This is a genomic window from Streptomyces sp. NPDC025784, assembly GCF_055558435.1.
Genome location: NZ_JBVHMN010000018.1, coordinates 1 through 57,671, shown reverse-complemented (window position 1 = coordinate 57,671; position 57,671 = coordinate 1). Strand labels below are relative to the sequence as shown.

41 protein-coding genes, 2 pseudogenes and 1 riboswitch (1 of these 44 running past the window's edge) are annotated in these 57,671 nt (G+C 72.5%); of the genes and pseudogenes, 26 read left to right on the top strand and 17 right to left on the bottom strand.

Annotated elements, in window-relative coordinates:
- Positions 1 to 1,691, top strand: partial view of a GMC oxidoreductase gene (locus ACZ4IF_RS32905; protein ID WP_467569494.1) — the 3' portion only. Its footprint begins 118 nt before the window's first position; the window shows 1,691 of its 1,809 coding nt (coding positions 119–1,809); the start codon falls outside the window, past its left edge; it ends in the stop codon at positions 1,689 to 1,691.
- Positions 1,692 to 1,907: 216 nt separating this feature from the next.
- On the opposite strand, the gene ACZ4IF_RS32900 is transcribed toward ACZ4IF_RS32905, so the two are convergent.
- The gene (locus ACZ4IF_RS32900) at positions 1,908 to 2,894 is read right to left on the bottom strand and encodes an LAETG motif-containing sortase-dependent surface protein (protein ID WP_467569492.1); all 987 of its coding nucleotides are present in this window, start codon (positions 2,892 to 2,894) and stop codon (positions 1,908 to 1,910) included.
- A gap of 215 nt (positions 2,895 to 3,109) precedes the next feature.
- On the opposite strand from ACZ4IF_RS32900, the gene ACZ4IF_RS32895 reads away from it, so the two are divergent.
- Entirely contained in the window at positions 3,110 to 4,270 is a 1,161-nt protein-coding gene (locus ACZ4IF_RS32895) for a hypothetical protein (protein ID WP_467569490.1), read from the top strand.
- Between the two features lie 853 nt (positions 4,271 to 5,123).
- Here the strand turns inward: ACZ4IF_RS32895 and ACZ4IF_RS32890 are convergent.
- Entirely contained in the window at positions 5,124 to 5,408 is a 285-nt protein-coding gene (locus tag ACZ4IF_RS32890) for a chorismate mutase (RefSeq protein WP_095936106.1), read from the bottom strand.
- Positions 5,409 to 5,861: 453 nt separating this feature from the next.
- Here ACZ4IF_RS32890 and guaA point away from each other — a divergent pair, with 453 nt between their 5' ends.
- Positions 5,862 to 7,448, top strand: a complete 1,587-nt coding sequence (gene guaA, locus ACZ4IF_RS32885; RefSeq protein WP_467569487.1) for a glutamine-hydrolyzing GMP synthase — start codon at positions 5,862 to 5,864, stop codon at positions 7,446 to 7,448.
- Between the two features lie 9 nt (positions 7,449 to 7,457).
- On the opposite strand, the gene ACZ4IF_RS32880 is transcribed toward guaA, so the two are convergent.
- Positions 7,458 to 8,009, bottom strand: coding sequence for a pyridoxamine 5'-phosphate oxidase family protein (locus tag ACZ4IF_RS32880; protein WP_467569484.1), 552 nt, complete (start codon positions 8,007 to 8,009; stop codon positions 7,458 to 7,460).
- A gap of 284 nt (positions 8,010 to 8,293) precedes the next feature.
- Positions 8,294 to 8,830 (bottom strand): hypothetical protein, encoded by a 537-nt coding sequence (locus tag ACZ4IF_RS32875; protein WP_359494164.1) that lies wholly within the window; start codon positions 8,828 to 8,830, stop codon positions 8,294 to 8,296.
- Between the two features lie 159 nt (positions 8,831 to 8,989).
- Between ACZ4IF_RS32875 and ACZ4IF_RS32870 the strand changes: the two genes are divergently transcribed.
- Positions 8,990 to 9,784, top strand: a complete 795-nt coding sequence (locus ACZ4IF_RS32870) for a class II aldolase/adducin family protein (RefSeq protein ID WP_467569480.1) — start codon at positions 8,990 to 8,992, stop codon at positions 9,782 to 9,784.
- Between the two features lie 92 nt (positions 9,785 to 9,876).
- Here the strand turns inward: ACZ4IF_RS32870 and ACZ4IF_RS32865 are convergent, their stop codons facing one another.
- A complete protein-coding gene (locus ACZ4IF_RS32865) occupies positions 9,877 to 10,764 on the bottom strand; it encodes a DUF4429 domain-containing protein (protein ID WP_467569477.1) in 888 nt (295 codons plus the stop codon).
- Between the two features lie 197 nt (positions 10,765 to 10,961).
- On the opposite strand from ACZ4IF_RS32865, the gene ACZ4IF_RS32860 reads away from it, so the two are divergent.
- Positions 10,962 to 12,323, top strand: coding sequence for a hypothetical protein (locus ACZ4IF_RS32860; protein WP_467569475.1), 1,362 nt, complete (start codon positions 10,962 to 10,964; stop codon positions 12,321 to 12,323).
- Positions 12,324 to 13,335: 1,012 nt separating this feature from the next.
- A complete protein-coding gene (locus ACZ4IF_RS32855; RefSeq protein ID WP_467569470.1) occupies positions 13,336 to 13,854 on the top strand; it encodes a DoxX family protein in 519 nt (172 codons plus the stop codon).
- A 20-nt stretch (positions 13,855 to 13,874) separates the two neighbouring features.
- On the opposite strand, the gene ACZ4IF_RS32850 is transcribed toward ACZ4IF_RS32855, so the two are convergent.
- Together ACZ4IF_RS32850 and ACZ4IF_RS32845 are read right to left on the bottom strand one after the other, a co-directional pair.
- Positions 13,875 to 14,081 carry a hypothetical protein gene (locus ACZ4IF_RS32850; RefSeq protein ID WP_095936113.1) on the bottom strand — a complete coding sequence of 69 codons (207 nt, stop codon included), beginning with the start codon at positions 14,079 to 14,081 and terminating at the stop codon, positions 13,875 to 13,877.
- Positions 14,068 to 15,447: a PspC domain-containing protein gene (locus ACZ4IF_RS32845; protein ID WP_467569465.1), complete on the bottom strand. Its 1,380-nt coding sequence runs from the start codon at positions 15,445 to 15,447 to the stop codon at positions 14,068 to 14,070. Before ACZ4IF_RS32845 ends, ACZ4IF_RS32850 begins: the two co-directional genes overlap by 14 nt.
- Positions 15,448 to 15,588: 141 nt before the next feature.
- Between ACZ4IF_RS32845 and ACZ4IF_RS32840 the strand changes: the two genes are divergently transcribed.
- Positions 15,589 to 16,914 carry an ATP-binding protein gene (locus tag ACZ4IF_RS32840; RefSeq protein ID WP_467569463.1) on the top strand — a complete coding sequence of 442 codons (1,326 nt, stop codon included), beginning with the start codon at positions 15,589 to 15,591 and terminating at the stop codon, positions 16,912 to 16,914.
- Positions 16,911 to 17,663 carry a response regulator transcription factor gene (locus ACZ4IF_RS32835; RefSeq protein ID WP_359494146.1) on the top strand — a complete coding sequence of 251 codons (753 nt, stop codon included), beginning with the start codon at positions 16,911 to 16,913 and terminating at the stop codon, positions 17,661 to 17,663. Before ACZ4IF_RS32840 ends, ACZ4IF_RS32835 begins: the two co-directional genes overlap by 4 nt.
- A gap of 181 nt (positions 17,664 to 17,844) precedes the next feature.
- Here ACZ4IF_RS32835 and ACZ4IF_RS32830 read toward each other — a convergent pair whose 3' ends face one another.
- Positions 17,845 to 18,906 carry a C40 family peptidase gene (locus tag ACZ4IF_RS32830; protein ID WP_467569459.1) on the bottom strand — a complete coding sequence of 354 codons (1,062 nt, stop codon included), beginning with the start codon at positions 18,904 to 18,906 and terminating at the stop codon, positions 17,845 to 17,847.
- Between the two features lie 425 nt (positions 18,907 to 19,331).
- Here ACZ4IF_RS32830 and ACZ4IF_RS32825 point away from each other — a divergent pair, with 425 nt between their 5' ends.
- Positions 19,332 to 19,685: a hypothetical protein gene (locus ACZ4IF_RS32825; protein WP_095936118.1), complete on the top strand. Its 354-nt coding sequence runs from the start codon at positions 19,332 to 19,334 to the stop codon at positions 19,683 to 19,685.
- A 79-nt stretch (positions 19,686 to 19,764) separates the two neighbouring features.
- Here ACZ4IF_RS32825 and ACZ4IF_RS32820 read toward each other — a convergent pair whose 3' ends face one another.
- Both ACZ4IF_RS32820 and ACZ4IF_RS32815 read right to left on the bottom strand, forming a co-directional pair.
- Entirely contained in the window at positions 19,765 to 20,727 is a 963-nt protein-coding gene (locus tag ACZ4IF_RS32820; RefSeq protein ID WP_467569456.1) for a tellurite resistance/C4-dicarboxylate transporter family protein, read from the bottom strand.
- 110 nt (positions 20,728 to 20,837) lie between these two features.
- The gene (locus ACZ4IF_RS32815; protein WP_467569454.1) at positions 20,838 to 22,016 is read right to left on the bottom strand and encodes a C40 family peptidase; all 1,179 of its coding nucleotides are present in this window, start codon (positions 22,014 to 22,016) and stop codon (positions 20,838 to 20,840) included.
- 8 nt (positions 22,017 to 22,024) lie between these two features.
- Positions 22,025 to 22,196, bottom strand: a riboswitch (cyclic di-AMP (ydaO/yuaA leader).
- A 549-nt stretch (positions 22,197 to 22,745) separates the two neighbouring features.
- Here ACZ4IF_RS32815 and pcrA point away from each other — a divergent pair.
- Positions 22,746 to 25,196, top strand: coding sequence for a DNA helicase PcrA (gene pcrA, locus ACZ4IF_RS32810; RefSeq protein WP_467569452.1), 2,451 nt, complete (start codon positions 22,746 to 22,748; stop codon positions 25,194 to 25,196).
- A gap of 189 nt (positions 25,197 to 25,385) precedes the next feature.
- Here the strand turns inward: pcrA and ACZ4IF_RS32805 are convergent, their stop codons facing one another.
- Positions 25,386 to 26,981 carry a M23 family metallopeptidase gene (locus ACZ4IF_RS32805; protein WP_467569450.1) on the bottom strand — a complete coding sequence of 532 codons (1,596 nt, stop codon included), beginning with the start codon at positions 26,979 to 26,981 and terminating at the stop codon, positions 25,386 to 25,388.
- A gap of 333 nt (positions 26,982 to 27,314) precedes the next feature.
- A complete protein-coding gene (locus ACZ4IF_RS32800; RefSeq protein WP_467569447.1) occupies positions 27,315 to 28,175 on the bottom strand; it encodes an esterase/lipase family protein in 861 nt (286 codons plus the stop codon).
- Positions 28,176 to 28,816: 641 nt separating this feature from the next.
- On the opposite strand from ACZ4IF_RS32800, the gene ACZ4IF_RS32795 reads away from it, so the two are divergent.
- On the top strand, positions 28,817 to 29,233 hold the full coding sequence (locus ACZ4IF_RS32795; RefSeq protein ID WP_359494128.1) for a cobalamin B12-binding domain-containing protein: 417 nt from the start codon (positions 28,817 to 28,819) through the stop codon (positions 29,231 to 29,233).
- Between the two features lie 850 nt (positions 29,234 to 30,083).
- On the opposite strand, the gene ACZ4IF_RS32790 is transcribed toward ACZ4IF_RS32795, so the two are convergent.
- Positions 30,084 to 31,706: a DUF5691 domain-containing protein gene (locus ACZ4IF_RS32790; RefSeq protein ID WP_467569444.1), complete on the bottom strand. Its 1,623-nt coding sequence runs from the start codon at positions 31,704 to 31,706 to the stop codon at positions 30,084 to 30,086.
- Positions 31,707 to 31,767: 61 nt separating this feature from the next.
- A complete protein-coding gene (locus tag ACZ4IF_RS32785; protein ID WP_467569441.1) occupies positions 31,768 to 33,132 on the bottom strand; it encodes an SWIM zinc finger family protein in 1,365 nt (454 codons plus the stop codon).
- Between the two features lie 133 nt (positions 33,133 to 33,265).
- On the opposite strand from ACZ4IF_RS32785, the gene ACZ4IF_RS32780 reads away from it, so the two are divergent.
- The 7 genes from ACZ4IF_RS32780 (at position 33,266) to sucD (ending at position 43,976) form a co-directional block, all read left to right on the top strand.
- Positions 33,266 to 34,420 carry an ATP-binding protein gene (locus tag ACZ4IF_RS32780; protein ID WP_467569438.1) on the top strand — a complete coding sequence of 385 codons (1,155 nt, stop codon included), beginning with the start codon at positions 33,266 to 33,268 and terminating at the stop codon, positions 34,418 to 34,420.
- Positions 34,417 to 37,032: a DUF5682 family protein gene (locus ACZ4IF_RS32775; RefSeq protein ID WP_467569435.1), complete on the top strand. Its 2,616-nt coding sequence runs from the start codon at positions 34,417 to 34,419 to the stop codon at positions 37,030 to 37,032. The genes ACZ4IF_RS32780 and ACZ4IF_RS32775 overlap by 4 nt, the downstream gene beginning before the upstream one ends.
- Before the next feature lie 149 nt (positions 37,033 to 37,181).
- Positions 37,182 to 38,309 carry a VWA domain-containing protein gene (locus ACZ4IF_RS32770; RefSeq protein ID WP_467569745.1) on the top strand — a complete coding sequence of 376 codons (1,128 nt, stop codon included), beginning with the start codon at positions 37,182 to 37,184 and terminating at the stop codon, positions 38,307 to 38,309.
- A 131-nt stretch (positions 38,310 to 38,440) separates the two neighbouring features.
- Positions 38,441 to 39,583: a hypothetical protein gene (locus tag ACZ4IF_RS32765; RefSeq protein ID WP_467569432.1), complete on the top strand. Its 1,143-nt coding sequence runs from the start codon at positions 38,441 to 38,443 to the stop codon at positions 39,581 to 39,583.
- Between the two features lie 193 nt (positions 39,584 to 39,776).
- Positions 39,777 to 41,438 carry a hypothetical protein gene (locus tag ACZ4IF_RS32760; protein ID WP_467569429.1) on the top strand — a complete coding sequence of 554 codons (1,662 nt, stop codon included), beginning with the start codon at positions 39,777 to 39,779 and terminating at the stop codon, positions 41,436 to 41,438.
- A 452-nt stretch (positions 41,439 to 41,890) separates the two neighbouring features.
- Complete coding sequence (sucC, locus tag ACZ4IF_RS32755) at positions 41,891 to 43,069, top strand: ADP-forming succinate--CoA ligase subunit beta (RefSeq protein WP_359494112.1); 1,179 nt, start codon at positions 41,891 to 41,893, stop codon at positions 43,067 to 43,069.
- 22 nt (positions 43,070 to 43,091) lie between these two features.
- Entirely contained in the window at positions 43,092 to 43,976 is an 885-nt protein-coding gene (sucD, locus tag ACZ4IF_RS32750) for a succinate--CoA ligase subunit alpha (RefSeq protein ID WP_028805502.1), read from the top strand.
- A gap of 104 nt (positions 43,977 to 44,080) precedes the next feature.
- On the opposite strand, the gene ACZ4IF_RS32745 is transcribed toward sucD, so the two are convergent.
- The gene (locus ACZ4IF_RS32745) at positions 44,081 to 45,220 is read right to left on the bottom strand and encodes a helix-turn-helix domain-containing protein (RefSeq protein ID WP_467569425.1); all 1,140 of its coding nucleotides are present in this window, start codon (positions 45,218 to 45,220) and stop codon (positions 44,081 to 44,083) included.
- A 96-nt stretch (positions 45,221 to 45,316) separates the two neighbouring features.
- On the opposite strand from ACZ4IF_RS32745, the gene ACZ4IF_RS32740 reads away from it, so the two are divergent.
- A complete protein-coding gene (locus tag ACZ4IF_RS32740; RefSeq protein WP_467569422.1) occupies positions 45,317 to 47,368 on the top strand; it encodes a cell division protein PerM in 2,052 nt (683 codons plus the stop codon).
- 244 nt (positions 47,369 to 47,612) lie between these two features.
- On the opposite strand, the gene ACZ4IF_RS32735 is transcribed toward ACZ4IF_RS32740, so the two are convergent.
- Positions 47,613 to 48,452 carry a hypothetical protein gene (locus ACZ4IF_RS32735; protein ID WP_467569419.1) on the bottom strand — a complete coding sequence of 280 codons (840 nt, stop codon included), beginning with the start codon at positions 48,450 to 48,452 and terminating at the stop codon, positions 47,613 to 47,615.
- A 389-nt stretch (positions 48,453 to 48,841) separates the two neighbouring features.
- Here ACZ4IF_RS32735 and purN point away from each other — a divergent pair, with 389 nt between their 5' ends.
- Complete coding sequence (gene purN, locus ACZ4IF_RS32730; RefSeq protein WP_095936308.1) at positions 48,842 to 49,510, top strand: phosphoribosylglycinamide formyltransferase; 669 nt, start codon at positions 48,842 to 48,844, stop codon at positions 49,508 to 49,510.
- Positions 49,507 to 51,096, top strand: a complete 1,590-nt coding sequence (purH, locus tag ACZ4IF_RS32725) for a bifunctional phosphoribosylaminoimidazolecarboxamide formyltransferase/IMP cyclohydrolase (protein ID WP_467569416.1) — start codon at positions 49,507 to 49,509, stop codon at positions 51,094 to 51,096. Before purN ends, purH begins: the two co-directional genes overlap by 4 nt.
- Positions 51,097 to 51,581: 485 nt before the next feature.
- Here purH and ACZ4IF_RS32720 read toward each other — a convergent pair whose 3' ends face one another.
- Positions 51,582 to 52,220 (bottom strand): hypothetical protein, encoded by a 639-nt coding sequence (locus ACZ4IF_RS32720; RefSeq protein WP_467569413.1) that lies wholly within the window; start codon positions 52,218 to 52,220, stop codon positions 51,582 to 51,584.
- A 268-nt stretch (positions 52,221 to 52,488) separates the two neighbouring features.
- Between ACZ4IF_RS32720 and ACZ4IF_RS32715 the strand changes: the two genes are divergently transcribed.
- From ACZ4IF_RS32715 to ACZ4IF_RS32695, 5 genes and pseudogenes are all read left to right on the top strand, one after another.
- Positions 52,489 to 53,343 carry a bifunctional methylenetetrahydrofolate dehydrogenase/methenyltetrahydrofolate cyclohydrolase gene (locus ACZ4IF_RS32715; protein WP_028805509.1) on the top strand — a complete coding sequence of 285 codons (855 nt, stop codon included), beginning with the start codon at positions 52,489 to 52,491 and terminating at the stop codon, positions 53,341 to 53,343.
- Positions 53,333 to 53,854, top strand: a complete 522-nt coding sequence (locus ACZ4IF_RS32710; protein ID WP_425589327.1) for a DUF3017 domain-containing protein — start codon at positions 53,333 to 53,335, stop codon at positions 53,852 to 53,854. The genes ACZ4IF_RS32715 and ACZ4IF_RS32710 overlap by 11 nt, the downstream gene beginning before the upstream one ends.
- Positions 53,855 to 54,518: 664 nt before the next feature.
- Positions 54,519 to 54,953: pseudogene (locus ACZ4IF_RS32705) on the top strand (hypothetical protein); the annotation flags it as partial.
- A gap of 277 nt (positions 54,954 to 55,230) precedes the next feature.
- Positions 55,231 to 55,640: pseudogene (locus ACZ4IF_RS32700) on the top strand (LuxR C-terminal-related transcriptional regulator); the annotation flags it as partial.
- 706 nt (positions 55,641 to 56,346) lie between these two features.
- Positions 56,347 to 57,573, top strand: coding sequence for a helix-turn-helix domain-containing protein (locus ACZ4IF_RS32695; protein WP_467569409.1), 1,227 nt, complete (start codon positions 56,347 to 56,349; stop codon positions 57,571 to 57,573).
- Positions 57,574 to 57,671 lie beyond the last annotated feature (98 nt).

Genomic DNA, 57,671 nt, shown 5'->3' with positions numbered 1-57,671 from the left:
GTTACCGCGTCGGCGTGCTCGAAGCGGGCCGCCGCTTCACCCGGGACTCCCTGCCCAAGAACTCCTGGGACATCAAGAACTACCTGTGGGCCCCGAGGCTCGGCATGTACGGCATCCAGCGCATCCATCTGCTGGGCAACGTCATGGTGCTGGCGGGCGCGGGCGTCGGCGGCGGTTCCCTCAACTACGCCAACACCCTCTACGTCCCCCCGAAGCCCTTCTTCGAGGACCCGCAGTGGAAGGACATCACCGACTGGGAAGGGGAGTTGAAGCCGTACTACGACCAGGCCCGGCGCATGCTGGGCGTACGGCTCAACCCGACCATGACCCCGTCGGACGTCCACCTCAAGGCCGCGGCCGAGGCGATGGGTGTCGGCGACACCTTCCACATGGCGCCGGTGGGCGTCTTCTTCGGGGACGGCCAGGACGCCGACGGCGGTGCGAAGGCGGGACCCGGCCAGGAGATCGCCGACCCGTACTTCGGCGGTGCCGGACCCAGCCGCAAGGCGTGCACCGAGTGCGGCGAGTGCATGACCGGCTGCCGTCACGGCGCGAAGAACACCCTCAACGAGAACTACCTCCACCTCGCCGAGAAGGCGGGCGCGGTGGTCCACCCCATGACGACCGTGGTGTCCGTCACCGACGACTCGCAGGGCGGGTACGCCGTCCAGACCCTCCCCACGGACCGCAGACGCAAGGGCGAGGGGCGGACCTTCAAGGCACAGCGGGTCGTCCTCGCGGCCGGCACCTACGGCACGCAGACCCTGCTGCACCGCATGAAGGCCGGCGGCCAGCTGCCGCACCTGTCGCAGAAGCTGGGCGAGCTGACCCGCACCAACTCCGAGGCGCTGGTGGGCGCGCAGACCGACAACCGCCGCTACCGCAAGGCCACCGGCGAGGAACGCGTCGACTTCACACGCGGTGTCGCCATCACGTCGTCCATCCACCCCGACGAGAACACCCACATCGAGCCGGTCCGCTACGGCAAGGGGTCCAACTCGATGGGCGGCCTGTCCATCCTCCAGGTCCCTTACGCGGAGGGATCGTCGAGGGTGCTGGGCTGGCTGGCCAACGCCGCCCGGCACCCCGTCCTGGTGGCCCGTTCGCTGTCCAACCGCCGCTGGTCGGAGCGCACCATCATCGGCCTGGTGATGCAGTCGCTGGACAACTCCCTGACGACGTACCTGAAGCCGAAGGGCGCGGGCAAGGGACTGCTGACCGCCCGGCAGGGCCACGGGGCGCCCAACCCCAAGCAGATCAAGGCGGCTTCGGAGAGCGCCTCCGCGATCGCCGCCGAGATCAACGGCTTCGCGGGCAGCAACGTGGGCGAGTTGATGGGGACGCCGCTGACCGCGCACTTCCTGGGCGGCTGCCCGATCGGCGCCGACGCCGAGGAAGGCGTCATAGACCCGTACCACCGGCTGTACGGCCACCCGGGCATCTCCGTGGTCGACGGTGCCGCGGTCTCCGCGAACCTCGGGGTCAACCCGTCGCTCACCATCACCGCCCAGGCCGAGCGGGCGATGTCGTACTGGCCCAACAAGGGCGAGGCCGACCCGCGTCCGGCGCCGGGCGCGGCGTACGAGCGGCTGAAGCCGGTGGAGCCGCTGCACCCCGCCGTCCCGGCGGACGCGTTCGGCGCGCTGAAGCTGCCGTTCCTGGGGATACCCGCGGTGCCGCCGAAGAAGTGACCCGTGGGGGTTCTGCGCGCGCCGGTGCCACCCGCCCGGCGCGCGGCCCCCGCGCGCCCGGTCCGCCCCTCACGGAAGGAAGTCCGGAAGGAAGTCCGGAGGAAAGTCCGCCCCCCGCACGCAAGAAAGAAAGAAGGACCTGCGCCCCCCTCCGAGCGCAGGTCCTTCTTCTCGTACCAGGCGTGATGCCCAGGTGTTTACGGGGTCCCGGCCGCCTTACGCGGTCGTGCCACCCGAGTTGCGGCGACGGACGACGAACACCGCGCCGGCACCGGCGACGACGGCGACACCGCCGACGAGACCGATCATCGGCAGGGCGGAGCTGGAGCCCGTCTCGGCCAGGCTGCCGTCGACCTCGGGCGTGTTGCCCTTGTCGGCGGGCTTGTCCGAGACCGGGACCTTGCCGCCTTCCTGCGGCTTGGTGCCGTCGGTGTCCGTGCCCGCGGCGACGATCTGGAACTTGTAGGCGACCTCGCCGAAGCCCGTGCACTCGCCGTCGGCGTCGCCGTAGATGCTGGCGCCCAGGGAGAAGCCGGCGCCGACCGGGGCGCTGGACTTCACGTTGATGCGCATCGGGATGTTGACCTCGTAGTCGGGCTTGAGCTCGTCGGTGTAACCGACGAAACCGACCGCGTAGCCCTCGGAGTCGACGTCCTCCCAGACCTTGTCGTCCGGGTTGTAGGCCTGGAGCTGGACCTTCTTGCTCTGGAAGAGGTCCTCACCCGCCTTGTCGGAGGAGGCGCCGGCGAAGAAGCCGAGGTCGCTGAGGGTGGACTCGGAGTTGTTCGCCACGTTCAGCGAGAACTTGTGCCAGCCGCTGCCCACCGAGATCTTGCCGGGCAGGCCGGTGATGGACACGTCGACCTTGGAGTCCTCGCACTCGGACGGCTCCGGGTCGGGCGACTCGGACTCCTCCGGAGCGGAGGTGCTCGGCGCCGGGGACGTGGCGGAAGCGGACGCGGAGTCGCTCGGAGCCGGGGCGGACTCGGTCGCGGACGCCGAGGCGGTCGCGGAGGCGGTCGCCTCGGGGGTGGTCTCGGTGGCGCTCGGCGACGCCGATTCGCTCGGAGACTCGGATGCGGTTGCGCTCGCGGTCGGGGTGGCGGTGTCGTCCGTCGCGAACGCGGCCGGCGCCGACAGCAGCGCCAGCGGGGCTATGGCAGCCGTCGCGGCCGCAGCGGCCATGGCACGGCGAAGCTTCATGAAGACCTCGAAAGTCCGGTGCGCCGCGAGTTCGCGGGCGCTCGAGTGGGCTCGTCTGGGTGAGGCCTCCGCGTGTGGGGCGCGGGTGTGGCCGTTGGTTCTGCAGGTGTGACCGGTGGGGCCGGGGAAAGGTTGTCCTGCACCTCACATGATTTTTATGTGTGGTGAGTCACATCCGAGTGCGACTTGTGCAAGCCCTTTCGAACCGCTTAGAAATGTCCCTCGTGTCTGACAACAAACCGGGTGGGAACGGGGATTCGTCCTTCAGCGACGACGTGTGGGACCAGTTCGCCCGCGACACCGAGCGCGACATCCGGAACTCGGCTCCCAAGGAGCCGTCCGCGCGGGCGCGCATGGTGACCGAGCGGCTGCGGCAGCAGGACGAGCGCGGCGACCGGCCGGAGAGCTGGCGGGTGGGCCCCTCGGTGCACGAGACGAAGCGCCGCTCCGCGCGGCGCCGACGTCTATGGGCAGTCATCGGAGTGCCGCTCGCCGTCGTGGTGGCGGTCGTGGCGATGAAGCCGTCCCTGCTGCCGGGCGATCCCTTCGGCACGTCGTCCGGTACGTCGTCCGACGAGGCGTCCGCGGCCTCCCGGCTCCCCGACGAGACCGCACCCCCGACGGCGGCGCCCTCCGCGTCGTCCGGCACCCCCACGCTGGACAGGCCGTTCGCCGGATCGCCCGCCGAGCGCTGGGCCGACGGCACGGACGGCATCGTCGTCCCTCGGGCCACCGCGATCGGCCCGCTCACCGAGGCGCAGGTCGCCACCGCGCTGAAGCGCACCAAGACCCTGCTCGTCGAGGCGAACCTCGACCGGGCGACGCTGCGCGGCGAACGCCCCGAGACGGCGATCGCCACGCTCGACCCGAAGCAGCCCAAGATGCTCGACGACGTGAACCGCTGGCTGCGGTCGCCGGGCAAGGACGACGATCCGCTCGCGCTGTTCACCCGGTTCGACCCCAAGGAGATCCGGCTCGTCGGGGACGTGGTCAAGACACGCGGCCGGATCACGTTCAAGGCGGGGGAGCGCGCCTCCGTCGTCATCCACGCCGACTACAGCTTCGTGTATCCCGTGACCCGGGCCGACAACAACTCCACCGGGGTGACCCGCACCATCGTGCGCCGTGTCCTCGACCTGGAGGTCTCCGACCCGACGAAGTACCGGGTCACCCCCGGCAAACTCGCGATCCTGCGCTACGACCGAGACCTGGCCAACTCGGCCTGCGACGTCCACGACGGCTTCCTGCACCCGCGGTTCGACTCGGCCGACCCCGGCGGACCGGACCCGTCGGGGCCCACCGTCGACCCGTACGACCGCAGCCGCGGCATCCAGAACTCCGAGCCGGGCGCCTGCGGCACGCTGTCCCGCACCTAGTCGGGGACACGGCGCGACATGACGAAGGGCCCCGCGGTGGTCCCTGCTCGGGCGGAGCCGAGAGATCAGGGAGGTGCCGCGGGGCCCTTCTTTCGTCAGCACCGACGTCAGGGCAGCGCCGGTGCCTGGGAGCGACGCCGGGGGGTGCGTCGCCGGTCCGGGGGTGGTCCGGTGTGACCGCCGGTCGTGCGCCCCGGCGCGTTCGAGGCGCGCGCGTGGTGTCGACCTTTGGCAGCGGGTGGTACGGGCGTACTGCGGTGTGGAGTGGATCCGGTTGGCTGATCGGTCGGCTACGGGGGTGTCCGCCATGAGAGCCGGGGTCGTTCTCGTACGGCGGGTGTTCTCGTACGGTGGGCCGTCCGTACGGGGCTGATGCCTGAGGGACTGATGCCTACGGGACTGAGGCGTGCAGGGCTGTTCGTACGGGACGGGTCGTGCGGGCTGTTCGTACGGGACTGACGGGTGCCGGAGGGTTCGTACGGGAGCCGTTCTCGCGTCGTGCTGGACGGGCGACGGCCTCCGCAACCGTCGCGACCGCCTCCGCAACCGCCTCCGAACGGATTCCGCCGGCCGGCCCCGGGCGTCCCCGGAGCCGACCGTTCTCTTGAGTGACCGGGCTGCTGTCCCCTGCCGTCCGGTCACACCCCTGGAGCGAGGTCCCACGACGCACAGCACGATCCGTACGTCTCATCGCTCCAGTGGAGCCACGCGTGGTTCTTTCGGGCCCGCCCCTGGATGACACGGACACCGGGACCAACGAAGCCCGCTGCGGCCCGGTCACGCGCCGTACGGGTGAGACGGAATGCGTACGTGCGTACGCCGTGTACGGGATTCAGAAGCGGCCCCGACGTGGTCAGATGCGGCCCCGGCACAGCTCGAGCAGCGTCATGGCCAGGGAGGTGCCGGGCTTGCCCAGCGCCTCCCTGTAGTGGCCGAGCACCTCCATCTCGCGCGAGAGGTTCACCCGGCGGCCGCCGGACGAGATCCGGGCCTCCTGGATCACCGCCGAGACGGCCATCCGTTCCTGCATGAGACCGATGATCCGGTCGTCCAGCGCGTCGATGCGCTCGCGGGCGCCGGTGATCACATCGGCGGCCTCGTCGGTGCGGGCGCCGGTCTTGTCGAGTACGTCGGCCATGGTGGGGCTCCTCTGTCCGTGGAAGGGGAGCCCCGGGGCGGCAGGGCCCGGAAACGGCAGACGCCCCGGGCCTTGTCGGCCCGGGGCGCCTGGGAAGTCGCTTGTCAGTTGCTCAAGCAGCACGACCATGGCAGCCGGCGGGCCGGTTGCCATAGGTAAACGCGAAGATCGCGGCGGTCTGGTGCGTGAGCATGCGGCCAGTATGCACCGGCGGCGGACGCGGACCAAGCCCGTTCGGATGCTGAGACCCCGGGCAGCGCGCTCAGGGTGTGAGTCCGGGCCGGGGGGCTCGCGGTGTGAGTCCCGGGGGGGCTCGGGGGGTGGTCCGGGCGGCTGCCCGGTGAGCTCCCCCGGGCTCCGGGCGGGGGTGACAAACCCGGCGTAGGCGCCACGGTCCCGGCCCCCGGTAGACTCGGCACCACACCCACCATGCTCACCGCCGGAAGGCAACCCGTGTCATCAGCGACCCCCGCTGCCGCCGCCCCCGACACCGTCCTGGTCGTCGACTTCGGTGCGCAGTACGCCCAGCTCATCGCCCGTCGCGTCCGCGAGGCCCGGGTCTACAGCGAGATCGTGCCGAGCACCATGCCCGTCGCGGAGATGCTCGCCAAGAACCCGGCGGCGATCATCCTCTCCGGCGGCCCCTCGTCGGTCTACGCGGAGGGCGCCCCGCGCCTCGACCGCGAGATCTTCGAGGCCGGCGTCCCCGTGTTCGGCATGTGCTACGGCTTCCAGCTGATGGCGACGGCCCTCGGCGGCACGGTCGACAACACCGGCGCCCGCGAGTACGGCGGCACGCCCCTGCACGTCTCGAAGTCCGGCTCCACCCTCTTCGAGGGCACCCCGGACGAGCAGTCGGTGTGGATGTCGCACGGCGACGCGTGCAGCGCAGCCCCCGAGGGCTTCACCGTCACGGCGTCCACGGACGTCGTCCCGGTCGCGGCCTTCGAGAACGACGAGCAGAAGCTCTACGGCGTGCAGTACCACCCCGAGGTGATGCACTCCACGCACGGCCAGCAGGTGCTGGAGCACTTCCTGTACCGCGGTGCCGGCCTCAAGCCGAACTGGACCACCGGCAACGTCATCGACGAGCAGGTCGCCCTCATCCGCGAGCAGGTCGGCAGCAAGCGCGCCATCTGCGGCCTGTCCGGCGGCGTGGACTCCGCCGTCGCCGCGGCCCTCGTCCAGAAGGCCATCGGCTCCCAGCTGACCTGTGTGTACGTCGACCACGGTCTGATGCGCAAGGACGAGACCGAGCAGGTCGAGAAGGACTTCGTCGCGGCCACCGGCGTCCAGCTGAAGGTCGTGGACGCGGAGGAGCGCTTCCTCGCCGCGCTGGCCGGGGTCTCCGACCCCGAGGAGAAGCGGAAGATCATCGGGCGCGAGTTCATCCGCGTCTTCGAGCAGGCCCAGGCGGAGATCATCGCCGAGGCCGCGGAGGGCGAGGACGTCGCCTTCCTGGTCCAGGGCACCCTCTACCCGGACGTCGTCGAGTCCGGCGGCGGCACCGGCACGGCCAACATCAAGTCCCACCACAACGTGGGCGGTCTCCCCGAGGACCTCGAGTTCGAGCTCGTCGAGCCGCTGCGCAAGCTCTTCAAGGACGAGGTCCGCATGGTCGGCCAGGAGCTCGGCCTGCCGGACGAGATCGTCCAGCGCCAGCCGTTCCCCGGCCCCGGCCTCGGCATCCGCATCGTCGGCGAGGTCACCAAGGAGCGCCTCGACCTGCTGCGCGAGGCCGACGCCATCGCCCGCGAGGAGCTCACGGCCGCGGGCCTCGACCGCGACATCTGGCAGTGCCCGGTCGTCCTGCTCGCCGACGTCCGCTCCGTGGGCGTCCAGGGCGACGGCCGCACGTACGGTCACCCGATCGTCCTGCGCCCCGTCTCCAGCGAGGACGCCATGACGGCCGACTGGTCGCGCCTGCCGTACGAGGTCCTCGCCAGGATCTCCACCCGCATCACGAACGAGGTGGCGGACGTCAACCGCGTCGTCCTGGACGTGACGTCCAAGCCCCCGGGCACCATCGAGTGGGAGTAGATCCCCAGGTCACGTCCGCTTGAGAGTCCGCACCGGCTCTCCGGGCCGCCAGACCTCGGCGACCAGATACGTGTCGTCCTCGACGTAGGTCCGTACGACCTCCGTCAACTCGGTGCGGAAGAGGTGGAACGGCTGCGGCGGTTCCACCTCTTTCACGTACGCGGCCTTCGTCGCCGCGTCCTCGTCGCCGACCTCCACCGCCCGGCCGCTGATCCGCACGTCCCCGCCGCCCATGCCCGTGCCCGGCCCCGGGTTGGCCTGGAGCGCGAAGCGCGGATCGCGGCGCAGGTCGAGGGCCTTGAGCGAGCCGGGCATCATGCCGAGCCACAGCTCGCCGTTCAGGAAGCGCACCTCCAGGCCGGTCGTGCGGGGCGAGCCGTCCTTGCGGAGGGTCGCCAGGACGTGGTGTGTGAAGCCGCCGTAGCGGTCCTCGACCGTCCTGGCCAGGTCCGGTTCGGCTGTGGCGAAGGCCGCCCAGTTCGTCGGTGCCGACGGTGCCGGTGCAGCGGGGGCGGTCGGTTCCTGGGCCTGTGGGCCGGGTGTCGGGTGGTGTTCGGTCATGGGAGGAGTGTGGCGGGGATACCAGACATCTTCTGTCTGGATTTAGTGTGCCCGGCTGTTTCCCTGGCCGTTTCCCTGTCGGTGTCGGTGTCGGTGTCGGTGTCGGTGTCGGTGTCGGTGTCGGGCCCCTGTGCGTGCAAAAGCGACCCGCACGGAAGAGCGTCGGCTGGAGCCGCCCCGCCAGGGGCGCGGGGAACTGCGCGACCAGCCCCCACCGCCCCGCGGTCACCCCGCATCCGCCTGTCACGGTGACGAACGCTCCCACCGGGGCGCCCTGTCTCGGGTCAGCCGGACGCCAGGCCCGCCGTGCCGACGCGGCGCGCCACCCTGCGGCGGTGGGCGACCTCCAGGGCCAGGAAGCCCATGGACAACGCCTCCGCGACGGCGAACCCGATCAGCGCCGCACGCCAGCCGTACACCGCGCAGACCAGGGAGACGAAGAGCGCGCAGCCCGTCATGATCGCCGCGCGGGACCACGCGCTCGGGTCCTCGGCCATCGCGTCGAACTCGATCCGGTCCCGGAGCCCGCGTACCGTCCGCGCCGCCTCCCCGAGCGGTCGGAGCGTGCCGGGACGCAGCCCCGGTACGGCACGCGAGTCCTCGGCCTTCGGTGCCGTTCCAGGGCGCTGGGTGCGCACCAGTTGGATCTGCAGCGCACGTCCCACCCGGTGCGCCTCCGCGTAGCGGAAACCGTGCTGCTCGGCCACGTACGCGAGCGTGGCGAGCCGGCGCGGTGAGCCGCCGAGATCGTCGACGACGACGAAGTCCCGCTCCGCGAGCTGCCCGAGCAGGACGAGGATCCGCCGCTCTGCGCGGTTCATGCGTGCCTCCCGTGTCCCAGGCGTGGGTCGGTGTCACCCAGACAGACCAGTGACCTCCGGCCACGGTTGTGGCCATCTCTTCACCGAACGACTCTGTTCTCCTGCGCTGACCCCGGGTAACTTCCGCTCCGTACCGCACACGCCAGTGCTGGAGGACATATGCACGGGCCCACCCCGCCCCTGCCCCTACCCACCGACCGGCTCCGGTTCGCCATGCCGCCGATGCACGACTCGGTCGACGACGAGCGGCGGCACCGCAAGGAGCGGCTGGCCGGGGCGCTGCGCGTCTTCGGCCGGTTCGGGTTCGAGGACGGGGTCTCCGGACACATCACGGCGCGCGACCCCGAGTACAGCGACTGCTTCTGGGTCAATCCGTTCGGGATGCCCTTCAAGCACGTGACCGTCGGCGACCTGGTCCTGGCCAACCAGGACGGGCAGGTGATCGAGGGCCGCTACCACGTGAACCAGGCGGCGTTCACCGTGCACGCCCAGGTCCACGCCGCCCGGCCCGACGTCGTCGCCGTCGCGCACTGCCACTCCGTGCACGGCCGCGCCCTCGCCGCGCTGGGCGACCTGCTCGACCCGATCACGCAGGAGAGCTGCGCCTTCTATGAAGATCACGCACTCTACGACGCGTACAGCGGCGTCGCCGTCGACGCCGAGGAGGGCCGTCGGATCGCCGCCGCGCTCGACACCCGCAAGGCGCTCGTCCTGCGCAACCACGGGCTGCTGACCGTGGGCGACTCGGTGGACGCCGCCGCCTGGTGGTTCCTGTCCATGGAGCGGTCCTGCCAGGTCCAGCTCACCGCCAAGGCCGCGGGGCGTCCTCTCCTCATCGACCACAAGCAGGCGGTCGCCACGCGGGAACAGCTCGGCGGTGATCTGGTGGCGTGGATCAACTACCAGCCGTTGTGGCAGGACATCAGTCGGAGCGAGCCGGATCTGTTGTCGTAGGTGTGGTGGCGTTGGGGGCGCCACGTCGGAGGGCCGTGCCTTGGAGGCGGTGCCTTGGGGTCGGGGGTTGTGGGGTGGCGGCGGATCGTGGGTCAGAAGTCGCGCAGGACCGCTGCCTTCGTCAGGGCGAACTCCTCGTCCGTGAGGACCCCGGCACGGTGCAGCTCGCCCAACTCCCTGAGCCGGCGCAGCAGTACGTCGTGCCGGTCCGACGTGGGCGATGCCGCCGCGGTGAGCGCGGGACGCTCCCGGGCCACGTGCTCGTCCGCCCGAGTGGACGGATGAGGCAGGCGCGCCGTCACCGCCGCGGCGACCAGCGCCGTCAGCAGGTCACGGCGGGTGCTGCCCCACAGGTCCAGGGCGTACGGGTCCTTCTCGGGAGGCAGCTTGGAGAACACCGTCTCGCGGGTGACGAAACGCAGGAACCCGTCCTCGTAACCGGAGTTGGGCAGCCACTCGACCTGCACGAGGTCGCCCACCGAGATGATCCGTGGGCCCGTCGCCCGCTTCACCCGGTCCGACGTGTCCGACCAGTCGATCCGCACCTGCACCCCGTCGAACGAGACCGTCCCGTCGCTGGAACGCACCGAGACGGGGACCGGCGGGCCTGCCAGGAGGTAGGTCCGCGCCGGTTCTTTGGGAATCTGGTCCAGCAGCAGCGCACGGCGGACCTCCTCGGCGACGTACTCCGCGACGCCGGACCGGTCGACGTCGACCGTGAGCCGGTACGGGTCCGCCGCGTCGGGCAGTCTGCCCCCGGTCGCCTGAAGCAGGGGGTCCGAGCCCTCGCGCAGCCTGAGCCGCAGCCGGCCCCGTTTGCGCTCGGGTTCGTAGACGATGCCCGCCACCGCCTCCAGCGGGACGGCGATCTCCCCGTACGTCTGGCGGAACAGCGGCACGGAACGGTGGAGCCCCGGCGTGATCCTGACCGTGCTGCCGTCGAAGGCCCAGGTCCCGTCGCGCTGGATGATCTCGGCCATGGGGAAATTCTCGCAGCCCGGTCAACACGGGCGCCGGTGCTTCACCCACGCTGACCAGACCTGCCGGATTCGGGCCGTGTTCCGTACGGCACAATTCGCTGTCATCGCGGGGCAGTTGTAAGGCAGTTGTGCGGCAGTCAGGCGTACGGAAGGTCTGGCTGCGCGGAGATGTGCGGCGCGGGAAGGCGGCAGCGGGCGTGGCGGTGCAGGAGGCGAGACACGGTGCGGGGCGCGGTGCCGGGGCGGGAGCCGGGCAGGGGGCGGATCCTGGGGCGTTCTCGGGTGCGTCCGGGGGAGGCCGGGGAGGTGCCCGCGGTGGTGCCCATGAAGGGGGCTGCACCTGTGGGGACTGCCCGCACGGGGCGCGGGCGGGGCATCGGCGTGCCGTCGCCGAATTCCTCGCGAAGCGCGACGAGTTGGCGTCCGGGCGCGGGCTGCCGGCCGGCGTCGCGCACTCGGCGTCCGCGTCCCGGCAGTGGGTCTCCGACGAACTGACCCAGTCCGCGGACCTCGTCGCCGAACGCGGGCGGCTGGAGGGCGCGGCCTGGCTGGCGCGGCTGTGGCGGTACACCGCGTACGCCGTGTGGGGCGGTGTGGGCGTGCTCCTGCTGACGCAGGCGCTCACCGCGATCGGCGCGGGGTGGACGGCGGCGCGGACCGCCGGGCTGGTCGCGGCGGTCGTGGTGGCCGGGCTGTTGACGGGCGCGGCCTGGCTGCACCGGAGCCGCGGGGGTGCGCTCGCCCCCGTCATCGGTGAGGACAACCGGCTCTCCACGTCCAGGGCGGTGGCCGGGGGCTGGGTGCTGTTCGTGGTGTACGCGGTGCTGGTGCTCGTCGGGCAGCTCGCGGCGGCGTCCGCGCACGGCCGACGGGACGAGCTGATCGCCGGGCTGGATCTTGCGCGGGGCGCGGGTGTGGTCACCGTCGTCGCCGTGGTGTGCGGGGTGGCGGTGCTGGTGCGGCGGGTGGTGGGGCTGCGGGTTCTGGGGCAGCGGTTGCAGAAGGTGCGGGCCGATCGGCCGCGGGCCGCCGATCTGCTCACGGACGATGCGGGGAAGGGGGGCTTCGCGGACATCCAGTACGTGGTGATCAGCGCGGTGGCCCTCGTCTTCGCGGCGGTGCGGCTCGCTCGGCGGCCGGCGCAGTTGCCGGACCTTCCGTGGGGGCTGGCGCTGCTGGTACTGGTGTCGGCGGCTACGTATCTCGCGAGCAAGTACGCCGAGGGTGGGCGGCCGGTGATCCTCTCCGTGGTGCGGTCCCGGGAGGCGGGGGATCTCGACGCGCCCATCCGTACCGGTGACGACATCGAGATCCGGGGGGCCGGGTTCGTGCCGCCCGGGGCGCAGGCGGCGGACCGGCTGTCGCGGATGGTGGTCCGGATCGGGGCCGTGCATGTGCATGTGCCGCTGGTGCCGGTGGCCGGGGGCTTCAGCAACCCCACGGATGCCTTGCTGACGGTACCCGTGCCGGTGGATGTGGAGCCGGGGCGGGTCGAGGTGCAGGTGGTGACGGCTGCCGGGGTCGAGACGAACCGGTACGCGATCGATGTGACGGACTGACGGTCGCTGGGGCGTGGTGTGCCGGGGCGTGTCCGCCGTCGGGGCGTCACGCCTGAGTGGGCCGCCGCCGGTGCGGTGGCTGGTTCGCCGTCTGTGCGGTGGGTGGGTGCCGTCGGTGCGGTGGGTGGGTGCCGTGGGTTCGGTGGCCGTTTCGCCGTCTGTGCGGTGGGTGGGTCGGGGCCGTGCCGGTGATCCGCCCGTTGCAGCCCTTGTGTGGTCCGGTGTGTCGGTGCGGTGGGGTCGTGTTGCCGTCCGCAACGGGCATTCGATTCACCGGCACGGCCCCTTCGGTGAGTGGGCGACTGCGGGTGCGTCCGGGGTGCGGTCTCTTGCGTGAGTGGGCGACTGCGGGTGCGTCCGGGGTGCGGCCCCTTCGGTGAGTGGGCGGCTGCGGGTGCGTCCGGGGTGCGGTCTCTTGCGTGAGAGGGCGGCTGCGGGTGCGTCCATCGCGGGTTCCCGCCATGGTCCGGAGCCGGGGTCACCCTTCAGTCCGGTCACCTCTCCAGTCCGTCCGGCCCGCTCTTCAGTCCGTCCGGCCACCTCTCCAGCTCGTCCGGTCACTTCTCCAGCTCGTCCGGCCACTCTTCAGCCCGTCCGGCGGCAGCCTCCAGGCCGTTGTCGTCCGAGGCTGGCTCCCGTCCCGTCCGGCGGCGGTTTCCGTCCTGGCCCGCATTTGAGGGCAGGGAGCCACCTCCCAGCCCGTCCGGCGATTGAGGACGAGGCCGTCCATGCCGATTTCCCCCAGTTCCGGGGGCCGTGCCGTCGGGGTGAGGGGGGATCGCCTCAGCCCGTCCGGCGTTCGCGGACGAGGCCGTTCGGGCCGATCCACGGCGGCTCCGGGGGACGTCATGGCCAGGTGCGGCGGAGACGCGGGTGGGGCTGCCCCCTGGAGGGCGGCGAGGGACGCGCGGACGCGCGAAAAAAGGCGGCGTGGGGATTGAGCGGGAGCCGATCGTCATACGTATGGTCTGTTGAGGGGCAATGGCACCTGGGTGAGAGGCGGCGAACGGCGATGACTCACGGTATGCGAATGGATACTCACACCTCCTACTCGGGTCAGGGAGGCGACTGGCGGGACACGGCCAGCCGCTACGCCCTCCTCCCGCTGCGCGTCTTCCTCGGCGTCACCTTCATCTACGCCGGCCTGGACAAACTCACCGACAGCGCCTTCATGCAGAGCGCCGGCTCCGGCTCGGTCGGCGACATCATGCGCTCCGCGCGGGACTCCTCCGCCATCCCGGCCCTCGTGGACCTCGCTCTGAAGAACCCCGTCGGCTTCGGTTACGCCATCGCCCTTGGCGAACTCGCCGTCGGCATCGGCACCTTGATCGGCCTCCTGGCCCGCCTCGCCGCGCTGGGCGGAGCGCTGATCTCGCTGAGCCTGTGGCTGACGGTCAGCTGGGCCTCCGACCCGTACTACTACGGCAACGACCTCGCCTACCTGATGGCCTGGCTGCCCCTCGTCCTCGCGGGCGCGTCGTACTTCTCCGTGGACGCGGCCCTACGGGCCCGGCGTTCGCAACGCGCCTGAGGATTCAGCCAGGGGCCTGTCTAGCCGCGTTCGGTGCGGCGTCTGCGGACGGCGTGGGTGACGGACGCCACCGCTCCCGCCAGGCAGAGGCCGCCCGTGACCACGGGGATCACCACGAACCACGGCGTCTGCCAGGCGCCGCCCGCGTCGCCGGCGTAGATCACGCCCGCGAGGGTGAGGAAGACTCCGGCGACCAGCTTTCCCGGCTGGAACTCATGACGCAGCACGGGCCACCTCCGCCTGTCCGATGCCGACATGCAGGTCGATGTCGAGCGTGCCGCCGGCCTTGCCGGTGGGCGACAGCGTCAGTTCCTTGGACTTGCCCGGTTCCACGTCCACGTCCTTCTTGCCTTCGCCGGGCAGCTGGATGTCCCCGACGCCCACGTCGATGCTCAGCTTCACGGTCGCGTCCTTGGGGACGACGACCTTGAGCCGGCCGATGCCGACCTCGGCGGTCGTCGTCACCGTCTGGCCCTTGCCGAGGTCCAGGTGGGTGAGGTCCAGGGTGCCCACTCCGGTGCCCAGGTCGTAGTTCTCCCGGACGTCGGCCGCCGCCGTGGGGGTCCAGTACGTCCGGACCCACTGTGTGGTGATGTCCTTGGGGAGCGCCGCGGACGCCGCCAGCAGGCCCGCCGTGACCACGGCCAGGAAGATCGATCCAGCGCCGGTGCGCCCGAGGAAGGCGCTGACGGCTATGCCCAGGCCGAACACGATCAGCGCGCAGGCCAGGCCGGTCTGCAGGCTGGTGCCGAGCGCCCGGTCGTCCCAGGTGAGGCCCGTGCCCAGGCCGCCGGCGACGAGCGCGAGCAGGAACACCCAGCCGCCGACCCAGCGCGGACCGCGGGGCTTCGGCTCGGTCCTCGTGCGCACACCCGGGCGGGAGGTGCCGCGGGCGATGGAGACCGCGGCCGCCACGTCCCGGTCCCCGGTGTCGCTCGGACCCCACAGATAGCCGGTGCCGCCCACGTGCGACCCGTCCTTGACGATCGGGTCGCGCCACCACGACGGGTAGGACGCGGGCACGGGCGGGGCCTGCGCCTCCGGCGGGGCGTCGGCGACGGCCTGGGCGGCGAGCGGGTCGGGGTCGGGGGCGCCGCGGTGCTGCGACCAGTAGCCCGCGCCGGCCAGCAGGAGGGAGAGGACGACGGAGAAGGCGAGCACGCTGCCGTTCTTCAGCATGGAGAGCAGTACGCCGCAGCCGACCAGGGCGAAGAGCACGGCGGCCAGTGCCTGGCCGTCCACGCGGCCGGTGAGGAGCTTGCGCACCTCGTTCTCGTCATCGTCGTCGTACGGGACGAACAGCCAGACGAAGCCGTAGAAGATCAGACCGATGCCGCCCGTCGCGGAGAGCACCGCGAGCACGACGCGGAAGATCACCGGATCCATGTCGCACTGGCGGCCCAGACCGGCGCACACCCCGCCCAGCATCTTGTGCCGGCGGTCGCGCCGGAACTTGCGCGGGACCTCGGGCGCGTGCGGCGGCTCGCCCTCGGCGGGCGGCACGGTGTCCCGCGGCCCGGTGCCCGGGGGCGGGGCGCCGAGGCCGTCGGGGCCGGGGTCCGGCTCCGCCGCCGCGTGCTGCTGATCTGTCATGGGTCCATGGTGACGGGCGGGGAGGGGCGAGGGGAGTCGGGATGACCCTGGCGCAACCCTGATATCGGCCCTGACGGGGGCGGAGGAGGGTGCGTGGCGCCGGTTTTCCGAAGATCAGGGGTGTATCCGGGGCGGACCCTGATGCCCGTGTCCGCCGGTCGTGTGAACATCGATGGCATGCCGGATGCCGCAGCGATGCCCGTCGACGACCCGCGGCCCCCGCGCAAGCTCTACCGCAGCAGCGACGGACGCTGGCTCGGGGGCGTGGCGCGAGGGCTTGCCGGGCATCTCGGGCTGCCCGTGATCTGGGTGCGGCTCGTGTTCGTCGGACTGTTCATGGCGGACGGTCTGGGGGCGCTGCTGTATGCCGCGTTCTGGTTCTTCGTGCCGCTCGGTGTCGGCGGGGTCGACTCCGGACGCCCGCCGTCCTTCAGTTCGGAGACCTCGCCGGACGGCCGCCGCAGACTCGTGGCCCGCAAGCCGGACCGGGGTCAGATCGTGGCGCTGCTGCTCATGGTCGTCGTGGCCATGATCTTCGTCGGCAATGTGAATCTCGGCGGGGGAGCCAAGGCGTATCTGTGGCCGACGGTCCTCGTCGGCGCGGGCGTCGCCCTGGTCTGGCGGCAGGCGGACAACGCCAGGCGGGCGCGCTGGGTGGAGGTCGGCCGCCGTCGTCGCACGCTCACGTTGCTGCGCTCCGCGGCCGGTGTCCTGCTCGTCACCGCGGGTGTGTCCGGGATATTCGTCCTCCAGGGCTCGGCCGCGCACCTGGGCTCCGTGCTCCAGGCGGCGCTGGCCGTCCTGGTCGGCATAGCGCTCCTCGCCGGCCCGTATCTCGTCCGCATGACGCAGGACCTCTCCGAGGAGCGTCTGATGCGCATCCGCGCCCAGGAGCGCGCCGAGGTGGCCGCCCATGTCCACGACTCCGTGCTGCACACCCTGACCCTGATCCAGCGCAACGCGGACAACGGCAACGAGGTGCGGCGACTGGCCCGCGCCCAGGAGCGCGACCTGCGCGCCTGGCTGTACAAGCCGGAGGGCACCGGTAAGGACGAGGCCGAGGAGCCCGACACCCTCGCCGAGGCGGTGCGCCGCAATGCCGCCGAGGTCGAGGACAAGCACGGTGTCCCCATCGAGGTCGTCATCGTCGGCGACTGCCCGCTCGACGAACGGATCGGCGCACAGATGCAGGCCGCGCGGGAAGCGATGGTGAACGCCGCCAAGTACGGTGGCAAGGGCGGCGCCGTACAGGTCTACGCCGAAGTCGAGGGCAGGACGGTCTTCGTGTCCGTCCGCGACCGCGGTCCCGGCTTCGACCTCGACGCGATACCCGCCGACCGCATGGGCGTCAGAGAATCGATCATCGGCCGCATGGAGCGCCACGGCGGCACGGCGCGACTGCGCGCGGTGCCCGACGGCGGCACGGAGGTCGAGTTGGAGATGGAGAGGGCGGAGAAGACGTCATGAGTGACGCGAACGGGCCTGTGGAATCCGGCAGTTCTGCTGAGGAGACCCCTTCGGCCTCCGCGCCCCAAGGGGCCGCGGACGGGGCCGGGCGCCATGTGCGTGTCGTGCTGGTCGACGATCACCGCATGTTCCGTACGGGCGTGCAGGCCGAGATCGGGCAGACCGAGCGCACCGGCGTCGAGGTCGTCGGCGAGGCCGCCGACGTCGACCAGGCGGTCACCGTGATCACCGCCACGCGGCCCGAGGTCGTGCTGCTCGACGTGCATCTGCCGGGCGGCGGTGGTGTCGAAGTGCTGCGCCGTTGCGCCCCGTTGATGGCGGACGCGGAGCAGCCGGTGCGTTTCCTCGCGCTGTCCGTGTCGGACGCCGCGGAGGACGTCATCGGGGTGATCCGCGGCGGCGCCCGGGGGTACGTCACCAAGACGATCACGGGCACCGACCTCGTCGACTCGATCTTCCGGGTGCAGGACGGCGACGCGGTCTTCTCGCCGCGGCTGGCCGGCTTCGTGCTGGACGCGTTCGCGTCGACGGACGCACCGCCCGTCGACGAGGACCTCGACCGCCTCACCCAGCGCGAGCGCGAGGTGCTGCGCCTCATCGCCCGCGGCTACGCGTACAAGGAGATCGCCAAGCAGCTCTTCATCTCGGTGAAGACGGTCGAGTCCCATGTCTCGGCGGTGCTGAGGAAGCTCCAGCTGTCGAACCGGCACGAGCTGACCCGCTGGGCCACGGCACGCCGGCTGGTCTGACCGGGCCGGGGTCCCGGACACCGCGGCGCCCAGCCGAGCGGGCCGGGCTCCGCCGGCGTCCCGGCCCCCCCGGTCTGGTCCCCGGCCATGCCGTCTCCCCGGCCACGGACATCACCGACGGTGTGGCGGCGATCGGCGCCGCGGTGCGGGGACATCCGCTGACACCGGCGGCACATGGGACTCAGGCCACCCGCGTGGCCCCCGCGAACGGCATCGACTCGACCGGTGCGAGCCGTACCGGCGCCGTGGGATTCGGTGCGTGGATCATCTGGCCGTTGCCCACGTAGATGCCCACGTGGCTGATGCTCGAGTAGAAGAACACGAGGTCGCCGGGGCTGAGTTCGGAGCGGGAGACCCGTCGGCCGGCGTCGATCTGGGCGTACGTCGTGCGGGGCAGCGAGATGCCCGCGGAGCGGTACGCGGCCTGGATGAGGCCGGAGCAGTCGAAGGCGTCGGGGCCGGTGGCGCCCCAGACGTAGGGGCTGCCGAGCTTCCCGTAGGCGTACGACACCGCAGCCGCGGCACGGGAGTTGGGAGCCTGCACCGAGCCCGACGGCGCCACGGGTGTCAGGTCGCGGGCAGAGGAACGCGAGGCGTGTCCGGCGCCGCCCGCCTCCCCGAGCGCCGCACGCTGTTCCTCGCTGAGCTGTCCCAGCAGCCGTCGCGCCGAGGCGAGCTTGCCGTTGATGGTCTTCTTGTGCCGCTTCAGCTCGGCCTGCCGCGACTTGAGCGAGGCGACCTCGACATGCGCGGCGCCGCGCAGCCGCTCGATCTCCCGCAGTTGCTTGCCGACCCGGGACACCGCCGCGGCCTGCCGGCTGCCCGCCCGTTCGGCGAACGCGGCACCCTCCAGGTACTGGTCGGGATCGTCCGAGAGCGCGAGTTGCAGCGCCGGGTCCAGGCCGCCGCTGCGGTACTGTGCCGCGGCCATCGAACCCAGCGCCTCCCGCGCAGAGTTGAGACGGTCCTGCTTGCGTGCCACCTCGTCGCGCAGCTCGTCGAGGCGGCTCTGCGCCTTGTCGGCCTTCTCCTTGGCGCCGTTGTACTTCTCGGTGGCCACCTCGGCCTCCTCGTACAACTTGTCGACCTTGGCCTTCACCTGTGCGGGGGACAGCTGGGGATCGGCATGTCCGGTCCCCTCGAAGCCGGTCGCCGTGGCCGCCCCGGCGAGAGCGATGGTGGCGGCCGTGCGGGCCGTGTTTCCGCCGAGCGAGCGCTGTCTGGGCTTGCGGTGCGCTGCCACGAGGGCCCACATCCTTCCGTACGACCGCTCCGGGGATCGCGGTCAAGCGGTGTCGCGTCCGGCGGCGGCCCGCACAGGGGGAACGAGCCGCCGCCGGACCTTCTCGGCGGAGGTGGCCGACGGCCGTCCCTGGCCCGGACGGCGATGGGGAGCCGGTCACCTGGTGGAGGACGCTAAACCTGAGAGTGACGGGTCGGTAACAGCATGTACGGAACTGACGGGACTGGAGCGCCCGATGACCGGATGCGGCCGTGATCCCCGCCTGCCGTCACCGACTTCACGCGGTGCAATGACCGAAGCGCCGAATCCGGGGCATCCGGCGGTGCTCCGGTGCTACGGGGTTCACGGGGTGGGCCGGTGCTGCGGGGTTCACGGGGTGGGCCGGTGACAAGCAGGGCAGAGGCGTCCGATTAGGCTCCGGCCTCATGGACGTACTCATCCATCTCTTCGTCGGCCTGCACATCATCGGCATCGCCTCGCTCCTCGGTGGCTTCCTCACCCAGATGAAGGCGATGGGCCGGGGCACCGCCCGCTTCGTCCCCGCGATGCTGCACGGCGCGCTGACCATGCTGGTCACCGGTGTCGTGCTGGTCGGCCTCAACCAGGCCGACGACAACCCGGTCGACAACATCAAGATCGGCGTGAAGCTGGCCCTGCTGATCGTGATCCTGGGGCTGGTCTACGTGAAGCGGGACGACGAGCAGGTGGACAAGCGCCTCTTCGGCCTCGTCGGCCTGCTGACGACCGCCAACATCTTCATCGCCGTCCTCTGGACCTGAGCGCGCGGCGGCCCCGGCAGGGCAGGGTGCCCGGGCGTGGCGAAGGCCTGGGCGCGGCAGAGGGGCGTCGGCCGTCCGCTCACACCCGCTCGAACGCCGCCGCGGACCGGGCGGCGCCCACCGCGGCGGCCAGCCACGCCGCCACCGCGATCCACAGCAGCGCGTCCCCCCATCCCCTGAGCCAGGGGTGGCCGAGCGCGGACGACACGGTCAGGGTGGCCACCGCGGTCATCCCCATCGGGAAGACCGTCGCCCAGCGTCGTACGTCGTAGCGCGGGCGCTGCCAGATCAGCTCCGAGACGACGAGGACGCAGTACCAGACGACCGCGAGGATCAGCACGGCGACGGTCACGGTGCGCAGGACGCTCTGGTCGTCGTCGTTCCACAGGTACGGGTTCACGTGGTGGGCCGCGACGAGCTTGGCCCCGGCCAGTGCCGAGATGGCGAGCGCGCCGCCCGCCACCCACTGGTCCCCGGCCCCCCACGCCACCTCGCGGATGTCGAAGTGCGCGTACGCCACCCCGTACAGCGCGAGACCGAGCCAGAACAGCACCAGCGCGGCATGCGCGAGCCACTCCGGGCCGACGGCCGCGGCGAGCGTGGCGGCCAGCACGGCGAGCCCCTGCGTGGCCACGCAGACGAGGAACACGCCTCCCGGCATCCGGTGCTTCCAGTGCCGTACGACGCACCACAGCAGCACGGGCCAGAGCACGGCCGACAGGGCGAGCAGGGCCTCGGCGGCGACCTGCCGTCCCAGGGCGGTCAGGCGTGTCCCGAGCACGGTGGTGGCCGCGACGGCGGTGAGCCCGGCCGGCGTGTATGCCTCTCCCACCCAGCGCGGCCGTTCCCGCAGCAGCCGCAGGACGAAGTCCGCGGCGAGCCCGACCCAGGCTACGCAGGCCAGGACCAGCGCGACACGGGACAGCGTCTCGTGGTCGGCCATGTACAGCCCGACCGAGACGATGCCCGTGGCCATCACGGCGGCACCGGCGGCGGGCGGGTGCTCCGCCCACCAGGCCCGGAGCTGGGAGAAGGCTGGCATGCGGACGATGCTATGGACCGACGGGCGCGTTGCCCGTGGGGCACGCGCGCGGGGCGCCCGATAGGCCCCACGCGCGTGTGCCCGCCACGGAGCGCCGTCCGCGGGACGGCCTACGCCGGGCGCACCACGCTGTGGATCGCCGACGTGCCGTCGTAGTAGATCGACTCCTCGCGCACGTACGCGCCCGGCTTCGGCGCGTGGATCATCATGCCGTTGCCGATGTAGAGGCCGACGTGGCTGATGTCGTCGTAGAAGAACACCAGGTCACCCGGCTGCGCGTCGGAGAGGGAGACGGTCGTGCCCGCGTTCACCTGGTCGTAGGTGACGCGCGGGAGCGAGACCCCGGCGGCCTTCCAGGCGGCCTGCGTGAGGCCCGAGCAGTCGTACGAGTCCGGTCCGGTGGCGCCCCACACGTACGGCTTGCCGATCTGGGTGCGGGCGAAGGCGACCGCCTTGTCCGCCTTCGCCGTGGACGACGAGCCCGTGGTCGTCGAGCCGGTGGAGCCGGTGGAGCCGGTGGAGCCCGTGCTGGTGTCGCCGGACGACGACTCCTGCGCGGCCGCCTTCTGCGCAGCCTCGGCCGCGGCCTGCTGTTTCGCCAGTTCCGCCGCCTTGCGCGCGGCCTCCTCCTGCTTCTTCTTCTCGATCGCGGCGAGCCGGGCCTTCTCCTCCGCGGTCAGCTTCGAGAGCAGGTCACGCGCCTCGGTGAGCTTGCTCTGGACGTCAGCCTTGGACTTCTTGAGCGCGTCCTGCGAGGAGGACAGCGTCTCCAGGCTCTTGGCGGCCTCCGTGCGCTTCTTCGTGGTGGCGGCCTGCTCGGTGATGTAGTCGTCTACGGCCGCCTTCTGGCGGGTGGTGAGACGGTTCATCAGCTGGGTCTGGTCGAAGTAGTCCTGCGGGTCGTCGGCGAGCAGGAGGGTCGCGGTGTCGGGAGCGGCGGCCCCGGTGCGGTACTGCGCGGCCGCGAACGAACCCAGTTCCTCACGCGCCGAGTTGAGCTTCTCGGTGCGCTTGGCGACGTCGTCGCGCAGGGCGTCGACGCGCTCCTGCTGCTTGGCCGTCTTCTCCCTCGTCGCGTTGTACTTCTCGGTGGCCGTCTCGGCCTGGTGGTAGAGGTCGTTGACCTTCTTCTCGACTTCTTCGAGGCTCGGCTTGGGCTCGGCGGAGGGGGACGCGTTCGCCGTCTGGGAGAGCAGGGCCACGGAGGTGAGGGCGGCCGTCGCGAGAGCGGGGGTACGTATGCCTGCCATACGCGAACCCGCGGGACGCCATTTGCGGTGCGACGCCAAGAGAGGCGACTCCTTCCGTCATCCGCCTACCGAGTTAGCTGTCGGGTTCGGGCGGGTGCATCCGGAAGGTTTGCCCTACGGTCCTTGCCCCACAAGGCAGTTGGACCGATTCACCCCAAGGTCGGTGGGTCCCCGGTTCCGGCCGCCGCGAGGGCAGGCCGAATTCGGCGGAGGCCGCACGGCCCGGCGACGTTCGCCGGTGGGGGTCGAGCGGCCTGTGCGGCACGCTAGCCAATTCGTGTGGCTGCTGTGAAGGTTGATGTGCGATATGCCCGATACATTTTCGTGACCTTGGCCATGAAAAGCGTCGCTCTCACCGATCGTGGCCCGGAGGCTCTGGAGGGTGACGGAGGCGAAGGGGCTCTCGGTAGGGGGGCAGCACGCACCGCGAGGGTTCTGAAGGTGATGTCAGTCACGGTGGAGGCGGCGGGGAGGGGCCTTCGCGGGCCGGGGCCGGGCAGCGCACGGGACTCGCGGAGTCCAGGTGGGCGGTGCACGGGGCTGACGGAGCCACGCGGGCGGCGCGAGGGACTCACGAGCCGGGCGCGGGCGGGGAATGGGGCCGGCGGGCCCGGGAGCGGGCCGGGGAGGGGCCGGGCTCGCGGAGGCCGGCCCGGGAAGATCATCGGCTTCCCTGGGGCACCGCGGAGACGGACGGGCACCCCGATCGGGGCGGACTTTCCGGGGCGGCGGCCGGTTGTCGGTGGGGCGGCCTAGACTCGGAGAGCGATGAGCAGCCTCTTTGACGACAGCTTCCTGGCGGACCTCAAGCCCTCCGGGGCCCACGAGGAAGAGCCCCCGCCGCCGCCCGAGGACGAGGCGCCGGAGCCCATTCCGGACGACCTGTTCGGCGGCCGCTTCGACCTGCCCCCGGCCCGGGACGCGTACTACCGCGACGGCGCGCACCGCCCTGCCGTCGACCCGGCGACGCTGCTCGACGGGCTGAACGAGAATCAGCGCGCCGCCGTCGTCCACTCCGGCTCCCCACTGCTCATCGTGGCCGGCGCGGGCTCGGGCAAGACCCGCGTGCTCACCCACCGGATCGCCCATCTGCTGGCCGAGCGGCACGTCCACCCCGGCCAGATCCTCGCGATCACCTTCACGAACAAGGCCGCGGGCGAGATGAAGGAGCGCGTCGAGCAGCTCGTCGGCCCGCGCGCCAACGCGATGTGGGTGATGACCTTCCACAGCGCCTGCGTCCGCATCCTGCGCCGCGAGAGCAAGAAGCTCGGCTTCACGTCGTCCTTCTCGATCTACGACGCCGCCGACAGCAAGCGTCTGATGGCCCTGGTCTGCCGCGACCTGGACCTCGACCCCAAGCGCTTCCCGCCGAAGTCCTTCAGCGCCAAGATCTCGAACCTGAAGAACGAGCTGATCGACGAGGAGGACTTCGCGAACCAGGCCGCCGACGGCTTCGAGAAGACCCTCGCCCAGGCCTACGCGCTCTACCAGTCGCGCCTCCGCGAGGCCAACGCGCTCGACTTCGACGACCTGATCATGACGACGGTCAATCTGCTGCGCGCCTTCCCGGACGTCGCCGAGCACTACCGCCGCCGCTTCCGCCACGTCATGGTCGACGAGTACCAGGACACCAACCACGCGCAGTACGCCCTGGTCAGGGAGCTGGTGGGGCCGGCCGACAGCGACCCCGGCGAGCTGTGCGTCGTGGGTGACGCCGACCAGTCGATCTACGCCTTCCGCGGCGCGACCATCCGCAACATCCTCCAGTTCGAGGAGGACTACACGGACGCGACGACGATCCTGCTCGAACAGAACTACCGCTCCACCCAGACGATCCTCTCCGCGGCCAACGCCGTCATCGAGCGCAACGAATCACGGCGCCCGAAGAACCTGTGGACCAACGCGGGCGCCGGTTCCAACATCACCGGCTACGTGGCCGACACGGAGCACGACGAGGCCCAGTTCGTCGCCGACGAGATAGACCGTCTCACCGATGCGGGCGAGGCCAAGGCGGGCGACGTCGCCGTCTTCTACCGCACCAACGCGCAGTCCCGTGTCTTCGAAGAGGTCTTCATCCGCGTCGGCCTGCCCTACAAGGTCGTCGGCGGCGTCCGCTTCTACGAGCGCAAGGAGGTCCGGGACGTCCTCGCGTACCTCAGGGTGCTGTCCAACCCCGAGGACTCGGTCCCGCTGCGCCGCATCCTGAACGTTCCCAAGCGCGGCATCGGCGAGCGCGCCGAAGCGATGATCGACGCGCTGTCGCAGCGCGAGAAGATCAGCTTCCCGCAGGCGCTGCGCCGCGTGGACGAGGCGTACGGGATGGCGGCCCGCTCGACGAACGCGGTCAAGCGGTTCAACACGCTGATGGAGGATCTCAGGACGATCGTCGAGTCGGGCGCAGGCCCGGCCACCGTCCTGGAGGCGGTCCTCGAACGCACCGGCTACCTCGCCGAGTTGCAGGCCTCGACCGACCCGCAGGACGAGACCCGGATCGAGAACCTCCAGGAACTCGCCGCCGTGGCCCTGGAGTTCGAGCAGGAGTCCGGCGAGGGCGAGGCCGCGGGAGGCCTCTCCGAGTTCCTGGAGCGGGTCGCGCTCGTCGCCGACTCCGACCAGATCCCGGACGAGGAGGACGGCAACGGCGTCATCACCCTGATGACCCTGCACACCGCCAAGGGCCTCGAATTCCCCGTGGTCTTCCTGACCGGCATGGAGGACGGCGTCTTCCCGCACATGCGCGCACTGGGACAGGTCAAGGAGCTGGAGGAGGAGCGGCGCCTGGCCTACGTCGGCATCACGCGCGCGCGGGAGCGGCTCTACCTCACGCGGTCGTCGATGCGCAGCGCATGGGGCCAGCCCTCGTACAACCCGCCGTCCCGGTTCCTGGAGGAGATCCCGGCCACCCATCTGGACTGGAAGCGCACCGGAGCGACGGCTCCCGTGTCCTCCGGTCCGGCGTCGGGGATCGCCGCCTCGCTGTCGTCCTCGCGTTCGCGGTCCGCGGCCTCGGGCGCGTCCGGGTTCGCGACGCGGCGTGGGATCTCGGAGAAGCCGGTGGTCTCGCTGGCCGTCGGGGACCGGGTCACGCACGACCAGTTCGGCCTCGGCACCGTCGTCGGTGTGAAGGGGACGGGCGCGAACGCCGAGGCGACGATCGACTTCGGCGAGGCGAAGCCGAAGCGGCTGCTGCTGCGGTACGCGCCGGTGGAGAAGCTGTAGCCCGGAGCCCGAGGGGCCTGTCGCTCGACAGGCCCGCGGTCCCGGTCGGGACACCCGAGAGAGAGCGGCTACGCCGGCGTACGGCGTCGTGGCCGCGCCTCGGGGAAGCGGGCCGGGGCTCGTGAGAGCGAAGGTGGGCCCGGGACAAGGGTGTTGTGGGGCCGGGACAGTGGCGTGGGCCCGGGGACGTTACGTCGGGTCCAGTCCGTGGCTGCGCAGCCACGGCAGCGGGTCGATCGCCGAACCGCCGGCCGGACGGACCTCGAAGTGCAGGTGCGGACCGGTCGAGTTGCCGGAGTTCCCGGAGAAGGCGATCTGGTCGCCGGCCTTCACGGCGGTGCCGGAGGCGACCTTGTACGTGGAGAGGTGGCAGTACCACGTCTCCGTGCCGTCCTTCGCGGTGACGATCATCATGTTCCCGTACGCGCTGTTCCACTGCGTGCGGACGGTTCCGTCGGTCGCGGCCATCACCGGCGTGCCGTACGAGACCGGGAAGTCGATGCCCGTGTGTACGGACATCCAGTTGATGCCCGCCTGGCCGAAGTAGGCGCTGAGGCCCTTCTGGGCCACCGGGATGGCGAACTTGGGGCGCAGCCGCTCCTTGCGGGCCGCTTCCTCCGCCGCCCTCTTCTTGTCGGCCGCCTGCTGGGCCTTGAGGTCGATACGTTCCTGCGTGCGGCTGGCCCGGTCGGCGAAGTCGTCCGCGCCCGCGGACAGACTCTGGAGCTGGCTGTCCAGCTTGTTGTTGGCGGTGGACGGCTTCACGGCCGTGGGGTCCGGGGCGCTCGCCGTGGTGTCCTTGCCTTCGTCCCCGCCGAGGTTGCCCACGGAGGCGGCGGCGATGCCGGCGACGCCCATCACGCAGGCCGAGGGAACGGCGACGGTCAGCAGAGCGGAACGTTTCGCGGGGCTGCGGCGACGGGAGCGGGAGCCCGAGCGCGAGGCGGCACGGGGGGTCGGGACGACCTCCTCCATGTCGTCGAGCAGCGGGGCCCCGTAGTCACCGTCGTCGTCGGCCGATGCGTCCACGTCGTCGGTGAAGGACTCGAACTCGTCGTCCCCGTCGATGTGTTGGTCGTACGAGACGTGCTCGAAGGTGGCGGTCGCCTGCTGGTCGAAGGGCACGGACGCGTGCGTCTCGGGCTGCTCGTACGCCTCGGCATGGCCGTGCGGCTGCTCGTACGTCTCCTGCTGGGCGAGCGGCTGCTCGTACGCGTCCTGCTGCGGATACTCGTACGCCTCGTACGGGTCGTGACCGCCGGCGGTGTTCCACTGGGTGGCGTCGTACGCCCCCGTCTCCTGGGCCGGCGCACTCCACTGCTGGGAGTGGTCGACCGACGGGTCCGGCTGGAGCCAGGCATTGGCGTCCCACTGTCCCGACGCCTCCGGGCTCGGGTGCTGCGCGGGGATGTCGGCCAGTTGCTGGTAGCCGGACGCCCATGCCGTCGTCTCGTAGCTGCCGGTGTCGTAGGCCGCCTGATGCTGCGCCGCGTACGGGTCGTAGTTCAGTGTCTGGTGGCTGCCGGTGCTCCACTGCGTGGCGTCGTAGGACCCCGTGCCCTGGCCCGACATGTCCCCGAAGAGGGGGTCGGCCTCGAAGGTCGCGGTGGCATAGGAACCAGTCGCGCCGGCACCCGCGTCGTAACCATGGGCGGCGTAGGCGTCGTACGTGGTGAAGTCGCCGTACTGGGCTTCCTGTGCGCCGTACGACGCATGGAGCGCCGAGGCGGCATCGGAGGCCGGAGCCGGGGGAGTCACGGTCCCCGACGGGTGACGGTCGTTCACCAACTTCTCTTTCGCCTCGACAACAGGGGCTGGCAGAGCAGTGCGGCGACTGTACCCGGCGGTACGCGGGCGCGACAATCTTCGTCAGGTTTCCCGTTCTCGGGAAACGGGCATTCGGCCGTGTTTCGGGGGAGTGCGGGCACGACTTTGGCCTGGTGTTCGATGAATGTTCGAAGCGCCAGGGGTGTCGGCGGGCTCTCCGACGGGTGTCGTGGAGCCGTTCTCCGGGTGCCGGCGACCGTGAAGCGAGGGCGACGAGCGCCTCGGACGGCCGTCGCGCGAACGCCGGCGGCGGTCACGCGAGCGCCCACCGCCGCGCGACCACCGCCGTCGTCAGGCGACCGTCAGACCTCCCGCCCGGGTGGCCGTCCGGATGTCGGCCTCCTCCATGTCGAGCGCCTGCCGTATGCCGGTCGCCACGGCCGGGTGCACCGGCAGGGCGAGATGGCCGACGCCGCTCACGCGGACGTTGTGCGCGAGCAGGTCGGAGTGGTCGACGCAGGCCGACTCCAGCGGGTCCATCAGATGGTCCAGATCGCTCCAGAAGCTGACGAACTGGGTCCGGCAGCCCGGTGCGGGCATGGCCAGTTCCTCGATCACCTCGGAGCCGGGGCGCATCTGACGCACGATCGGGTGCGCGTTCATCAGCGGGGCGACCCGGGTGCCCGAGTGTGGGGTGCCGAGCGTGACGAGGGTGCGGACGTGGGCGTCGCCGCCGAGGCACTGCGCGTAGTACCGCGCGATCAGGCCGCCGAGACTGTGCCCGACGATGTCCACCTGCGGATGGCCCGTGCGCTCGCAGATCTCCTCGATGTGCCGGCCGAGCAGTTCCGCGGCGGTGCGGATGTCGCACGTCAGCGGCGAGTAGTTGAGGGACTCCACGTGCTGCCGGCCGTGCTGGGCGAGGTTGCGGCGCAGCAGGACGAAGACGGAGCGGTTGTCGATGAAGCCGTGCAGCAGGACGACCGGGGGCTTGGCCCCGGTGGGGAGCTGTGCCGTTTCGGCTGAGGGCAGCGCGGGAGCGGAGCGGCGCTCCTGGACGATGCCGGAAGGGTAGAGGAGGAGGTGACCGGCGAGGATCGCGATCTCCAGAGCCGTCGCTTTCAGGAGGGTCACTGAAAGCCCGGCCAGTCTGCTCGGAAGCAGAAGCTGACAGAGGGGGAGAAAGGGCGTCGCTGCCCTGGTGACCTTCATGGCCGACCTCCAGTCGGCACGCGGCAGGACCGCTCTGTCCCCCGTGTGCCCTCATGGAGAGCCGTGGTGGCGGCGGTGACCGACGGCGCGTGCGCGGTGCACCGTGCACCGTGACGCTACGTGGCGCCCTGCCGGGGGAAGTGATTGGACTCCTCGCCGTCGGTGCGACCCTGCGGCGGTGTCGTGGAGCCGTCCTCGTCGTCCCGTGGTTCTCGTACCGGCGTGGCTCCTTGCTGTCGGACCGTCCCCGGTGCCCTCATCGCCACGGTGTCCCGCTGACGCCGTGGTGGCGAGGCCACCTGTGCGGCTCTCCTGTGCGCAGGGCTCCGGCCGAGGCCTGTGTGCCGCACGTCCATGCGGCGCTGGTGCCGCCGGATTCGGAGCGATGCGCGGCGAACTTGTCCCAGTGTGTGATTTCCCCCTCGGTCTCCACCGCGAAACTGCCGGGTGCGGGATGCTGGCGATAACGTTCGTTCACTTACCCGGCCGTAGGCCCCGGGGCGCCCGGGCTGCGAGGCACATCCGGTGTGGTGAGCGGCAGATTCTGCGATATGTGTGAATAGTCAGTAGTCGGTGGCCATGTGTCGGCAGTCACAATCGGTGTCGGTGCAGGTTGATGTAGTCGGTTCATGGAGGCAGTGATGGGTGTGGCAGCCGGTCCGATCCGCGTGGTCGTGGCAAAGCCGGGGCTCGACGGCCACGATCGCGGGGCCAAGGTGATCGCGCGGGCGCTGCGCGACGCCGGTATGGAGGTCATCTACACCGGGCTCCATCAGACCCCTGAGCAGATCGTCGACACCGCGATCCAGGAGGACGCCGACGCGATCGGCCTCTCCATCCTCTCCGGTGCCCACAACACGCTCTTCGCGGCCGTGATCGAGCTCCTGAGGCAGCGCGACGCGGAGGACATCAAGGTCTTCGGCGGCGGCATCATCCCCGAGGCGGACATCGCCCCGCTCAAGGAGAAGGGCGTCGCGGAGATCTTCACCCCCGGCGCGACGACCGCGTCGATCGTGGACTGGGTGCGGGCCAACGTGAGGCAGCCGGCGGAGGCGTGACGCTCCGCGGTCGTCCTCGGCCGGGATGCGGCTCGGGGCCGCCTGTTGCTGCCTGTGGGCTGCTTGCGGTGCCGGACGGTCTGCCGGGTGACCGGCCTGGGTGTGACGCTCGGTGGTCGCCCTCGGGCAGATTGAGCCAGGCCCGGCGCCGTCTGGTCCAGCGCGGCGAGGCGGTCCGTGGCGTTCGCCCGAGCCGCCGACCGACCGCGGTGCAGCCTGTCCGGCTACGGCTTCCGGGGCGAGCCCCGTGCGCACGGCGCACGGGGCTCGTTGCTGGCCGGGGGCCGGGGGCCGGGGGCCGGGGGCCGGGGGCCGGGGCCCGGGGGCCAGGGGCCAGGGGTCATGGGGCCTGGGGCCTAGGGAATCCACGGGCCGGGGCTGGCGATGTGCGCGATCGGGGTGACCGGTGGCGCCGACCACGGGCGCGCGTGCGGGTGCGCGTCAGCCATACGGGTGCGGGTCGGGTCCCGGCCTGCTTCAGGGGTGGGCCGGACCGGGAGTCGGTGGGCCAGGTGGGGTGGTGCCGCCGACGTGGGCCGGGCGCCGTTCCCCGTGCGCCCGTTCAGGTGCCGCCCTCGAGTTGGGCTGTCTGGGTGAGCCCCCCGATGCGGGTCGGGTGGTGCGAGGCCGTCGCGGTGGGCCGGGCTGGGTGAGTTCCCCGACGTGGGTCGGGTGGTGCGAGGCCGTCGCGGTGGGCCGGGCTGGGTGAGTTCCCCGACGTGGGCCGGTGGGGTGAGGCCGCAGGTGTGGCACGGGCGAGGCTCCCCGACAGGGGCCCGGTGGCGAGCCGCTGCCGAAGTGGGTCCGGTCGGTCGCGGCCCCTCACGGTGGGCCGACGGGGCGAGGTCCCTCACGGAACCCCGAGCTCGGAGGCCATCGCCGCGCGCAACCGCAACGTGGTGACAAGGCGCTGGAACGCCTCGGCCCAATAGCTGCCGGCTCCCGGCGCCGCGTTCTCCGACTCGTCGGGCACGGAGGCGAGCCCTTCGAGCCGCCCCGCCTCCACCGGGTCCAGACACCGCTCCGCGAGCCCCATCACCCCGCTGAAGCTCCACGGATAGCTGCCGGCGTCCCGCGCGATGTTGAGCGCGTCCACCACCGCCCGCCCCAGGGGACCCGCCCACGGCACCGCGCACACCCCCAGCAGCTGGAACGCCTCCGACAGCCCGTGCGTCCCGATGAACCCCGCCACCCACTCCGCGCGCTCCGCGGAGCCGAGCGTGGCGAGCAGCTTCGAGCGCTCGGCCAGGGAGACCGCCCCCGGCCCCCCGGCCTCCGGCGCGGCCGGCGCGCCCAGCAGCGCCCTGGACCATCCGGGATCACGCTGGCGCACCGCCGCCCGGCACCAGGCGGCGTGCAGCTCGCCCTGCCAGTCGTCCGCCACGGGCAACGCCACGATCTCCTCCGGCGTGCGGCCCCCGAGCCGCTCCCGCCAGACCCGCAACGGGGCCGCCTCGACCAACTGGCCCAGCCACCACGACCGTTCACCCCGACCGGTGGGCGGCTTCGGCGTCACTCCGTCCCGCTCCATGCCGGCGTCGCACTCGTGCGGAGCCTCGACGACGATCGTGGGCGTGCCCCGCGTACGGTCCACGGCCACGCACGAACCGGCTCGTGCCGCCATCCGGGCCGCGAGCGCGGAATCGGGCAGCGCGGACAGGAGCTCCGCGGCCGTCGCCCGTACGTTGCGGCTGCGGTCCGCCAGCGCCCGTTCCAGGAAGGGCTCGTCGGGCGGGCACAGCCCGGACCGCAGCGAATCGAGGAACATCAGCCGGTCCTCCGCCCGCTCCGTCGCCCACGTCGTGGTCAGCAACTCCCTTGCGGCGTCCGGATCATGGGCGCGTACGGCGGCGAGCAGCGCGACCCGCTCCGCGAACAGGCCCTCCTGCCACAACCGCTCGACCTGCTCGGTCTCCTCCGGGCTCGGCAGCGCGGCACCGCCGCCCGGTGCGGAGCGCAGCGCGAACCGCCACTCCGGGTTCAGCCGCGCCAGCCACACCGCCCGTGGTCCCGCGAAGGCCAGGGCGGCCGGCCGCAGATCCGTGCGGCCGCGGGCCGCGTCGAGGAGCGCGGGCAACGCCTGAGGGGGTGCCGCGAAGCCGCGCGCGTTGGCCAGTTGGAGCCACTGGGGCAGCAGCTCCATCAGGTCCGGCGCCGTCCCTCTGCGGCCCCCGCCTCCCGTGCCCGGCCGGTCCGCGAGCAGCATCGCCAGCCTGCGGGCCGCCGCGGGCGGCAGCGACGGCCGGGGATCCCGCGCCGCCGGCTCCGGTCGCTTCGCGGCTCGCGCGGGGCGGACGCCGGCCCGCCGCCGCAGCGTCTCCACTGCGGCGGCGTCCAGCAATGCCACCGGTGCCTCCCGGCCGGGCCGCAGTCCCGGAGGCGTACGCCGCTCCGTGCCGAGCAGCGCCACGGTGACGAGCTCCTCCCAGGAGCCGCCGTCGGGCGCGCCCTCCGGGGCCGAGGTCGTTTTCATGAGCGTCCTTTCCGTACGGATGGGGTGTGGCCCGTGCGGGTGGTGCCGGCCGGCCGCGCCGTCAGCACAGGGGCACCGCGTCCCCTGGGCCCTCCGGCCAGGCCGTCAGCGGGGTGAAGCCGCGGTGGCCGCACTCGCCGAAGACCGTGACCGGCGCGCCGCCGGAGAGCGCGACCAGACGCCAGAGATCGGGACGGGAACGGGAGGACGGAGTAAGAGGCAGTGCCAAGTCCCCGTCCGCGTCCGCCAGTTGCCAGGTGTCGCCGTCGGGGGTGGGCACGACCCGGTCGAGGGTGACCGGGTACGAGTCCAGCCACGGGTCGGCCCGCAGCGCCTCGCCGTAGCGCTCGACGGCCTGAAGGGTGTTCGTGCCCGGCGGCCGTATCGCCGCGGGCGCCGGAGGCGTGAACTGCTCGCCGAGCGCGGCCCGCAGCTGACCGGCACCCGGATAGGCGGACACCTCCGCCTCGAAGGCCAGCCCCACGGGCAGCGCCAGTTCGGGTGCGCGGCCGGCCGCCCCATAAGAGAGGAGCAGGGCCGCACGCCCGGACTCCGCGCCGTACAGCCAGATCCTGCGCGTCGTGAGCCGGGCGTCCGACGTGTCGTACTGCGCCAGGACCAGCCAGCGGTCCCGTGCCGGCCGACCGTCCGCCGAGCCGGACAGGCCGACCCGCGAACGAACCGTCGCGGCCAGGCCGTCCGGCAACAGTTCGCGTCGCAGCCAGCCCTGATCGAGGAGGTGCAGCAGCGCGCACTCCTCCAGCAGGCGAACGGGCCAGCCTGGCCCGGACGACGGGATCGCCCCCAACTCCCGTACCCGCGCGGCCAGGCCGGGCGCCTGCGCGTCGACCATGCGGGCCGCCGTCTCCTCCCACATCCCGTATCCCGCCTGCTCGGCCGTGGCGAGGCCGCCGCGCAGCAGGTCGGCGAGCCGCTGCTCCAACTCGGCCGCACCGGCCGTGATCCGCTCGGCGCGCCGCTCCGCCCTGCGCCGCGCCGCTTCCGGATCACCTGCCGAGGACGCTCCAGATGCCCCGCCCGCCGTCCTCTTCTTCTTCTTCTTCTCCGAGCGTGCTCTTCGTCCTTCTATCCACTGCTCGGCCCAGTCCGGTACCCGCGCATGCGGCACCGTGCCGTCGCCGCCGGCCCAGAGCAGCAGCAGCCCCAGCGCGTGCTTGCACGGGAACTTCCGGCTCGGACAACTGCACTTGTAGGCGGGCCCGGTGGAGTCCGCGATGTCGACGACCGTCTGATACGGCTTGCTGCCACTTCCCTTGCACAGTCCCCACACGGTCCCCTCGTCAGAACTGCCCGCCTCGGACCACGGCCCGGCCGCGCCGAGTTTGCTTCCCGCCTTGCGTGACGCGGCGTCAGGCGCCAGTGCCAGCACCTGATCCGCCGTCCAGCGCACCCCCTGCTGTGTCATGCCATCGAAGGTAGGTCCCGCCACTGACAATCGGCCCTCGCGAAGCCGTTTGTGCAGGTCAGGGCGCATTGTCAGTGCCGTGGTGCACGGTGGAGCCAGATCCGAACCGGCCGAGCTGGAGGGGGACCGAGCCATGTCCGTGTCCGTTGAACCGACGTCCGCCGAGGCGCCCGCGGAAGAGTTCGCGGGAGCCACCGTCGAGGGGGCGGCCGAGGCGCTGCGACCGCACGCCGAGCACGCCTTCGCGGCCGAACTCGACGCGCTGGCCGCGCAGGACGACCGCCCGCGCCCGGCCCGTTGGCGGCTGTCGCCGTGGGCCGTGGCGACCTATCTGCTGGGCGGCACCCTGCCGGACGGCACGGTGATCACACCGAAGTACGTGGGGCCGCGCCGTATCGTCGAGGTCGCCGTCACCACGCTCGCCACCGACCGCGCACTGCTCCTGCTCGGCGTGCCGGGCACGGCCAAGACCTGGGTGTCCGAGCACCTGGCCGCCGCCGTCAGCGGAGACTCGACGCTACTCGTCCAGGGCACGGCGGGCACGCCGGAGGAAGCGATCCGGTACGGCTGGAACTACGCGCAGCTGCTCGCGCACGGCCCGAGCCGCGACGCTCTCGTGCCCAGCCCGGTCATGCGGGCCATGGCCGAGGGCATGACGGCCCGCGTGGAGGAGCTGACCCGCATCCCCGCCGACGTGCAGGACACGTTGATCACGATCCTGTCCGAGAAGATCCTGCCCATCCCGGAGCTGGGCCAGGAGGTGCAGGCGGTCCGCGGATTCAACCTGATCGCCACGGCCAACGACCGCGACCGCGGGGTCAATGAACTGTCGAGCGCGCTGCGCCGCCGGTTCAACACGGTGGTGCTGCCGCTGCCGGAGAGCGCCGACGCCGAGGTCGACATCGTCTCGCGCCGTGTCGAGCAGATCGGCCGCTCCCTCGACCTGCCCGCCGTGCCCGACGGCATCGACGAGATCCGTCGCGTCGTCACCGTCTTCCGCGAGCTGCGCGACGGGGTCACGGCCGACGGGCGCACGAAGCTGAAGTCGCCCAGCGGCACGCTGTCCACCGCCGAGGCGATCTCCGTCGTCACCAACGGCCTCGCTCTGGCCGCCCACTTCGGGGACGGCGTCCTGCGGGCGGGCGACGTCGCGGCCGGCATCCTCGGCGCCGTCGTCCGGGACCCGGCGGCCGACCGTGTGATCTGGCAGGAGTATCTGGAGGCGGTCGTCCGGGAGAGGGACGGCTGGAAGGACTTCTACCGGGCCTGCCGCGAGGTGAGCGCATGAGCGGAGCCCGGAGCGACCGGGAGCGTGGGCCGCTGCTGCTCGGCGTGCGGCACCACGGACCCGGTTCCGCGCGAGCCGTGCGCGCCGCGCTGGACGCGGCGGCACCCAGGGTCGTGCTGATCGAGGGGCCCCCGGAGGCGGACGCGCTCGTCCCGCTCGCGGCCGACGAGGACATGCGGCCCCCGGTCGCCCTCCTGGCCCATGTCGTGGACGAGCCCGGCCGCTCGGCCTTCTGGCCGCTGGCCGAGTTCTCACCGGAGTGGGTGGCGATCCGATGGGCGCTGGACCACGGGGTCCCGGCCCGCTTCATCGACCTCCCGGCAGCCCACACGCTGGCATGGGGAGACGGGGACGCTCGGCAGGAGAAGGAAGAGGAGCAGCAGGAAGAGAGAAAAGAGGAGCAGACAGAGGGGGAGCAGGAAGAGGGGGAGGAAAAAGGGGAGAAGCAGAGCGGCGAGGAGGAGCGCAGGGGCGACGGTGAGCGGCAGGACCGCAACGAGGAGTCGTCCCCCGCGGCAGAGATGACCGAGGCGGCCGTACGGATCGACCCTTTGGCCGTCCTCGCCGAGACCGCGGGCTATGACGACCCCGAGCGCTGGTGGGAGGACGTCGTCGAGCACCGGGCGGGCGCGCAGGGAGACCCGTTCGCTCCGTTCGCCGTGCTCGAAGAGGCGATGGGCGCGCTCCGGGAGGCGTACGGGGTCGGCGGGCACGACCGGGACCTGGTGCGCGAGGCGTACATGCGACTGCAGATCCGGGCCGCCCAGCGCGAGTGCGGGGACGACGTGGCCGTCGTGTGCGGCGCCTGGCACGTGCCCGAGCTGCGCCGCAGGACCACGGTCGGTGCCGACCGGGCGCTGCTCAAGGGTCTGCCCAAGGTCAAGCCAGACCTGACCTGGGTGCCGTGGACGCACCGTCGGCTCTCCCGCGTCAGCGGGTACGGCGCGGGCATCGACTCCCCGGGCTGGTACGGGCATCTGTTCAGCGCCCCGGACCGCCCGGTCGAGCGGTGGATGACCAAGGTGGCCCGGCTGCTGCGCGAGGAGGACCAAGGGGTTTCCTCCGCCCACGTGATCGAGGCGGTGCGGCTGGCCGACACGCTCGCCGCGATGCGTGGCCGCCCCCTGCCGGGCCTCACCGAGACCACCGATGCGGTACGGGCCGTGATGTGCGAGGGCTCGGACGTCCCGCTGTCGCTCGTGCGGGACCGGCTGGTGGTCGGCGACGTGCTCGGGGAGGTGCCGGAATCGGCGCCCGCCGTGCCGTTGCAGCGCGACCTGGCACGACTCCAGCGGCGGCTGCGGATGAAACCGGAGGCGTTGGAGCGGGAGTTGGAGCTGGACCTGCGCAAGGAGACCGACGCCGGGCGCAGCAGACTGCTGCACCGTCTGCGGCTCCTGGGCGTGGCCTGGGGTGAGCCCACGGCGTCGCGCGGCAGCACCGGCACGTTCCGGGAGACCTGGCGGCTGCGCTGGGAACCGGAGCTGTCCGTACGGGTCGCCGAGGCCGGCGTGTGGGGCACGACGGTACTGGCCGCCGCCACCGCCCGAGCCGAGGCGGATGCCGTCTCGGCGCCTTCGCTGGCGGACGTCACGGCGCTCTCCGAGCGCTGCCTCCTCGCCGAACTGCCCGAAGCGCTGCCCGTCGTGATGCGGGTCCTCGCCGACCGGGCCGCTCTCGACGCGGACGTCGGCCATCTCGCACAGGCACTGCCCGCCCTCGTCCGCTCCCTGCGGTACGGCGACGTGCGGGGTACGGACACCCACGCCCTCGCCGGCGTGGCCGAGGGTCTCGCCGAGCGGATCTTCGTCGGACTGCCGCCGGCCTGCGCTTCCCTCGATGCGGAGGCCGCCGAGGAGATGCGGCGGCATGTGGACGCGGTGCACGGCGCGGTGGGGCTCCTGGCGGAGACGCTCACGACGTCACAGGCCGGCTCCCCGTCCCCCTCCGGCTCCCCGTCCTCCGGCGGTTCCACGCCGTCCGGCGGCTCCCCGTCCTCCGGCGGTTCCACGCCGTCCGGCGGCTCCCCGTCCTCCGACCGGGCTGACCCGTCCGTCGGCATACGCCACCGCTGGCACTCCGTGCTGCGGGTGCTGACCGCCCGCGACACGGTCCCGGGAGTGGTCCGGGGGCGGACCGTGCGACTGCTCCTGGACGACGGGGAGTTGGCGCAGGACGAGGCCGCCCGGCTGATGGGGCTGGTGCTGTCGCCGGGGACGGACCCCGGGGACGCGGCCGCGTGGATCGAGGGCTTCGTCGGAGGCGGCTCCGGGGGCGGGATGCTGCTCGTGCACGACGAGCGGCTGCTCGGGCTGGTGGACGCGTGGCTGACCGGCGTGCCGGCGGAGGCGTTCACCGATGTACTGCCGCTGCTGCGAAGGACGTTCTCGGCGTACGAGGCCGGAGTGCGCAGAACGCTGGGCGAACTGCTCCGGCGCGGCCCGCGTGCGGCGGGGAGCACCGAGGCCACCGCCTCCGGGATGCCCGGGTTCGCGCCCGGCCTCGACATCGGGCGCGCGGACGCCGTGCTGCCGGTGCTGAGCCTGCTGCTCGGGCTGGACGAATCCGATGACGTGACCGACCTGGACGACCTTGTGGAGGCGGCCCGATGACCGCACCGTTGAACACGCCCGGCACGCCCGGCACGCCGATCATCACGCCCGGCACACCTGGCACCACCACCCCCACCGGCGACACCCCCGCACCCGGCACCTCCGTCACCCCCGGTCCGCCCGCGGTGACCGACGCGGCCGGTGAGCGGATGCGGCGCTGGCGGCTCGTGCTCGGGGGCGACGAGGCGGACGGCACCGGATGCGCGCTCGCCGGGCAGGACGCGGCGATGGACGGAGCGCTCGCCGCGCTGTACGGGAAGGGGAACCAGGCGCAGTCGGGGCGGTCGCGTTCGGCGGGGCTCGGAGCGTCCGCGCCGTCGGTCGCGCGCTGGCTCGGCGACATCCGGACGTACTTCCCGTCCTCCGTCGTGCAGGTCATGCAGCGCGACGCCATCGACCGGCTCGGGCTCTCCACGCTGCTGCTGGAGCCCGAGATGCTGGAGGCGGTGGAGGCCGACGTGCACCTGGTGGGCACCCTCCTCTCGCTGAACAAGGCCATGCCGGAGACGACCAAGGAGACGGCACGGGCCGTCGTGCGCAAGGTGGTCCAGGATCTGGAGAAGCGGCTCGCCACCCGTACGCGGGCGACCCTCACCGGAGCTCTCGACCGCAGCGCCCGGATCAGCAGACCGCGTCACCACGACATCGACTGGAACCGCACGATCGCGGCCAACCTCAAGCACTATCTGCCCGAGTACCGCACGATCGTGCCCGAGCGGCTCATCGGGTACGGCCGCGCCTCGCAGTCCGTGAAGAAGGAGGTCATCCTCTGCATCGACCAGTCGGGCTCGATGGCGGCCTCCGTCGTGTACGCCTCCGTGTTCGGGGCCGTCCTCGCGTCCATGAGGTCCATCGCCACCCGCCTCGTCGTCTTCGACACCGCCGTCGTCGACCTCACCGACCAGCTCGACGACCCGGTGGACGTCCTCTTCGGAACGCAGCTCGGTGGCGGTACGGACATCAACAGGGCCCTCGCGTACTGCCAGTCCCGGATCACCAGGCCCGCAGACACGGTGGTCGTCCTCATCAGCGACCTCTACGAGGGCGGCATACGCAACGAGATGCTGAAGCGGGTCGCGGCGATGAAGGCGTCGGGAGTGCAGTTCGTGACGCTGCTCGCGCTGTCCGACGAAGGGGCACCCGCGTACGACCGCGAGCACGCGGCGGCGCTCGCGGCGCTCGACGCACCGGCGTTCGCCTGCACCCCCGACCTGTTCCCCGAGGTCATGGCGGCCGCGATCGAGAAGCGACCACTGCCGATACCGGACACCAGGTGAGCGGAATGGAAAATCCGGACATGAGTACCCATCGGTAACAGGGGACTTGCGCAACCTCGGGAGTCCCGTGCAAGGATCGACGCGGCCCAGTGCCACCTTCTTTCCCTTCGTACGGGAGGATCCTCCCCCTCTTGCCCCTGTCAGCCGTGCTGTCCGGTGCCGCTTCGCGCGTGACGCGTGAGGCGGCTGGGCGGCGTGCGCTGCAACTGGCACTGCTGATGGGTGGATTGTTCGCCGTCGCCCTTCTCTGCGGAGAGCGCGCCCAGGCCGCCGACGGGACAGTGCCCGGGCCGGCGGCGGGCGTCGTCCGGTCGACGGCGGACACGGTGCACGACGTGCTGGCGCCCCGTACCCCGGGGTCCGGACCGGAAGCGGCCCGCGCATCCGAGGGAGCCTCCGAGCCGGCGGTCACCGTCCCGGACGAAGGCCGGGCCAAGTCCTTGACCCGGTCCGAGTCCACGGCCGAGGCCAAGTCAACGGCCGAGACGGCGCCCGCGCCCGCCACGGCAGTGCCCGCGCCCGCGACACGTACGACGGACGGAACACGGGCCGCGCAGACGGCATCTGGGACACCCGCGTCGCACGGCACCCGGGCGGGCCGTCCCGCCCCCGCCGTCGACGGCGCTCTCGCCCCCGTCGCCGGGGTGGTCACGCACGTGACCGACACCGTCACCGACACCGTCCGGCACGTCGTCCAGCCGGTCGACGATCTCGTGCGGCCCGCCACCGGTGCGGTCGTGCGGCCGGTCGGTGACCTGGTGGAGACGGTCACCGGAGGACTGCCCGAGACCCCGCCGGACGCACTCCCGTCCGTACCGGTGCTTCCAGGGCTGCCGGATCTGCCCGCGCTGCCGCCCACGGGTGCGCAGCCCCTGCCGGCCGGCTCCGTGCCGCCCGCTCATGACGGGGCGGCCCAGAGCCGCCGGCCCGCCACGGCCGGGCAGCACGCGACGCGACGCCAGCACACGCCGTCCACCGCCCCGGTGTTCGGCCCCGGCGCGCACGGCGCGGACGCCTGGGCGGGTGCGGTGCGCCGCGCCCACGACGGCGTACCGGCGGTGCAGTCACCCGCGCGTCAGGCGCCCGCGGACGACACGACCGGTGCGCTGATCGACCGTTCCGCGGTCGACAACGGCGCGCCGCGGCACGGCGATCCGCACGCCATCACCCCCGTCCACGGGGCACCGCTGCGGCTCGTGCCCGGCGCCTCCGCGGTCGTGACCGCGGCCGAGACCCGGGACAGGTACCGGGACATTCCCGTTTTCCCCGGCTAGGCAGCCTTCCCCTCCCCTCCCCGCTGAGCGACCTGCCGCGCGGGGGCGGAACAGGTCTGCCCGCCGTCCGGGCACCCCTCCGAATCCCGGACGCAAGCCCAAGGAACTCACCTGAATCCACCGGATCCCACCGGTGTTCAGCGACTCCCCGGAATCTCCCGAACTCTCGGAATCCCGAAGGATCTGACGCAGCATGAACAAGAACATCCGCCGTTCCATCGTCATAGCCGCCGGCGTCACCGGCGCGTGGGCGCTCGGCTCCGCCGCCGCGAGCGCGGACGAACTGCCGGCGTCGTCCGTGTCCGCTCCCGACGCGAGCGTCGACGTGACCGACGCCGTCGGCGCGGTGACCGGCACCGTCGGCTCCGCCGTCGGGAGCGTGACGAACGACGTGCACGACGCGGTGTCCGCCGTCACCGGCGGTACCGCCGTCGACGACGTGACCTCCTCGGTCCCGGGCACCGTCGCCCAGGCCCGGGCGACGGCCGGCGACCATGTCGCGCAGGCCGCAAGCACCGCCACCGCGGCGACGACGACGGCGACCACGAAGGCACAGCACACGGCGGGGACGGCTCAGGGCGCGGCGACGACCGCCGACCACGCCCGCCGCTACGTCGAGGCCGAGGTCCCCGCCGCCACCCACCTCTCCCACGCCGGGACCGCCACCGCGCGGCACACCGCGGACACGGCGCGGCGGACCGTCGCCGACGCCGGCACCCCGCAGGGCGAGATCGACTACCTCTTCGGCCCGCTCTCGGCGTTCGCGCCGGAGGTGGAGGAGGCACTCGCCGGGGCGCAGAGCAAGCTCGCCGCCGCCCAGCGCACCGCCGCCGGCGTGCCCTCGGCCGCCCGGACCGGAGTCCGGCAGACCGTCGCCACGGCGGAGCGGACGGCCGGGAACACCACCGCCGGCGCCACGGGCACCGCGGCGCGGACGGCGACCGGAGCTCCCGCACAGGTCGGCGGCGCCGTCGGCACCGCCACCGGCATCGCGATCCCTGTGATGGACGAGACGGCCGCCTCGGCGCTGCCGCCCGTCGCCGCGACCGCCGTCCAGGGCGTCACTCCGGTGGCGGAGCACGCCGTCGGCCATGTCGCGCCGCTGGCGTACGGGGCTGTCGGGGGCGCGGCCACGCTGGCCCACGGCGCGGTGGACGGGGTGACGGCGGTGGCGTACGGCGCCACGGCCGACGCGACGGGGCTCGCGCACGGTGTCGCGGGTGACGCGGGCGGCCTCGCGTACGGCGTCGTGGGTGACGCGCAGCCGGTCGTCCACGGAGCCGTCGGCCAGGTCGTCGGCGACGCGGCCGGCTCGGTGCTGCCGCCCGTGGCCCAGGCCGCGGTGCACGGTGTCGTCCCGGTCGCCGGCCAGGCCGTCACGGACGCGGGCACGCTCGCGCACGGTGTGGGCGGTGACGTCCAGCCGTTCGCGGGCGGTGTCGTGGGGGCCGCGGGCGGGTTCGCGCACGGCGTCACGGGCCAGGTGGCCCCGTTCGCCCAGGGTGTCGTCATCGGCGACGTGCCGGCCTTCGCCGGGGGAGTGGCCGACGCGGCGCAGCCCGTCGTGGACTTCGTGCAGCCCGTGGCGGACGGGGTCGCGGGCAGCGCCACCGGGCTGGCGTACGGCGTCACGGGCGACGTGCGGCCGTTCGCGGACGGCGTGGTCGGCCAGGTCGACCCGTTCGCGACCGGTGTCGTCGCACAGACCGGTCCCTTCGCGCAGGACCTGACCGGTACCGCCGCGGCGACCGGCGGCCCGCTGGCCGGCCACGCCGTCGACGGCGTCCGGGGCGTGGCCGAGTCCGTCGCCCCGAGCTACCTGCCCGGCGCTTCGTACGGCACGTACGGGGCCTGAGGCACCCCGTCGTACGACCCGCCCGCGGCGAGGGCGGTCGTACGGCACCCGACCGACTCCTCGGGGCCGACGGACCCGGACGGCCGAAACCCGTCGGATCGTCCGACCGGAACCCCGCGGATGGGCAGAGCGGTCCCCATTGGGGTGGGGACCGCCCTGTCTGAGCCCTTCGGGGCTGTTCAAGGGGCCTCACCGGGTCAACCCCAACCCGGTGAGGCCCTGCTCATGCGGCACGCGGTGCCAGTGAGTGAGGCATCATGTGACAGGTATCACCGCTCAGGTGTGACCCGCGATTTAGGGACCCGCCGCCAGCGGCGATAACCTGCGAGACGGACATGCCGCGCGCTCGGACACCGTGTGCGCCACCCTTGTGACAGCGGACGTCACGTTGCCCTTCGCGGCACGCCCACGCATCCAACGAACCGCGAGATCACTGATAGGGACGGAAGCGCGTGGACCTGTTCGAGTACCAGGCGAGGGACCTCTTCGCCAAGCACGATGTACCGGTGCTGGCCGGTGAAGTCATCGACACGCCTGAGGCGGCCCGCGCAGCCACTGAGCGTCTCGGTGGCAAGTCCGTCGTCAAGGCCCAGGTGAAGGTCGGCGGACGTGGCAAGGCCGGTGGCGTGAAGCTCGCCGCCACCCCGGACGAGGCCGTCGCGCGTGCGACGGACATCCTCGGCATGGACATCAAGGGCCACACGGTCCACAAGGTGATGATCGCCGAGACCGCTCCGGAGATCCTGGAGGAGTACTACGTCTCCTTCCTCCTGGACCGCACCAACCGCACCTTCCTCTCCATCGCGTCCGTCGAGGGCGGCATGGAGATCGAGGAGGTGGCGGCCACTCGCCCCGACGCCGTCGCCAAGACGCCGATCGACGCCAACGAGGGTGTCACCCCGGAGAAGGCCCGCGAGATCGTCGCGGCCGCGAAGTTCCCGGCCGAGGTCGCCGACAAGGTCGCCGACGTGCTGGTGACGCTGTGGAAGACCTTCGTCGCCGAGGACGCGCTCCTCGTCGAGGTCAACCCGCTGGCGAAGGTCGCCTCCGGCGACGTCATCGCCCTGGACGGCAAGGTCTCCCTGGACGAGAACGCCGAGTTCCGTCAGCCGGAGCACGAGGCGCTGGTCGACCACGCGTCGGCCAACCCGCTCGAGGCCGCCGCCAAGGAGAAGAACCTCAACTACGTCAAGCTCGACGGCGAGGTCGGCATCATCGGCAACGGCGCGGGTCTCGTCATGAGCACCCTGGACGTCGTCGCGTACGCCGGTGAGAACCACGGTGGCGTCAAGCCCGCCAACTTCCTCGACATCGGCGGTGGCGCCTCCGCCGCGGTCATGGCGAACGGCCTTGAGATCATCCTCGGCGACCCGGACGTCAAGTCCGTCTTCGTCAACGTCTTCGGTGGCATCACCGCCTGTGACGAGGTCGCCAACGGCATCGTCCAGGCGCTCCAGCTGCTCAAGGACAAGGGCGAGGAAGTCACCAAGCCGCTGGTCGTGCGTCTCGACGGCAACAACGCCGAGCTGGGTCGCAAGATCCTGTCGGACGCCAACCACCCGCTCGTGCAGCGTGTGGACACCATGGACGGCGCGGCCGACAAGGCCGCCGAGCTGGCCGCGGCCAAGTAAGGGACGAGGGAACACCACAGCCATGGCTATCTTCCTCAACAAGGACAGCAAGGTCATCGTCCAGGGCATGACCGGTGCCACGGGCATGAAGCACACCAAGCTCATGCTGGCCGACGGCACGAACATCGTCGGTGGCGTCAACCCGCGCAAGGCGGGCACGTCCGTCGACATCGACGGCCACGAGATCCCCGTCTTCGGCTCGGTCGCCGAGGCCATGGAGAAGACCGGCGCCAACGTGTCCGTCCTCTTCGTGCCGCCGGCCTTCGCCAAGGCCGCCGTCGTCGAGGCCATCGACGCGGAGATCCCGCTCGCGGTCGTCATCACCGAGGGCATCGCCGTCCACGACTCCGCCGCCTTCTGGGCGTACGCGAAGTCGAAGGGCAACAAGACCCGCATCATCGGCCCGAACTGCCCCGGTCTCATCACCCCGGGCCAGTCCAACGCCGGCATCATCCCGGGCGACATCACCAAGCCGGGCCGCATCGGCCTGGTCTCGAAGTCCGGCACGCTGACGTACCAGATGATGTACGAGCTCCGTGACATCGGCTTCTCGTCGGCCGTCGGCATCGGTGGCGACCCGATCATCGGCACCACGCACATCGACGCGCTCGCCGCGTTCGAGGCCGACCCCGACACCGACCTGATCGTCATGATCGGTGAGATCGGCGGGGACGCCGAGGAGCGTGCGGCCGACTTCATCAAGGCCAACGTGACCAAGCCGGTCGTCGGCTACGTCGCCGGCTTCACCGCGCCCGAGGGCAAGACCATGGGCCACGCCGGCGCCATCGTCTCCGGTTCCTCCGGCACGGCCGCCGCGAAGAAGGAGGCCCTCGAGGCCGCCGGCGTCAAGGTCGGCAAGACGCCGACCGAGACGGCGAAGCTCGCGCGCGAGATCCTCGCGGGCTGAGCCCAGCAGCACCACGCGGGTGGGCCCGCACCCCTTGAGGGGGTGCGGGCCCACCCGTATGTCCGGACACGCCCCGGACGCGCCGGGAGGTCTCGTACGGGGTGTCAGCGGTCGTCCGGCACCAGCCGTCCCGGACCGCTCACCGTCTCCGACTTCAGCTTGGCGCGCAGCCGCAGCTGCTCGTCCGACAGCGGGCCCGGAGCGGAGCGGGGCGGCAGACCGTGGACGGTCTCGCCGGGCGCGAGCGGGGCCTCGTAGTGGTCCGGGGCCGTCCGCAGCGTCAGCGTCGTCGCGCCGATGAGCAGCACCGTGAACGCGATGGCGGCCCGGGTCCACCGCTCGGCGCGGCGCTCGCCGCCCCAGCGGACCGTGCGCGGCTTGGCGGCGCGCAGCCGTTCCGTGCTCGCCAGCTCGGCGAGCCGCCGGTGCAGTACGTCCGGCACCGCCAGGTCGGGCAGCCGCGTCGCGAGCGCCTCGCGCGCGTGCAGCAGCCGGTTGGCCGCGGCGGGCGTGCTCGCCTCCGTCTCGGCCGCCGTCTCCGGCAGGTCGAGCCCTACGCCGTCGTAGAGCAGCAGGGTGCGCCGGTGCACGGGCGGCAGGGTCAGCAGGGCGTCCAGGAGCGCGCGGTCGGCCGCGGCGGCGGGCGGCGGCTCCGGCTGCCGGTGGCGAGGGCGCAGCCGGTGCCACGGCGAGAGGGCGTACTCGTGCGCCGTCGCCCGTACCCACCCGGCGGGGTCCCGGTCCATGGCCACCTCGGGCCAGTTGTGCCAGGCCTGCTGGAAGGCACGCTCCACGGACTCGCGCGCCAGTTCGCGCCGCCCGGTGAGCAGATACGTCTGCCGTACGAGGGCGGGGGCGCAGAACGCGTAGAGCGCGTCGAAGGCCTGAGCGGGCGTCAGCCCGTCCGCGGGGAGCGGGCCCGGCTCTGTCCCGGGCAGGGGTGCCGGCCCCGGGGGGCCCGCGGCGTAGCCGCCCGGACCGGTGGCGGCGCCCACCAGGGCGGGCGCGGACTGCTCCTGACGGGTGGTCATCCCGAACTCGGAGGAAGCCGGTTCGGTGAGTAGTTTCGCGTACGCCTCCCGTTTGCGGCCGCGTGGCGTCGTACGGCCGGACTCCCACGAGCGCACCGTCTCGCGGGTGACGCCCACTTTCGTGGCGACCTCGGCCTGGGTCAGCGACTTGGCCTCGCGCAGGCGGCGGCGCTCCTTGGGGCCGGGCAGGGGGGTCTGAGGACTCCGCGTCACGAGGCGCCCTTTCGTACGAAAAAGTACATAGATGCATATTGAGCGACACATCCGGGGTTCGCCTGTTACGACGGGAAAGCGCGTGTCGTTGGGAGCATGGCGGGCGTGACCCACATGACCGACCGCAGGCCGCCGCTGCCGATTCTGCTCGTCCGGCTGCGCGACCGATCACCCGGACTGGGCTCCGGCCTCCTCGGCGGCGCCGTCGCGGCGGGCCTCGGGCTCGGCTCCTCCGCCGTCCTCGTCATGGCCCTGTGGATCAGCTCCCCGTACCCGGACAGCGGGCCGGGCGGGGCCCTGCATGTCGCGGCGTCCCTGTGGCTCCTCGCCCACGGTGTCGAGCTGATCCGCACCGACACCCTCTCCGGCCTGCCCATGCCGGTCGGAGTGACGCCGCTGCTCCTTCCGGCGCTGCCCCTGTGGCTGGTGCACCGGGCGGCCAGGGACGCGGCCGAGGAGGTGCGGGCGGCTCCCGCCACGGCATGGGCCGGGATCGTCGCCGGTTACCTGTCCGTCGGTACGGCCGCCGCCCTGTACGCCTCGGGCGGCGCGCTGCGGCCCTCCTGGGGATGGGTCGCGCTGTGCCTGCCGCTGCTCGCCGCGGGGGCCGCGGGGGCGGGGGTCTGGACGGCGTACGGGCACCCCCGGGGCCCGCTGCCGCCCTGGGTTTCGCGGGTCCCGGGACGCCTGCCGGCCCGTCCGGCCGCAGCCGTACGCCGTCTCGTCGCCGTCGGCGAACGGGTCCTCGGCGGCGAGGACCGGCTCCTCGGCGGTGCGCTGCGGGCCGCCGGGGCCGGGACGGCGGTGCTCGTCGGGGGCGGGGCCCTGCTCGTCGCCGTGTCTCTGGTGTGGCACGGGGGAGTGGCCCGGGACTCGTTCCTCCAGCTCACGGACGTGTGGTCGGGCCGTCTCGCCATCCTGCTGCTCTGTCTCGCGCTGGTCCCGAACGCGGCGGTCTGGGGAGCGGCCTACGGACTCGGCCCCGGGGTCGTCCTGGGCACCGGGCATGTCTCCGGGCCGCTGTCCGTGGCCGCGGCGGGACCCCGCGCCTCGACCGACCTGCTGCCCGCCTTTCCGCTGCTGGCGGCCGTGCCGGGCGAGAAGGGGCCGTTCGGCTGGGCGACCGGGGTGCTGCCCGTCGCCGCCGGGGCGACGGTCGCCTGGTTCGTGGCCGGTGTCGCGGCACCGCCGGACGGGGCGGCGCAGGAGGCCTGGTCCCGGAAGCGGACGGCGGGTGCCGCGCTGCTGGCCGCCGGACTGTGCGGCGGCGCGTTCGGCCTGCTCGTCGCGCTGGCCGGAGGGCCGCTCGGGGTGGCCGCTCTGACCGACTTCGGGCCCGTGTGGTGGCAGGTCGGGCCGGCGGCGGCGCTGTGGGCGACGGCCGTCGGCGTGCCCGTGGCGGTGGGGCTGCGGGGGCGGCGGGTGCGGCGTGGGTCGCGGGCCGCCGCCGGCGGTTCCTCCGCGGCCGGGAAGCTCCTGCGGCGCCGTCCGGCCTTCTCTCTCTTCCGGACGCCGTGGGGATGGCCGTACGGGCCGTCGCGTCCGCGACGGCGGGACGACCTGGGCGAGCCGTCGGCCGGAGTGTCCGCCGGCGGGGCCGCGGCTGCCGGCCGCGGCCCCGCCGACGACTTCGAACCGTACGACTTCCTGCCCGTGGACACCCCTGGGTCCCTGTGGGACGAGGACCCCGCAGACGCCACGGGGCCCTTCCGGCACGAACCCGCCGCGGACGCCGAGGGATTCCCCTGGTACGAGGAGGCGTCCCGTGAAGCCCGCTGGGCGGCCCTGCGCGAGGCCGCGAGACTTCCGGATCCGGCCGCTCGCGACGCCGCGGAGCGCCCGCGGCCGTCGGGGCCGGACGGCCCGGACGTGGGTGACTCCGTGGAGTCCCGGGACCGTGCCCCGGGCGACGCCGCGAGGCCGCCGGAGTCCCGGGACCCGGCTCCGCGGGACACCACGGACCTCACGGACCCCCGGTACCTGATCTCCCGCGACGCCGCGAGGCCCTCGGACCCCCGGGACCCGGCCCCGCGCGAGGCCCATGAGCCTCGGGACCCGGGCCCGGGTGACGCCGCGGAGTCCACGAACACGTGGGACGGGGAGCTGCGTGACGTCACCGGGCCGCCGGAACCCCGGGATCCGGCGTGAGGGCGTGGAACCCGCGAACCTGTGGGACGCGAAGGTGCGAGACGTCGCCGGGCCGCCGGAATTCCAGGGTGAGGTTGCGGAGGCCGATGGGACCCAGGAACCCCGGGACCCGGCACGAGGCCGGTGGGCCCTTCGGCCGCGCCCGGACGGTCCCTGACCGACGGGTTGCCGCCGGATCCGGCGGGACCGGACGGCGACGGGCGTCGCGACGCGCGGACGTCCCCGCGCCCTGGTGGGCCGGAGGTCAGCCGCTTGTGCCGAGGACGCCCCGGAGCTCCTTCGGCAGGAGGTCGTTGCAGGACTGCTTCGCCGCGTTCGTGAGCGCGTCGTTCGTGCAGGAGTAGTAGTCGCTGTACACGAGGTGCGCGGTGAACGTCGCGGCGACCATCACGATGGCGAGGGACGCGGTGACGATCCCGCTCACCGCGGCCGTCCTCTGCGGCCGCCCGCCCGCCTCGGGCGCGGGAGCGTCCGGGTCCGGCGTGCGGGGCTTGGCGCGCAGGGAGCTGCCGCCCCAGTACAGGGCGAGCGCACCGAGCAGCAGCGCCACGTACGGCCAGCTGAAGAGGGCGAAGAAGAACGCCCACATGCCGCACAGCAGCGCGTAGCGAGCGCGGCGCTGGGCCGGGTCGGTCGGGTCCCAGCGCATACCGGTGCCGGGACCGCCGCCGGGGCCCTCAGGGCCGCCCTGCCCCTGCGGGGCACCGGGCCGGTCGCCGAAGCCGCCGCCGGACGAGGGCCCGGGCTGGCGGTCGCTCCACTGGCTGCCCCACGGGGTGTACCCGCCGCCGGGCTGCCCGGAGTCGCCGTTCTCGTCGGTGTCGCCGCCGTTCGTGGGGCGTCGCGGCTGCCACGGCCGGTCGGGCGTGCCCTCCGGCGGCGGGGCGAACGGGTTGTCGTCCGAGGGCGGGGGAGGACCGTCGGGGCCGCCGTCGCCCGAGGAGCCGTTCCCGCCGGCTCGGCCGTGGCCGCCCGAGGAGCCCTGCCCACCCGCCGGCGCCTCCCCGTCCGACCGGGGCGGGGTGGGCGAAGGGCGCCGCTCGCGCAGCAGCAGCGGAGGGAGTCGGAGACTGCGGTCCGGCATCAGGTGTGCGTCTTCCCCTTGGTGGTTCTGGCGGGCGGCGTGTCCGCACGACGTCGTGCTCGCGACGCGCGCCCCGAGCGTCCTGCCCAGGGCTCGCGCCCCGGATGTCCTGCAGGGCCCGCGCCCCGGTTTCCGGGGCCCGCGCCGCGGGTGCTCCCGGGACCCGTGTCCCGGGTGTTCGTGCCCGTCCCGGGTCAACGTCCCGTGCGCGCGGGGCGTTCCCCGCGCGGGACGGTGTTCCGGGACGGATCCTTGCCGGACGTTCCCGGGTGGATCCTCCTCAGACGCTACCTTCCGGCCACGCCCCCGTCCCGTGGGGGCCGTCCGGTGTGCCGGTATCGTTGCTGACGGTCGGCCGCTTCGTAGACTTCCCCGTATCCGGGGGCGCGATGCATTCGTACGACCGTACAAACGCTTCCCCGAGAAAGGGCCCCGCCGTGGCCAAGGCCAAGCGCCTCGTCGTGCTGGTCTCCGGATCAGGTACGAACCTGCAGGCACTGCTCGACGCCGTCGCGGACGCGGGCACCGAGGGCTACGGCGCCGAGATCGTGGCCGTGGGCGCCGACCGGGAGGGCATCGAGGGACTCGCGCGCGCCGAACGGGCCGGGCTGCCGACCTTCGTCTGCAAGGTCAAGGACTACGACACCCGCGAGGAGTGGGACGCGGCGCTCGCCGGGGCGACCGCCGCGTACGAGCCCGATCTCGTCGTCTCCGCCGGGTTCATGAAGATCGTGGGGAAGGAATTCCTCGCCAGGTTCGGGGGGCGGTTCGTCAACACGCATCCCGCCCTGCTGCCCAGTTTCCCGGGAGCCCACGGCGTGCGCGACGCGCTCGCGTACGGCGCGCGGGTCACCGGATGCACCGTCCACTTCGTCGACGACGGCGTCGACACCGGGCCGATCATCGCGCAGGGCGTGGTGGAGGTCCGGGACGAGGACGACGAGAGCGCTCTGCACGAGCGCATCAAGGAAGTCGAGCGAAGGCTGCTCGTCGATGTCGTGGGGCGGCTCGCCCGCAACGGCTATCGCATTGAGGGACGAAAGGTAGTTATCCAGTGACCGCCGACAGCACAGTCACGGCCGAGAACACCGAGGGCACCAAGCGGGTCATCCGGCGCGCGCTCGTCAGCGTCTACGACAAGACCGGGCTCGAGGAGCTCGCACGCGGGCTGAACGAAGCCGGTGTCGAGCTGGTGTCCACCGGCTCCACCGCCGCGAAGATCGCCGCGGCCGGCGTCCCCGTCACCAAGGTCGAGGAGCTGACCGGCTTCCCCGAGTGCCTGGACGGCCGCGTCAAGACTCTGCACCCGAAGGTCCACGCGGGCATCCTCGCCGACCTGCGGCTGCCCGACCACCAGCGGCAGCTGGCGGAGCTGGGCGTCGAGCCGTTCGACCTCGTCGTCGTCAACCTCTACCCGTTCCGCGAGACCGTCGCCTCCGGCGCGACGCCCGACGAGTGCGTCGAGCAGATCGACATCGGCGGCCCCTCGATGGTCCGCGCCGCCGCCAAGAACCACCCCTCGGTCGCCGTGGTGACCAGCCCGGGCCGGTACGGCGACGTCCTCTCCGCCGTCAAGGGCGGCGGCTTCGACCTGCGCACCCGCAAGCGGCTCGCCGCGGAGGCCTTCCAGCACACCGCCGCGTACGACGTCGCCGTCGCCTCCTGGTTCGCGGACGACTACGCGGCCGTCGACGAGAGCGGCTTCCCCGACTTCCTGGGCGCGACCTACGAGCGCAAGAACACCCTCCGCTACGGCGAGAACCCGCACCAGGGTGCCGCGCTGTACGTCGACGGCACGGGCGGCCTCGCCGAGGCCGAGCAGCTGCACGGCAAGGAGATGTCGTACAACAACTACACGGACACGGACGCCGCGCGCCGTGCCGCGTACGACCACACCGACCCGTGCGTCGCGATCATCAAGCACGCCAACCCGTGCGGCATCGCCGTCGCGTCGAACGTCGCGGAGGCGCACCGCAAGGCGCACGCCTGCGACCCGCTGTCCGCGTTCGGCGGTGTGATCGCCGTCAACCGGCCGGTGACGAAGGAGATGGCCGAGCAGGTCGCCGAGATCTTCACCGAGGTCATCGTCGCGCCCGAGTACGAGGACGGCGCCCTCGAAGCCCTCACCAAGAAGAAGAACATCCGCGTGCTGCGCGCCCACCGGGCTCCCGCGAACCCGGTCGAGGTCAAGCAGATCGACGGCGGCGCGCTGCTCCAGGTCACCGACCGCCTCCAGGCCGACGGCGACAACCCGGCGAGCTGGACCCTCGCGACCGGTGAGGCGCTCGGCCAGGGCGAGCTCGACGAGCTGGCCTTCGCCTGGCGTGCCTGCCGCGCGGTGAAGTCCAACGCGATCCTGCTCGCCAAGGACGGTGCCTCCGTCGGTGTCGGCATGGGCCAGGTCAACCGCGTCGACTCCGCGAAGCTCGCGGTGGAGCGGGCCGGCGCCGAGCGCGCCCGCGGCTCGTACGCCGCCTCCGACGCGTTCTTCCCGTTCCCCGACGGTCTGGAGATCCTGGCCGAGGCGGGCGTCAAGGCCGTGGTCCAGCCCGGCGGTTCGGTCCGTGACGAGCTGGTCGTGGAGGCCGCGAAGAAGGCGGGCATCACGATGTACTTCACGGGCACGCGCCACTTCTTCCACTGACGGACGCCAGGGCGCGGCAGCGGCGACGGCCGCGCCCGGCGGCGACACCACGGCCTCCGGCCTTCCCTCCGGGAAGCCGGAGGCCGTGCCCGTCGCCGGGACGGCCAGTGCGGGCCGAGCCGGTCCACGACCTGGTCGACGGTGGGGAGCGGTCCGGCAGGCGCTGTGCGCGGTGCTCTCGCCGGCCGCGCGGGAGGTTCCCTCGTGGGCGATCGTCAGGCCGTCGCCCGCCGGGGAGCGTCCGAAGGCGAGGTGCTCGCCCGGAGCGAGCCGGAGTTGGGGGGCTCGTGCTCGCCCTCCGTGGCCGGCGGAGGTACCACGATGATGCTGTGCGAGGTCCGTCTCCCGTGCACGTGCGGCTACGGGATTCGGGGGAGGCAGAAGCACCAGGGCCGTGTCGCCCCCTTGCGCGGGTGAGACACGGCCCTTGGAGCGGATGGCGTGAACTGTTCAGTGCTGCGAACTCGACGCCTGCGCCGAGGCGTTCAGTAGCGCGGGCGGGCGAACCAGGCGGTGCCGCTCGAGACGACGGGAGCGGCCGTGATGATGGCGGCGAAGACCACCCAGATCAGCGGGAAGATGACGGCGGAGGCCATGCCCGAGTCGAGACCGACGAAGAGCATGATCAGACCGACGATCCCGCCGAGCGCGCCGTAGATGACGGTGGTGATGCGGACGCCCTGGCCGCCCCGGCCGAACTTCACGCCGAGCGTGATGGACAGGGCCGCGAGGCCCGCGGCGATCAGCGCGATGAGCACGAGGACGCCGGTGGCGATGTCGGCGCCGTCGCTGAAGCTGCTGAACACGTCGTCGTTCGACGAGCTGTAGCTGTCCGCCGTGTTCGAGACGTCGTTGGCGATGGCGGCCACGTAGAACCAGCCGAGCGCCGCGAGGATCTGCACCGCGGAGATGATGAACAGGAAGACGCGGGCCGTGACCAACAGGCCCGGCATCGTCTGCGGAAGCATCTGGTTCGAGCCCGGGTAGCCGGGGTACGCCGGCTGCTGCGGGTATCCGTAGCCCTGCGGGGGTACGCCGGGAGCCTGGGGGTAGCCGTAGCCGGGAGCGGCCGGAGGCTGCTGGGGCGGCTGCCCGTAGGGGTTGTTCGGGTCGCCGAAACTCATGGCGGGTGTTCCTCCGTTGCCTGGTGCGGGGACGACGCGGGGCACGGTCGGAGGAATTTTCTACAGAGCGGTCCGTCCCCCCGGTACTGCCCGCGGCACTGTGCTGCTCATGGTTCTTTAAGCCCCTCTTACTTGTCCAGCCACATTCCCTATGTGTTGTGCAAGTGCAACATCAGTGATCATGGCGGGACATTGTCCCGGCCGCCGTCGGCGGGCCGCCGGGTGCCCGGATTGGAACCATGACCGGGTCATCCGCGAGGATGGAGCCATGACCGCCCAGATTCTCGATGGCAAGGCGACCGCAGCCGCGATCAAGTCCGATCTGACCGCCCGCGTGGCGGCCCTGAAGGAGAAGGGCGTCACGCCCGGCCTCGGGACGATCCTGGTCGGGGACGACCCCGGCAGCCAGAAGTACGTCGCGGGCAAGCACCGCGACTGCGCCCAGGTCGGCATCGCCTCCATCCAGCGCGAACTGCCCGCGACCGCCACGCAGGAGGAGATCGAGGCGGTGGTGCGGGAACTGAACGAGGACCCCGCCTGCACCGGCTACATCGTCCAGCTGCCGCTCCCCAAGGGCATCGACGAGAACCGCATCCTGGAGCTGATGGACCCGGACAAGGACGCGGACGGCCTGCACCCGATGAACCTCGGCCGTCTCGTGCTGAACGAGCCGGCCCCGCTGCCCTGCACCCCCAACGGCGTCCTGACCCTGCTGCGGCGGTACGGCGTGGAGATCAAGGGCGCGGAGGTCGTGGTCGTCGGCCGCGGCGTGACCATCGGGCGCCCCATGCCGCTGCTGCTGACCCGGCGCAGCGAGAACGCCACGGTCACCCAGTGCCACACCGGCACCCGCGACCTCTCCGCGCACCTCAAGCGCGCCGACATCATCGTCGCCGCGGCGGGCTCCGCGCACCTCATCAGGGCCGAGGACGTGAAGCCGGGCGCGGCCGTCCTCGACGTCGGTGTCTCGCGCAGCGCCGAGGGCAAGATCGTCGGCGATGTGCACCCGGACGTCGCCGAGGTCGCGGCGTGGATCTCCCCGAACCCGGGCGGCGTCGGCCCGATGACCCGCGCCCAGTTGCTCGTCAACGTGGTGGAGGCGGCGGAGCGCAGTGTCGGCTGAGCGAGGCTCCGAGGACAGCGAGGCGCGCGGCGCGCGGAGCGCCGGCGCCGACTCGGCCGTCGAGGACGCCGAGGAGACCGTGCGGGACGCCATCAGCGCGCCCGACGCCGAGGGCAGGCCGCGGCGGACCACGCGCCGCTTCCCGCTGTTCACCCGGGACACCGCGCGCCCCGAGGGCGGCGGCCGGGCCGCGCCCGGGGACGCCCCCGCGCCCGCCCGGCAGTGGCCGATCCTCGCCGTGCTGTCGGCCGTGGGTCTCGGACTGCTGCTGACCGCGCTCGACGTGTTCCGCTTCGGCACGATCCTGATCGGCGCCGCGCTGCTGGCCGGCGCGGTGATGCGCTGGATGCTGCCCGACGTGGGCATGCTCGCGGTCCGCTCCCGCTTCACCGACATGGTCACGTACGGCGTGCTGGGTGTCGCGATCGTGCTGCTCGCGATGATGGCGCAACCGAGCCCGTGGCTGGTGATCCCGTTCCTGGACGACACGCTGCACTTCACGGTGCGCTGAGTCCGGGGTCCGCGTACGACGGTGGCCCGCGCCTCCCCCGGAGGGTGCGGGCCACCGTGCTTTCGGGGCGGTCGTCGCCGGGGCGAGGGCGAGGCCGCCGCCCAGCAGGGCCACCGTGGCCAGGCCTGCGGCGAGGCGTCCGCGGGTGCTTGTGCGGGTGCCCGGGGCGGTGCTCCCGGACTTGCTTGCGGACGTTGTGGACGTGCCGGTGGTCGGGCCGGTCCCGTACGGTGCGGGGCCGGTGGTCGGTCCCGCGTTGTGCGGTCGGGGCCGGTGGTCGGGCCGGTCCCGCGTTGTGTGGTGCGGGGCCGGTGGTCGGCCCCTGTTGTGGTCACCGAACGTACGGGCCTGCTCGTGCCCTCCGCGTCCGGCGACGGTTTGAATTCCCGCACCGTCCCCCGCGGTAGGCCCGCGGTTCCTGCAACTATCGCGGTACCGCGAAAGGTTGACGCCGGGCCGGGGAAGCGGCGCTACGCTGCGCCGATGCGCTTCCGGCCGCCCCGGCCGTTCGCCGTCGACACGCTGATCGCGCTCGCCATGGTCTGCGTGGCCGTGCTGCTCGGGCAGGAGTCGGCGAAGCAGAGCTGGCCGGCGCTCGACGGACCGGCCTGCGCGCTGGTCGTCCTCGCGCATCTGCCCGTCGCCTTCCGCGGCCGGGCACCGCTTGTCGTCTCCGGCACGGTCGAGGCGGTGGCCTTCGGCTACGTCACCCTGGGCTACCGGCCCGTCGTGTGCACCTTCGGCCCGATGCTCGCGCTCTACACCGTGGCGTCGGTGCGGCAGGCCCGTACCACCGCCCTCTGCGCCGGGCTGCTCGTCACCATGTGGGTCTACGCCGGACTGGTCAGCGACAGCGACGCCATGGCCTCCGTCGTCGCACAGGCCCTGCTGTTCTCCGCCGTGCTGTGCCGTTTCGGCTTCCTGGCCCGGCGCTCCGCCGAACTCACCCGCCGACTGCGCACGGAGCAGGCCGAGCGGGCGCGCCGCGAAGTCGCCGCGGAACGCGGACGCATGGCCCGCGAACTGCGGCCTCGCCCGGTTCGTCTTCGACGCCGACCCGGCCACGGCCCGTGCCGCGCTCGGCACCATCGCGGACACCAGCGGCGAGGCCCTCGACGAACTGCGCCGCATGCTCCAGGTGTTGCGCGAGGAGGACCTCGAGGAACGCGACGGGAGCCCGGCCGCGCCCATGCCCGGACTGGCACGCCTCGGTGACCTCGTCGAGCGGGTGCGCGCCGGGGGCGTACCCGTCGCGCTGCACGTCCGGGGCACCCCGCGCCCGCTCGCCCCCGGCGTCGAACTCTGCGCCTGCCGCGTCGTCCAGGAGGCCCTCACCAACATCCTGAAGCACGCCCGGCACGCCACCGCGTCCGTCCGACCTCGACGAGTACGTGTACGGGGCACTACGGGCCGGTGCCTCGGGGTTCCTGCTCAAGGACTCCGGGCCCGAGCGGCTGCTCGCCGCGGTGGCCGCCGTCGGCGGGGGCGACACGCTCTTCGCGCCCAGCGTCACCCGGCGCCTGGTCGAGGCGTTCGCCCGGCAGGCGGGGCCGCCCCGGACGCCGCGCCGCCGCCGGACCTCGCCGCGCTGACCTCGCGCGAGCTGGAGGTCCTGAAGCCCATCGCGGGCGGTCTGTCCAACCTGGAGATCGCCGACCGCCTCTACATCAGTGAGGCGACCGTCAAGACCCATCTCAACCGCACGATGACCAAGCTCGACCTGGACAGCAGGGCGCAGGCGGTCGTGGTCGCCTATGAGACCGGGCTGGTCACGCCCCGGGGCTGAGCGCGGCGGGGCGGTGCGGCTCCGGGCGGAGCCGGGGCGGGGCGCGTGGGTGCGGCAGCGCCCGGACCGGGGTGGGTGCGAGAGCGGCCCGTCCTCTCCCCCGAGTAAGGACGGGCCGCGGCCGGGCGGGTGTTCCGCCCTGGGTCAACCCTTGTGCACCGCCGACGGGCTCTTCAACACCTGGCAGTTCGCTGTGGCACGGAAGTGACCATTCCGGTACGGAGTCCGCGTTGAGCTCCGGGAACCGCGGTCCGGCGGCGAGTGGCGTCCGGTTCTCGCTCCCGTCCCGCCGCTCCACTGCGTCCCGCCGTCCGCGGCGGTGCCGTCGCTGACGGGGGAGCCGAGTGCTTCCGTGGTCCCTGAGGTCGCTCTTGTGTTCCCGTTGTGTCGATGTCTTGACAAGTTGGAGGATGTGCGCTGATCCACGGCAACAGCCGGGATAACGTGGGCAATCCGGGCGGTTGGGGCGTCCTGGTGGGGGCAGGGGGTTCGGCCGGTCGTACAAGATGCCGGTGGGACACTGGACCGCGGTCCGGCGGGCGTGCAACGGTGCATGCCCCGGTTCGATGCTCCCGTGCGCCCCCATCCCGGGAACTGAGATCCTGACCGGGCGCATCCCTGTGGGTAGCCAGAACGGGGACTCGGCGGTGGCGCCGTGCGCAGGGGGAACAGTCGTGCACGTACGGGGGGAAAGAGGGGGGAAGCAATGCCTCGTTGGAGGGCCTTGCCGGATGAACTCGATCCGCAGGTCAAGGAGTTCGCCAGTCAGTTGCGCCGGCTCGTGGACCGGAGCGGTCTGAGCGTCGCCGCTGTGGCCGACCGTACGGGCTACAGCAAGACGTCCTGGGAGCGATACCTCAACGGACGGCTTCTCGCGCCCAAGGGTGCGATCGTCGCGCTCGCCGAGGTGACCGGGACGAATCCCGTCCATCTGACGACCATGTGGGAGCTGGCCGAGCGTGCGTGGAGCCGCTCGGAGATGCGTCACGACATGACCATGGAGGCGATCCGGATCTCCCAGGCGCGTGCCGCGCTCGGTGAGTTCGGGCCGGGGCCGGGGTCGGCTCCGGGCAAGGGGGGAAACGGGCGGCAGGCCACGCGCAAGGGCGGCAGTGCGACCGTGACGCCCGGCGTTGCCGGGCCCGCGGGGGTGTCGCCCACGGTGCCGTCGTCCGGGTCGTCCGGCTCGTCGGGGTCTTCTGTGTCCTCCGTGCCCGTGCAGCCGACCGGGCCGGACGCGGGCGAGTCGTCCTCGTACGGGAGTGGTGCGCGGGGCGGCAGTTGGGGAGTCGTTCCCTCGCCGTCGGATCCGGTGGGGCGGTACGGGCCCTCGGCGTCGGCCGGACCGGCGCGGCCCGGTGGACCGGCGGGGCCGGCGGGGTCGGGTGGGCCTCAGGACGCGCGGCCCGGGGGAGGGCGCCGTGCTGCGGCGGACGGGGCGCGGCGGAAGCGGCGGCTGACGATGTTCCTCGCAGGGGTCGTGGGGGCGCTCGTGGTGGTCGCTGTGGCCGTGTTCCTCACCAGCGGGGACGACAAGAAGGAGGCGGGCGGTACGCCGAAGTCGCCCGCGACCTCCGCGGCCGCCAATCCCGATCTGCCGGCCGGGGTCAAGTGCAGCGGCGCCGAGTGCACCGGCAAGGACCCGGAGAACATGGGCTGCGGCGGCGAACTGGCCCGGACGACGTCCAGCGCGACGGTCGGTACGGCGCTCGTCGAGGTGCGCTACAGCAAGACCTGCGGTGCTGCCTGGGCCCGCATCACCCAGGCCGCGGCCGGTGACCAGGTGGACGTTTCCTCGGGCGGCGCGGCGAAGCAGACCGGGTCGGTCCAGGCGGACACGGACGCCTACACACCGATGGTGGCGGTGAAGGACGCGGGCGACGCGACGGCGTGCGCGACGCTGAAGTCCGGGCAGAAGGGCTGCACGAAGTAGCGGTTGCTGTCGTTCCGTTTCGCCGTCTGTGCGGTGGGTGGGTCGGGGCCGTGCCGGTGATCCGCCCGTTGCAGCCCTCGTGTGGTCCGGTGTGTCGG

Coding starts and splice junctions, on each gene's coding strand:
- ACZ4IF_RS32900 (WP_467569492.1), bottom strand. CDS start 2,894: ATGAAGCTTCGCCGTGCCATGGCCGCTGCGGCCGCGACGGCTGCCATA.
- ACZ4IF_RS32895 (WP_467569490.1), top strand. CDS start 3,110: ATGTCCCTCGTGTCTGACAACAAACCGGGTGGGAACGGGGATTCGTCC.
- ACZ4IF_RS32890 (WP_095936106.1), bottom strand. CDS start 5,408: ATGGCCGACGTACTCGACAAGACCGGCGCCCGCACCGACGAGGCCGCC.
- ACZ4IF_RS32880 (WP_467569484.1), bottom strand. CDS start 8,009: ATGACCGAACACCACCCGACACCCGGCCCACAGGCCCAGGAACCGACC.
- ACZ4IF_RS32875 (WP_359494164.1), bottom strand. CDS start 8,830: ATGAACCGCGCAGAGCGGCGGATCCTCGTCCTGCTCGGGCAGCTCGCG.
- ACZ4IF_RS32870 (WP_467569480.1), top strand. CDS start 8,990: ATGCACGGGCCCACCCCGCCCCTGCCCCTACCCACCGACCGGCTCCGG.
- ACZ4IF_RS32865 (WP_467569477.1), bottom strand. CDS start 10,764: ATGGCCGAGATCATCCAGCGCGACGGGACCTGGGCCTTCGACGGCAGC.
- ACZ4IF_RS32855 (WP_467569470.1), top strand. CDS start 13,336: ATGACTCACGGTATGCGAATGGATACTCACACCTCCTACTCGGGTCAG.
- ACZ4IF_RS32845 (WP_467569465.1), bottom strand. CDS start 15,447: ATGACAGATCAGCAGCACGCGGCGGCGGAGCCGGACCCCGGCCCCGAC.
- ACZ4IF_RS32840 (WP_467569463.1), top strand. CDS start 15,589: ATGCCCGTGTCCGCCGGTCGTGTGAACATCGATGGCATGCCGGATGCC.
- ACZ4IF_RS32835 (WP_359494146.1), top strand. CDS start 16,911: ATGAGTGACGCGAACGGGCCTGTGGAATCCGGCAGTTCTGCTGAGGAG.
- ACZ4IF_RS32825 (WP_095936118.1), top strand. CDS start 19,332: ATGGACGTACTCATCCATCTCTTCGTCGGCCTGCACATCATCGGCATC.
- ACZ4IF_RS32820 (WP_467569456.1), bottom strand. CDS start 20,727: ATGCCAGCCTTCTCCCAGCTCCGGGCCTGGTGGGCGGAGCACCCGCCC.
- pcrA (WP_467569452.1), top strand. CDS start 22,746: ATGAGCAGCCTCTTTGACGACAGCTTCCTGGCGGACCTCAAGCCCTCC.
- ACZ4IF_RS32800 (WP_467569447.1), bottom strand. CDS start 28,175: ATGAAGGTCACCAGGGCAGCGACGCCCTTTCTCCCCCTCTGTCAGCTT.
- ACZ4IF_RS32795 (WP_359494128.1), top strand. CDS start 28,817: ATGGGTGTGGCAGCCGGTCCGATCCGCGTGGTCGTGGCAAAGCCGGGG.
- ACZ4IF_RS32790 (WP_467569444.1), bottom strand. CDS start 31,706: ATGAAAACGACCTCGGCCCCGGAGGGCGCGCCCGACGGCGGCTCCTGG.
- ACZ4IF_RS32785 (WP_467569441.1), bottom strand. CDS start 33,132: ATGACACAGCAGGGGGTGCGCTGGACGGCGGATCAGGTGCTGGCACTG.
- ACZ4IF_RS32780 (WP_467569438.1), top strand. CDS start 33,266: ATGTCCGTGTCCGTTGAACCGACGTCCGCCGAGGCGCCCGCGGAAGAG.
- ACZ4IF_RS32775 (WP_467569435.1), top strand. CDS start 34,417: ATGAGCGGAGCCCGGAGCGACCGGGAGCGTGGGCCGCTGCTGCTCGGC.
- ACZ4IF_RS32770 (WP_467569745.1), top strand. CDS start 37,182: ATGCGGCGCTGGCGGCTCGTGCTCGGGGGCGACGAGGCGGACGGCACC.
- ACZ4IF_RS32760 (WP_467569429.1), top strand. CDS start 39,777: ATGAACAAGAACATCCGCCGTTCCATCGTCATAGCCGCCGGCGTCACC.
- sucD (WP_028805502.1), top strand. CDS start 43,092: ATGGCTATCTTCCTCAACAAGGACAGCAAGGTCATCGTCCAGGGCATG.
- ACZ4IF_RS32740 (WP_467569422.1), top strand. CDS start 45,317: ATGGCGGGCGTGACCCACATGACCGACCGCAGGCCGCCGCTGCCGATT.
- ACZ4IF_RS32735 (WP_467569419.1), bottom strand. CDS start 48,452: ATGCCGGACCGCAGTCTCCGACTCCCTCCGCTGCTGCTGCGCGAGCGG.
- purN (WP_095936308.1), top strand. CDS start 48,842: ATGCATTCGTACGACCGTACAAACGCTTCCCCGAGAAAGGGCCCCGCC.
- ACZ4IF_RS32720 (WP_467569413.1), bottom strand. CDS start 52,220: ATGAGTTTCGGCGACCCGAACAACCCCTACGGGCAGCCGCCCCAGCAG.
- ACZ4IF_RS32715 (WP_028805509.1), top strand. CDS start 52,489: ATGACCGCCCAGATTCTCGATGGCAAGGCGACCGCAGCCGCGATCAAG.
- ACZ4IF_RS32695 (WP_467569409.1), top strand. CDS start 56,347: ATGCCTCGTTGGAGGGCCTTGCCGGATGAACTCGATCCGCAGGTCAAG.